Annotated in this window: 28 protein-coding genes and 1 pseudogene (2 of these 29 cut by a window edge); 19 read left to right on the forward strand and 10 right to left on the reverse strand. The window is 74.1% G+C overall.

Annotated elements, in window-relative coordinates; genetic code table 11:
* A protein-coding gene (locus tag ACTMTB_RS20360) for an L-dopachrome tautomerase-related protein (RefSeq protein WP_441147833.1) crosses the window boundary here: on the reverse strand, nucleotides 1–455 show its beginning. 646 nt of this gene lie to the left of the window's left edge; only the first 455 of its 1,101 coding nucleotides appear in the window; it begins with the start codon at nucleotides 453–455; its stop codon lies beyond the left edge, outside the window.
* Between the two features lie 206 nt (nucleotides 456–661).
* A complete protein-coding gene (locus ACTMTB_RS20365; RefSeq protein WP_441147835.1) occupies nucleotides 662–1,519 on the reverse strand; it encodes an SDR family oxidoreductase in 858 nt (285 codons plus the stop codon).
* A gap of 111 nt (nucleotides 1,520–1,630) precedes the next feature.
* On the opposite strand from ACTMTB_RS20365, the gene ACTMTB_RS20370 reads away from it, so the two are divergent.
* The 3 genes from ACTMTB_RS20370 (at nucleotide 1,631) to ACTMTB_RS20380 (ending at nucleotide 4,075) form a co-directional block, all read left to right on the forward strand.
* On the forward strand, nucleotides 1,631–2,065 hold the full coding sequence (locus ACTMTB_RS20370) for a winged helix-turn-helix transcriptional regulator (protein WP_441147837.1): 435 nt from the start codon (nucleotides 1,631–1,633) through the stop codon (nucleotides 2,063–2,065).
* A 249-nt stretch (nucleotides 2,066–2,314) separates the two neighbouring features.
* Nucleotides 2,315–3,694: an NAD(P)/FAD-dependent oxidoreductase gene (locus ACTMTB_RS20375; protein ID WP_441147839.1), complete on the forward strand. Its 1,380-nt coding sequence runs from the start codon at nucleotides 2,315–2,317 to the stop codon at nucleotides 3,692–3,694.
* 39 nt (nucleotides 3,695–3,733) lie between these two features.
* The gene (locus tag ACTMTB_RS20380) at nucleotides 3,734–4,075 is read left to right on the forward strand and encodes an MmcQ/YjbR family DNA-binding protein (RefSeq protein ID WP_441147841.1); all 342 of its coding nucleotides are present in this window, start codon (nucleotides 3,734–3,736) and stop codon (nucleotides 4,073–4,075) included.
* A gap of 14 nt (nucleotides 4,076–4,089) precedes the next feature.
* Here the strand turns inward: ACTMTB_RS20380 and ACTMTB_RS20385 are convergent, their stop codons facing one another.
* Both ACTMTB_RS20385 and ACTMTB_RS20390 read right to left on the reverse strand, forming a co-directional pair.
* Nucleotides 4,090–5,790: a Na+/H+ antiporter gene (locus ACTMTB_RS20385; RefSeq protein WP_441147842.1), complete on the reverse strand. Its 1,701-nt coding sequence runs from the start codon at nucleotides 5,788–5,790 to the stop codon at nucleotides 4,090–4,092.
* A gap of 146 nt (nucleotides 5,791–5,936) precedes the next feature.
* On the reverse strand, nucleotides 5,937–6,740 hold the full coding sequence (locus ACTMTB_RS20390) for a hypothetical protein (RefSeq protein ID WP_441147844.1): 804 nt from the start codon (nucleotides 6,738–6,740) through the stop codon (nucleotides 5,937–5,939).
* 270 nt (nucleotides 6,741–7,010) lie between these two features.
* Between ACTMTB_RS20390 and ACTMTB_RS20395 the strand changes: the two genes are divergently transcribed.
* Nucleotides 7,011–7,859, forward strand: coding sequence for a mycofactocin-coupled SDR family oxidoreductase (locus ACTMTB_RS20395; RefSeq protein WP_210774616.1), 849 nt, complete (start codon nucleotides 7,011–7,013; stop codon nucleotides 7,857–7,859).
* Between the two features lie 155 nt (nucleotides 7,860–8,014).
* Complete coding sequence (locus ACTMTB_RS20400) at nucleotides 8,015–8,761, forward strand: TylF/MycF/NovP-related O-methyltransferase (protein WP_334575458.1); 747 nt, start codon at nucleotides 8,015–8,017, stop codon at nucleotides 8,759–8,761.
* 138 nt (nucleotides 8,762–8,899) lie between these two features.
* Here ACTMTB_RS20400 and ACTMTB_RS20405 read toward each other — a convergent pair whose 3' ends face one another.
* Both ACTMTB_RS20405 and ACTMTB_RS20410 read right to left on the reverse strand, forming a co-directional pair.
* Complete coding sequence (locus ACTMTB_RS20405) at nucleotides 8,900–9,691, reverse strand: ABC transporter permease (protein ID WP_357917113.1); 792 nt, start codon at nucleotides 9,689–9,691, stop codon at nucleotides 8,900–8,902.
* Nucleotides 9,684–10,661 carry an ATP-binding cassette domain-containing protein gene (locus ACTMTB_RS20410; RefSeq protein ID WP_441147847.1) on the reverse strand — a complete coding sequence of 326 codons (978 nt, stop codon included), beginning with the start codon at nucleotides 10,659–10,661 and terminating at the stop codon, nucleotides 9,684–9,686. The genes ACTMTB_RS20405 and ACTMTB_RS20410 overlap by 8 nt, the downstream gene beginning before the upstream one ends.
* Nucleotides 10,662–11,573: 912 nt before the next feature.
* Between ACTMTB_RS20410 and ACTMTB_RS20415 the strand changes: the two genes are divergently transcribed.
* The gene (locus ACTMTB_RS20415; protein ID WP_441147849.1) at nucleotides 11,574–11,804 is read left to right on the forward strand and encodes a hypothetical protein; all 231 of its coding nucleotides are present in this window, start codon (nucleotides 11,574–11,576) and stop codon (nucleotides 11,802–11,804) included.
* Nucleotides 11,805–11,914: 110 nt separating this feature from the next.
* On the opposite strand, the gene ACTMTB_RS20420 is transcribed toward ACTMTB_RS20415, so the two are convergent.
* Together ACTMTB_RS20420 and ACTMTB_RS20425 are read right to left on the reverse strand one after the other, a co-directional pair.
* Nucleotides 11,915–12,136, reverse strand: a complete 222-nt coding sequence (locus ACTMTB_RS20420) for an acyl-CoA carboxylase epsilon subunit (RefSeq protein WP_441147851.1) — start codon at nucleotides 12,134–12,136, stop codon at nucleotides 11,915–11,917.
* Nucleotides 12,133–13,698, reverse strand: coding sequence for an acyl-CoA carboxylase subunit beta (locus tag ACTMTB_RS20425; protein ID WP_441147853.1), 1,566 nt, complete (start codon nucleotides 13,696–13,698; stop codon nucleotides 12,133–12,135). Before ACTMTB_RS20425 ends, ACTMTB_RS20420 begins: the two co-directional genes overlap by 4 nt.
* Nucleotides 13,699–14,128: 430 nt before the next feature.
* On the opposite strand from ACTMTB_RS20425, the gene ACTMTB_RS20430 reads away from it, so the two are divergent.
* Nucleotides 14,129–16,249, forward strand: a complete 2,121-nt coding sequence (locus ACTMTB_RS20430; RefSeq protein WP_441147855.1) for an MMPL family transporter — start codon at nucleotides 14,129–14,131, stop codon at nucleotides 16,247–16,249.
* 1,336 nt (nucleotides 16,250–17,585) lie between these two features.
* On the forward strand, nucleotides 17,586–20,411 hold the full coding sequence (locus tag ACTMTB_RS20435; protein WP_441147857.1) for an AAA family ATPase: 2,826 nt from the start codon (nucleotides 17,586–17,588) through the stop codon (nucleotides 20,409–20,411).
* Nucleotides 20,412–20,640: 229 nt separating this feature from the next.
* On the opposite strand, the gene ACTMTB_RS20440 is transcribed toward ACTMTB_RS20435, so the two are convergent.
* Nucleotides 20,641–20,913, reverse strand: coding sequence for an acyl carrier protein (locus tag ACTMTB_RS20440; protein ID WP_441147859.1), 273 nt, complete (start codon nucleotides 20,911–20,913; stop codon nucleotides 20,641–20,643).
* A 104-nt stretch (nucleotides 20,914–21,017) separates the two neighbouring features.
* Between ACTMTB_RS20440 and ACTMTB_RS20445 the strand changes: the two genes are divergently transcribed.
* From ACTMTB_RS20445 to ACTMTB_RS20470, 6 genes and pseudogenes are all read left to right on the forward strand, one after another.
* On the forward strand, nucleotides 21,018–22,556 hold the full coding sequence (locus ACTMTB_RS20445; protein WP_441147861.1) for an AMP-binding protein: 1,539 nt from the start codon (nucleotides 21,018–21,020) through the stop codon (nucleotides 22,554–22,556).
* Nucleotides 22,557–22,632: 76 nt separating this feature from the next.
* Nucleotides 22,633–39,279, forward strand: coding sequence for a type I polyketide synthase (locus ACTMTB_RS20450; RefSeq protein ID WP_441147863.1), 16,647 nt, complete (start codon nucleotides 22,633–22,635; stop codon nucleotides 39,277–39,279).
* Between the two features lie 26 nt (nucleotides 39,280–39,305).
* A pseudogene (locus ACTMTB_RS20455) lies at nucleotides 39,306–40,652 on the forward strand (type I polyketide synthase); the annotation flags it as partial.
* 20 nt (nucleotides 40,653–40,672) lie between these two features.
* Complete coding sequence (locus ACTMTB_RS20460; RefSeq protein WP_441147865.1) at nucleotides 40,673–41,263, forward strand: flavin reductase family protein; 591 nt, start codon at nucleotides 40,673–40,675, stop codon at nucleotides 41,261–41,263.
* A gap of 127 nt (nucleotides 41,264–41,390) precedes the next feature.
* A complete protein-coding gene (locus ACTMTB_RS20465; RefSeq protein ID WP_441147867.1) occupies nucleotides 41,391–42,674 on the forward strand; it encodes an LLM class flavin-dependent oxidoreductase in 1,284 nt (427 codons plus the stop codon).
* 106 nt (nucleotides 42,675–42,780) lie between these two features.
* Nucleotides 42,781–43,554, forward strand: a complete 774-nt coding sequence (locus tag ACTMTB_RS20470) for a thioesterase II family protein (protein WP_441147869.1) — start codon at nucleotides 42,781–42,783, stop codon at nucleotides 43,552–43,554.
* Nucleotides 43,555–43,790: 236 nt separating this feature from the next.
* On the opposite strand, the gene ACTMTB_RS20475 is transcribed toward ACTMTB_RS20470, so the two are convergent.
* On the reverse strand, nucleotides 43,791–44,573 hold the full coding sequence (locus tag ACTMTB_RS20475) for a TetR/AcrR family transcriptional regulator (protein ID WP_334576519.1): 783 nt from the start codon (nucleotides 44,571–44,573) through the stop codon (nucleotides 43,791–43,793).
* A gap of 305 nt (nucleotides 44,574–44,878) precedes the next feature.
* On the opposite strand from ACTMTB_RS20475, the gene ACTMTB_RS20480 reads away from it, so the two are divergent.
* From ACTMTB_RS20480 to ACTMTB_RS20500, 5 genes are all read left to right on the forward strand, one after another.
* Nucleotides 44,879–46,090, forward strand: a complete 1,212-nt coding sequence (locus ACTMTB_RS20480; protein WP_441147872.1) for a cytochrome P450 — start codon at nucleotides 44,879–44,881, stop codon at nucleotides 46,088–46,090.
* A complete protein-coding gene (locus tag ACTMTB_RS20485) occupies nucleotides 46,087–46,338 on the forward strand; it encodes a ferredoxin (protein ID WP_441147874.1) in 252 nt (83 codons plus the stop codon). Before ACTMTB_RS20480 ends, ACTMTB_RS20485 begins: the two co-directional genes overlap by 4 nt.
* A 134-nt stretch (nucleotides 46,339–46,472) precedes the next feature.
* A complete protein-coding gene (locus tag ACTMTB_RS20490) occupies nucleotides 46,473–47,666 on the forward strand; it encodes a DUF993 family protein (protein WP_210778549.1) in 1,194 nt (397 codons plus the stop codon).
* On the forward strand, nucleotides 47,663–49,072 hold the full coding sequence (locus ACTMTB_RS20495) for an NAD(P)/FAD-dependent oxidoreductase (protein ID WP_441147876.1): 1,410 nt from the start codon (nucleotides 47,663–47,665) through the stop codon (nucleotides 49,070–49,072). Before ACTMTB_RS20490 ends, ACTMTB_RS20495 begins: the two co-directional genes overlap by 4 nt.
* 56 nt (nucleotides 49,073–49,128) lie before the next feature.
* Nucleotides 49,129–57,671: the 5' portion of an SDR family NAD(P)-dependent oxidoreductase gene (locus tag ACTMTB_RS20500; protein WP_441147878.1), read on the forward strand. Its footprint extends 769 nt past the window's final position; 8,543 of the gene's 9,312 nt are visible here — the first part of the coding sequence; it begins with the start codon at nucleotides 49,129–49,131; the stop codon falls past the right edge of the window.

The following is a 57,671-nucleotide window of genomic DNA, read 5'->3' on the forward strand; positions in this document are numbered from 1 at the left end:
CCGGCCTCGCCGCGCCGCAGGTCGAAGCGCACGTCGTTGAGGTACGTCGTGGGCAGCGCCACGTCGGTCGGGAAGGTGATGACCTGGCCGACGCTGTCGGTGTCCAGGTCCACCCGGACCAGCTTCGGCCCGCCGGGGACGGTGGGTCGGAACATCGGGCTGCCGGTGTCGAGCACCCAGAGCCGGTCGGCGGGGTCGACCACGATGCTCTGCACCGACACGAACGCCGTCGCGTCGTCGTTGCCGGACGGGCTGTTCCACCGCTGGTCCGGGAAGGGCACCTCCGCGCCGTCGCGCAGTTCGACCACCGTCGCCGGCACCTCGTCGCCCCACTGGGGGAAGTTGACGAAGACGCGGCCGGTGTGCGAGACGCTGACCCCGGTCGGCATCGGCCCGGTGAAGCTGTGCACGAGTTCCAGCTCACCGAGCGGCTCGTCGGCCACCGGCCCGGTCACGACGTGCTCCGTCGCGTCCGCCCGCTCGCTCGCGCCGCGAGGGTGCGCGGGCACCGGTGGACCAGGTCCTCCATCGACGTCATCTCCGTTCGGCAGGTGGAGGTCGGTCCTTCCCGCCGCCCACCGCCGCAAACGCCCGAACCACGACGTGCTCGGCGCGGGCGCCGGTGGCCCGGGGCGCACCCTGGCCACCGGCGCCGAGGGGATCAGCCCTTGAGCGCCACCGCGACCGCGTCGGCGAGGGTGGTGCTGGGACGGCCGGCGAGGCGGCGCAGGTCACCGCTGTCGGTGGTCAGCTCGCCCCGGGCGATGCCCCGGTCGCACTCGGCCAGGGTGGCCGCGTACGGCTCCGGCAGGCCGGCGGCGACCAGTGCCGTCGCGTACTCCTCGGCCGGCAGGTCGCGGTAGACCACCTCGGTGCCGCTCTGCCGGGAGATCTCGGCGGCGAGTTCGGCCAGGGTGAACGGCTCGTCGCCGCCCAGCTCGTAGACCGCGTTCTGGTGGCCGTCGCCGGCCAGGACGGCGGCGGCAGCGGCGGCGTAGTCGGCCCGGGTGGCGGCGGCGACCCGGCCGTCACCGGCGCTGCCGAGGACCGCGCCGTGCTGGAGCGTGGCGGCCAGGTTGCCCGTGTAGTTCTCGGTGTACCAGCCGTTGCGCAGCAGCGCGTACGGCAGGCCGGAGGCCCGGATCAGCTCCTCGGTCGCCTGGTGCTCGGCGGCGAGCGGGAAGGTGGCGGTGTCTGCCTTCAGGACACTGGTGTACGCGATCAGGCGTACCCCGGCGGCCACGGCGGCGTCGACGACGGCGCGGTGCTGCGCCACCCGCCGTCCGACCTCGTTGGCCGAGACGAGCAGGAGGCGGTCGGCGCCGGCGAGGGCACCGGTCAGGGTCTCGGGGCGGTCGTAGTCGGCCTCCCGTACGAGCACGCCCCGGGCCGCCAGGTCGGCGGCCTTCTCCGGGTTGCGGACCGCGGCGACGATCTGCTGGGCGGGAACGCCCCGGTCGAGCAGTTCGGTGACGACGAGGCGGCCGAGCAGGCCGGTGGCTCCGGTTACGACGATCATGGTCACTCCTCGGGATGACGGGTCCCTCGAAGCATGCACTAACTTTGGGAAAGTGCCAACCCGTAGGTAAGTGCGGTGGATCGGAGGGTGTCGGCCGGGTACGGTCGAGCCATGACTGCTCCCCTCACCAACCCTGCCGGAGCGGACGCCAGGGACGCCGACGACCAGCTCGTCGCGGACGTCTTCGCCCGCGGCTGCGGCTCGCGTCGCACGCTGGAGAACATCGCCGGCAAGTGGGGGATCCTGGCCCTCTCCGCGCTGCACGAGGGCGCGTACCGGTTCAACGCGCTGCGCCGCCGCGTCGACGGGGTCAGCGAGAAGATGCTGTCCCAGACGCTCCAGGCGCTGGAGCGGGACGGCCTGGTGCGGCGGGACGTGCAGACGACCATCCCGCCGCACGTCGAGTACAGCCTCACCCCGCTCGGCGCCCGGGTGGCCGAGCGGCTGATCGGGCTGATCGAGCTGGTCGAGAGCGAGCTGGGCACCGTGCTGGCGGCCCAGGCCGAGTACGACCGGGCGGCGGCGGACCGAAACCGGCGGAGGTAGGCCCGGTCGCGGAAGCGCGGGGTGGGGGGTTTTATCCGTTTGCGGCGACCGCGTCGGAATGGCGACAGTGGCGACGGGAGGCCGGCGGGCGGCCGGGCGGTTAGATTCGCCGGCGAGGCTCACCGCAGAGCCAATCCCCTCGGCCTGCCCCGTCGATGCCCGCAGCCCGGTCTCCCCTCGCACCCGCGAGGACGCCCGGCCGCGCGCCACGACGCCGGCACCCGGACCGCCGCCCCCCGGGAGGTCGTGATGTACCAGTCGCCCGCGCGCGTCTTCGCCCGGCTCGGCGCCACCGGGCCGGTGCCGGCGCCATCGTTGATCATGGGCCGGGCCGTGGTGCTCGGCGCGAGCGTGGCCGGGCTGTTGGCGGCCCGGGTGCTCGCCGAGCACGCCGAGAGCGTGCTCGTGGTGGACCGGGACGAGCTGGGCGCGGGCACCGGACACCGGGCCGGTGTGCCGCACGGCACCCAGATGCACGTCCTGCTGCCGGCGGGCCGGGACCAGATCGACCGGTGGTTCCCCGGCTTCTCCCGCCAGGCCGTGGCCGAGGGTGCCGTCCTGCTTCCCGCCGCCGCCCGCCGCAGCTACCTCGACGGCCGGCGCAAGGTCCCGGGCTCGGACGTCGACATGATCGCGGCGAGCCGGCCCTTCCTGGAGGAGCTGCTCCGCCGCCGCACGTTGGCGCTGCCCAACGTGACCCTGCTGCCCGGACGCGTCACCGGACTGGACTTCGCCGGCACCGCGGTCACCGGGGTACGGCACGAGAGCGCCACCGGCCCGGTCGTCACGCCCGCCGACTTCGTGGTGGACGCCACCGGCCGGTCGAGCCGCCTCGGCGACTGGCTGGAGCAGGGCGGGTGGGAACGCCCCCCGATGCGCCGGATGGCGATCAACCTGCACTACGCGACTGCCACGTTCCGGCGTACCGAAGAGCACCCGGTGCCGGTCGCGGTGCTGGCCGGCTGCACCGCCGCGGCGGGCGGCGACCTCGCCGGCGCCGCCTTCTCCGCCATCGAGGGCGACCGGTGGATCGTGATGCTCGGCAGCTACGGCGGGGACCGGCCCGGCCGCGACGCGGACGACCTCGTCCGCCGGTGCCGGGAGGACTTTCCCCCGGAGTTCGCCCGGGTGGTGGCCAACGAGATGCTCGGGACGGTCCGCACCTACCGGCAGGCCGACAGCCGGCGCCGGGACTTCCACCGCCTGCGCCGGCTGCCGGCCCGGCTGGTCGCGGTCGGTGACGCGGTCTCCTCGTTCAACCCGATCTACGGGCAGGGCATGTCGTCGGCGGCCCTGCACGCCTCCTGCCTCTCGGAGTACCTCCGCTCCGGCGCCGATCTGCGCCGGCCGGCCCGGGAGTTCCTCGCGTTGCAGCGGGTCGTGGTCGACGCGGCCTGGGGGATGTCCACCTCCGCCGACCTGGCCCGCCCGTCGGTGCCCGGCCCCCGCCCGCCGGGACACCGGATCTCCCGATGGGTGGCCGACCAGATCACCGCCGCGTCGGTGACCGACCCGGTGACCGCCCGGCGCTTCGACGCCGTCGTCGAGATGCGCCGCCACCCGAACGCGCTCGCCGCCCCCCGCACCCTGCTGCGGGCCGTGCGGGTCAACCAGGCCCGGGGGCGCTGAGCCTTCGGGGATGTCGGCCCCCGCCGCTACGGTCGGCGCATGGTCACCGTCGCCGACGTACGGTCGCTGGCACTGACGTTGCCGCGCACCACCGAGCACCTGATCCGCGACCGGGTGAAGTTCCGGGTGGGCGCCATCGTCTACGTCGCGTTCTCCTGCGACGAGACGACGATGGGCTTCGGCTACCCGAAGGAGGAACGCGACGGGCTCGTCGCCGCCGAGCCGGACGTGTTCTTCCTGCCCGGCGCGTCCGACCTGCGTTTCCACTGGGTCTGCTGCCGACTCGACCGGCTCGACCACGACCAGATGACCGAGCTGGTGACCGAGGCGTGGCGGATGGTCGTGCCGAAGTTCCTGGCGCGCCAACGGCTCGGTGCCTGACGCCGGCCGGCGCGTCATTCGCTGGTGCTCGGCCCCAGCAGCCGGATCTCCTCGATGTCCAGGGCGGCCTGCACCTCGCGCTGCACGGCGTCGTCGATCTCGTTGTTGTCGCGCAGCCGGTTGATCTCGCGGCGCTTGTGGTCGAGCAGTTGGAGCCGGAGGCGGCGGTCGCGCTCCCGCGCCTCGGCGGCCTCGTCCCCGGTCTCGGCGGTGCGCATGTCGTCGAGGTGCTGCTCGTAGTCGGTGCGGAGCCGGTGGACCGCGTCGGGGTCGACACCGATTCCGGCGGCGACCTCGGGCAGCGCGGCCAGGCCGGCCCTGGTGGCCGCCGTCCGGGCCTGTCGGATCTCGTCCTCCCGCTCAGTGTCGCCCCTGAGCCGCGCCCAGTTGAGCACGGCCGGCAGCGTGGTGCCCTGGATCAGGATCGTCAGCAGGATGACCATCGCGGTGCAGAAGATGATCAGGTCACGTTCGGCGACCGGGGCCCCCGAGGCGGTCGTCGTCGGCACCGCGAGCGCCGCCGCGAGGGACACCGCGCCACGGAATCCCGCCCACCCGGCCGCGGTGCGCACCCGCCAGCCGGTCGGGCCCCGGGGCTGCTGCCTACGCCGTTCAACGAGTTCCAGGCCGAACCCGGCAATGTGCACCATCACCATCCGGGTCACCACCACCACGGCCGCCGCCACCGCCCCGATGGCCAGCGCCTGCGTGGTCGACGTGCTGGTGATGCTCTCCGCCGCCCGGGGGATCTGCATGCCGAGCAGGACGAACAACGAACCGTTGATCAGGAATGTGGAGAGGTCCCAGAAGGCGTAGGCCAGCACTCGGGAGCGGGCCCGGATCACGCGGGGCCCGTAGTAGGACAGGATGAGACCGGCGACCACCACGGCCAGCACGCCACTGGCATGGACGAGTTCCGCGAGCAGGAACGCGAGGAACGGGGTCAGCACGCTCAGCGCGCCCTCGCGCAGCGGGTCGTCGAGGCGTAGGCGGATCGCGATCACAATCCCGCCGGCCAGCAGGCCGGCGGCGATCCCGCCCCCGGCCGCGCCGCCGAACTCACCGAGCAGGGCTGGTGCGCTCGGCCAGGCGCCGCCGACGATCAGTCCGACCGTGACGGCGAAGAGTACCAGCGCGGTGCCGTCGTTGATCAGGCTCTCCGCGCGCAACGTCGTCAGGAGCCTGCGGGGCATCCGCTTGGCCAGGCCGGCGACCGCCGCAGCGTCGGTCGGCGCGAGCACCGCGCCCAGCACCCACGCCGCGGCCGGTTCCACCCCGAGCTGCTGTACGGCCAGGGACACCGCGACCATCGTGATCCCCACCAGCACCACGGCGAGCAACGCGATCGCCGGCAGGTTCGCCCGGATCTCGCGGATGCTGACGACCAGGCTCTCCCGGTAGAGGATCGCCGGCAGGAAGAGCAGCAGCACCACCTCCGGCTCCAGCACGACGTGGGACAGCGGTGGGAGCAGCGCGAGCAGCGCACCCATGGTGATCAGCAGGACCGGCGGGGCCACGCTGTAGCGGCCACCGAGCGTGGTGCCGACCAGCACCGTGGCGGCCAGGACCACGATCAGGAACAGCGCCTCCACGTCACCCCTTCCGCCGGCGGCGGTCGGCACGCCGCCGCGGGGCGTCGTCCCGACCGGTTCCGTGCCGACGGCCGCCGCCGCCCGCCCCGCGCGGCCGGGGGCGGGTCCGCCGTCGCCGGCCACCCCGAACATCGTGATACGGCCGGTGGCCGGCGCGGGCCGGAACGATCGATCCGGCCCGCGCCCGACGCGACGGCGGGGACCGGATCAGCGACCTGCCCTCGGGCCGCGCGCCTTCGTCGTCGGGACGTCGACGTTCGGGTGGATCGTCATGGTGCGTCCGGCGCCGGGAGGTCGCGCTGCGACGGAGGCGGGGGCGGGACGTCCAGCAGCCGCCGGACGGCCGCGCCGATCACCGGGTCCAACGGGAACCGCTCCGCCAGCCAGCCGAACACCGCCCGCGCCGCCTCGCGGTTGCGCGCGTATCCCGGGACCATCGCGGCCAGCGGCAGGACCTCCGGCGGGTACGCCTGCTCGACGCGCCGGCTGGCGTCGAACGGGTCGCGCCGGTGCCCCGCACCGGCCCCGGTGAGGCCCAGCAGCGCGATCACCCGGTCCACCGCGTACGACTGGATGAAGCGGGCCGCGGTGAGCCGTTCGCCGCGCAACTCCCGGTGCAGGCCGACGTAGAGGTTGGTCAGCGCCTCGTTGAGGTGGAACTCCACCGTGTCGTACGCCGGCCCGACCGGTGCCCGGCCGCACTCGGCCAGGGTGGCGGGCGCGTCGTCCCGCTGCCAGACGACGCGGGCGCCGGTGAACGGCAACCGCGCCAGCTCCGCGACGGTGAACACCGCGTACTCGACGAAGATTCCGTCGGCGTAGAGCGCCTTGCGGCCGTTGCGCTCGTTGGCGAAGCTGTACGCCACCGGGCACGGCGCCGCCAGCCAGCCGATCTCCTCGACGTAGCGGGGCACCGCGTCGTCGGCGACCACGACGAAGAAGTCCAGGTCGGAGTGCTCGTCCAGGCGGTCGTACGCCACCCCGGCCGAGCCGAGGCCGAGCAGCGCCACGGCATCGGGGCGGGTGCGCAGGTGGGCGGCGAGGTCGTCGAGCCGCCGCAGCATCGGGTGCATGCCGTCGTCCCTTCGGCGAAGAGTCGACGTTTCAGCCCGGACGGCCCTGATCGCCGCCGGGGTCGCGACACCGGTGCCGCCCATTCTGTGCCCCGCCGGCCGCGTCCTTCAAGGGACCAGTAGGGGTCGGAAGGGGTTCAGAGGAGTCCCGTACCTGATTAGCGTCGGCCCCGAGCGGGCCACCGTACGCGAGAAACCACCGCCGCACGCGGCGCTGCTCCCGGTCGGTCTCGACTCACCTTTCACGCGATCCGGCAGAGGGAGACCCACATGGGGCGGGCGGAGAACAAGGTCGTCGTCATCACGGGCGCGGCCCGTGGTCAGGGGCGCAGCCACGCGGTCCGGCTGGCCGAGGAGGGCGCCGACATCATCGCGATCGACATCTGCAGGGACATCGACTCGGCCGGCTACGGCATGGCCGGCAACGAGGACCTGGAGGAGACGGCGCGCCTGGTCAAGGAGGCCGGCCGCCGGGTGGTCGTCCGGCACGCGGACGTCCGCGACTACGGCGCGCTGCGCGCGGCCATCGACGAGGGCGTCGCCGAGCTGGGGAAGATCGACGTCCTGATTCCGAACGCCGGCATCCTGCCGATGGGGCCGGACCAGCCGATCACCGCCTTCACCGGCACCATCGACGTCAACCTCGCCGGGGTGCTGAACACCGTGCACGCCGCGCTGCCGCACTTCAACGAGGGCGTGTCGGTCATCATCGTCGGTTCGATCGCGAGTTTCCTGCCGCCGATGCCCTCCGACGTGATGGCCGGCGCCGGGTACGCCGGGTACCGGTTCGCCAAGCACGTCCTGGTCGACTACGTGAAGGCGCTGGCGCTGCAGCTCGCGCCGACCAGCGGGCGGGTCAACTCGGTCCACCCGACCACGGTGGACACCGACATGGCGTTCAACAAGGGAATGTTCCAGACCTACCGGCCGGACCTCGACGACCCCACCGTCGAGGACGTCGCGCCGATCCTCAGCGCCATCCACGCCATGCCGATCTCGCACGTGACCCAGGCCGACGTGACGCACGCCGTGGTCTACCTGGCCTCCGACGAGTCGCGCTACGTCACCGGCAGCCAGATCAAGATCGACGGTGGCGCGCTGGCCATGCAGCACCTCTGACGTCGTCCCGCCGTACCCGTACGGCGGGGTGGTGGACGCACCGGCGGTCGGGCCGTGCCGGATGCGGCGCGGCCCGACCGGCGTCCGGCAGGGCAACCAAGGACCGATCGACAGCGGCGTCGGCACGCGCGCCGGCCGCGGAAGAGGACGGACAGATGACCGACACGGGAGTCACGCTCTACCTTGAGCTGATCAAGAAGGTGATCGCCAACGAGATCTACACCGACAACGCCGCTCCCTGGTGGACGGGGGCCGAGGGCGCCGCGGTGCCCGAGGGGGGCCTTCCGGGCACCTCCGCCGCGCACACGCTGGTCGGTCTCGAGGGTCTGGACAACGTGCAGGAGTGCGTCGAGCGGGTGCTGGCCGACGGGATCCCCGGGGACCTGGTCGAGACCGGGGTGTGGCGCGGCGGCGTCACCATCCTGATGCGCGCCATCCTCAAGGCGCACGGCGTCACCGACCGGCGCGTCTGGGCCGCCGACTCCTTCGAGGGCGTGCCCGAGGCGGGGGAGGGCAGCCACCCGCTGGACCAGGAGATGGCGCTGCACAACCTGAACAGCATGCTCAGCGTCTCGGCGGACGCGGTCCGGGCCAACTTCAAGGCGTACGACCTGCTCGACGAGCAGGTGGAGTTCCTGGAGGGGTGGTTCAAGGACACCCTGCCGGCGGCGCCGATCTCCTCGATCGCCGTGCTCCGCCTCGACGGCGACCTGTACGAGTCGACCCGGGAGGCGCTGATCCCGCTCTACCCCAAGCTCTCCGTGGGCGGGTTCATCATCATCGACGACTACAACATGGAGCCCTGCCGGGCGGCGGTGCACGAGTACCGCGACGAGCACGGGATCACCGACGAGATCCGGCCGGTGGACAACGGCGGGGTGTTCTGGCGCAGGACGGCCTGAGCCCGCGTACGCCGACAGGGCGCCGCCTCCCGACGGAGGCGGCGCCCTTGTCGTGTCGGTGCTGCCGGCGCACGCGCGAAGGCCCTTCTCCAACGGGGGAGGAGAAGGGCCTTCGCTGTCGGTGGCCGACGCCCGCGCTCAGTCCGTCTTCTTCTGGAAGAAGACCGCGGCGAGGGTGACGGAGACGACGAGGATGCCGACCGACCAGGCGAGCGCGATCCAGGGGTTGTCGCCGACCGGCCGGTCGAGCAGGAACCCGCGGACGCTCTCGATGATCGGCGTGGACGGCTGGTGCTTGGCCACGCCCTGCAGCCAGCCGGGCAGCGTGTGGATCGGGACGAACGCGCTGCTGACGTAGGGCAGGAACATCATGATGAAGGCGAAGCTGGCGGCCGCGTCGGTGGACTTGGTGAGCAGCCCGACCACCGCGGAGAGCCAGGACATCGCCAGGATGAAGGTGACCAGGATGCCGCCGGCGGCGAGCCACTGGAGCAGGCTGGCCTCGGGCCGGAACCCGATGAGCAGGGCCACCGCGATCACCACGACCGTGGAGACGATGTTCTTGATGACGCTGGCGGTGACGTGGCCGCCGAGCAGCACCGCGCCGCTGACGTCCATCGACCGGAACCGGTCGATGATGCCGGTGCTCATGTCGTTGGCGACGCCCACGCCGGTCTGGGCGGCACCCCACACCGTGCAGAGCAGCAGCACGCCGGGGGAGACGTAGGTGACGTAGTCCCCACCGGTCTGGATCGCCCCGCCGAAGAGGTAGACGAAGAGCACCATCATCATGATGGGCAGCATCAGCGCCATCATCAGGGCGTCCAGGTCCCGGCTGGTCAGCCGGGTGCAGCGCCCGATCATGGTCACCATGTCGGTCCCGAGCGAGGTGGGCCGGGGCCGGTTGCGCAGGACGATGGACTCAGTCACCGACAGTCTCCTTAACTCGCTCCACCTCCGGGCTCGGGGTGGGGTGGCCCGTCAGCGCCAGGAACACGTCGTCCAGCGTGGCGCTGTGCACCTGGAACTTCGTGATCCGGTTGCGCTGCGGGTCTGCCTCGTCCAGCACGGCCCGCACCTGGTTGGCCGAGCCATCGGTGGTGACCCCGATCGTCAGCAGGTCGAGATCCTTGGTGACCACGCGCTCGCCCAGCAGCACCAGAACGTCCTCTAGCGCCGTGCGGTCGACCAGCTCCAGGTCGAGCCGCTGACCCGCGACCCGTTCCTTGAGCTGCGTGGGGGTGCCCTCGGCGACGATGGTGCCGCCGTCGAGCAGGGCCACCCGGTCGGCGAGGCGGTCGGCCTCCTCCAGGTACTGCGTGGTCAGGAAGATGGTCAGGCCGTTGGCGGCCAGGTCGGCGATGACGCCCCACAGTGCGAGGCGGCTGCGCGGGTCCAGGCCGGTCGTCGGCTCGTCGAGGAAGACCACCGACGGCGCCCCGACCAGGCTCGCGGCGAGGTCCAGCCGGCGGGCCATGCCGCCCGAGTAGGTGGCCAGTCGCCGGCCGCCGGCGTCGGTCAGGTCGAACCGGGCGAGCAGCTGCTTCGCGCGCTCCTGCGCCTCGGCGCTGGACAGGCCGGTGAGCCGGCCCATCATGCGCAGGTTCTCCTCGCCGGTCTGGTTCTTGTCGATCGCCGCGTACTGGCCGGTCAGGGTGATGGCCCGCCGCACCTTGCGCCGCTCCTTGACGACGTCGAAGCCGGCGATCCTGGCCTGTCCCCCGTCGAGGGAGGTGAGCGTCGAGAGGATGCGGACGGTGGTCGTCTTGCCCGAGCCGTTGGGGCCCAGCAGGGCGAAGACGCTGCCCCGGGGGACGGTGATGTCCACGCCCTTGAGCACCTGCACGTCGCCATAGGACTTTCGTAGCCCGCTGGCTTCTATTGCCAATTCGTAGGCCATTGTCGTTGCACTCCTCGCCGTCCCTGCTCCGGGTGGTCTTCTGCGTGCCTCGTACGCTAATCCGTGTAGACTGTACGCAGTTCGATGTTCGCCTGTCAACATGCTTCGTCGCCGCAGTCAAGACCCTTCTCGCCGCGCGCCGGGCGCCTTCGATGAGGGCTCGCGGACGGCACCGGTCCGCGGGTGGGCAGGCCGTGCTCGGCGTGTCGCCGAGGGGTGGACCGGCGGCGGCGTCACGGCCCCCAATGGGAGGCGGTGCCGCTGGATTTCCCGTGCTCGACAATGCGCGGAATCGCCGCCGACGGCCGGCTTGCTGAGCTGTTCTGAAACGTCCTCACTCATTTTCCGTCATCCGGGATCAGATGGGGGATGACCCTGATTTGTGGCCCCGCGACGCGTGCGCCGACCCCTAGGTGGACCGTGTTCGTGCTGCTCACGACCGAGTTCGGAACCGTCGCCGGTGGTCCTGGTCGGGGGTGTCTACCTGCCGCTTCCCGGCCGGTGCCCAGTGCTGGGGTTGACGCGTCGAGTAGCCGGTGTGTACGGTCTGCACACAACGGTATACGGCATAAACAGAAGCCTTCGGGGTCTATTCCCGAGCCGATTTCTGTTCGGTTCGAGGTTGACGCCGGGAAAGTCGCCACAATCATTCCGTTCTCACTTGTCGCATTGATGTTCGACTTCCTGTGTCGATTCGCGCCCGGCGCGACCGGCGCGGGTCGTCGAGGCGGACGGTGAGACGGCGCGGACGAGAGGGCGCAGGCGGCCGACGGCCCGGGAGGGGTCACCCTCGGGTGGTCGCCCATCGCTCGGGAGGTGAGGGCGACGGTGATCGGAACGCACAGGGATCGGGTGAGGGTGATGTCGGGAGGAATGGTGGGTCTGCGTTGGGAACACAACGTGGAGGTCACGGTGTCTCCGGACGGGTGGTTGGTCCTGCACCGACAACCGACCGCCGTCACGTACCGGTACCCGCCCTTCGTCACGGTCTCCTGGATCTCGCTGCAACGGCACGGCGGCGACCTCAACCTGGCCGCGGACGAGGTGGCCACCAGCTGGGAGGCGGACCGCGCGGAGATCATCGTGGTCATCGGCCGGTGGCTCGACGAGCTGCGCGAAGCCGGCCTGGTGCGCGAGGACTGACCCGCCGGTGCCCGCCGCCTCCGGTGCCCGCCGGGTCGGTGTCGACGCGGTGGGAGGCGGCGGCGACCCGGTCGGTCCCGACGCTGCCGGCCCGGTCGGCGGGGACCCGGTCAGTGGCATCGCGAGGCCCAGGCACCGGGCGCCCGGTAGTCCGCCGCCGGGGACCACGACGCCTCGGCGCGCCGACGGCCGGTCCGGGCCGTACCCCGAGCGGCGCGCAGCGCGCACATCAGGGCGACCGTGGCCGCCGCGAGCTCCTCCTCGGTGGGCCTGCCTCGGACCACCACCAGCCGCGGGACCCCCGCCGCGTCGAACTGCTCCGCCGCGGTCACGTCGGCGGGTTCCCGTGCTTGCGCCCCGGCAGTTGCACCCGCTTGGCCCGCAGCGTCTCCAGCGCCCCGATCAGCACCGCGCGCGTCTCGGCCGGGTCGATGACGTCGTCCACCAGGCCGCGCTCGGCCGCGTAGTAGGGGTGCATCAGCTCCTGCTCGTACTGCTTGATCCGCTGCCGGCGGGCCACCTCCGGGTCGGGCGCCGCCGCGATCTCCCTGCGGAACACCACATTGGCCGCGCTCTCCGCGCCCATCACCGCGATCTCGTTGCTCGGCCACGCGAACGAGAGGTCCGCGCCGATCGACCGGGAATCCATCACGATGTACGCCCCGCCGTACGCCTTGCGCAGGATCACCTGGATCCGGGGCACCGTCGCCGAGCAGTACGCGTACAGCAGCTGGGCGCCGTGCCGGATGATCCCGCTGTGCTCCTGCGCGGTGCCGGGCAGGAAGCCGGGCACGTCCACCAGGGTCACCAGCGGGATGCTGAAGGCGTCGCAGGTCTGCACGAAGCGGGCCGCCTTGGCCGAGGCCAGCCCGTCGAGGGCGCCGGCGAGCATCCGGGGCTGGTTGGCGACGATGCCGACCACGTGCCCGTCCAGCCGGGCCAGACCGCAGACGATGTTGCGGGCCCAGGAGGCGTGCACCTCGAGCAGGTCCCCGTCGTCGACGATCTCCCCGATCACCTCGCGCATGTCGTACGAGCCACGGGGATCGGCGGGCACCAGGTCGAGCAGGCGCGGGCAGCGGCGGTCCGGCGGGTCCCCGGTGGGCTGCACCGGAGGCAGCTCCCGGTTGTTGGACGGCAGCAGCGAGAGCAGGTGCCGGACCTCGGCCAGGCACTCCGCCTCGGTGTCGTGCACGAACGAGACGGTGCCGGTGACCGAGGCGTGCACCTCGGCGCCGCCGAGCTGCTCGTGCGTCACGGTCTCGCCCGTCACCGCCTGCACCACGTCCGGCCCGGTGAGGTAGAGCTGAGCCACGTTGCGGACGGCGAAGACGAAGTCGGTCAGCGCCGGGGAGTACGCCGCGCCGCCGGCGCAGGGCCCGAGCATCACGCTGATCTGGGGGATCACCCCGGACGCCTGCACGTTGCGGCGGAAGATGCCGCCGTACCCGGCCAGCGCGGTGACGCCCTCCTGGATGCGGGCACCCGCGCCGTCGCCGAGGCAGACCAGGGGCGCGCCGGCCGACTCGGCCATGTCCATGATCTTGTGGATCTTCTCGGCGTGGGCCTCGCCGAGCGAGCCGCCGAAGATCCGGAAGTCGTGCGCGTACGCGAAGACCGTCCGGCCGTCGACCTTGCCCCAGCCGGTCACCACGCCGTCGGTGTGCGGGCGGCGGTCCTCCAGCCCGAACCCGGCCGCCCGGTGCCGGCGCAACTGCTCGATCTCCCGGAACGTGCCCTCGTCGAAGAGCAGGTCGAGCCGTTCCCGGACGGTGAGCTTTCCCTTGGCGTGCTGCTGCGCCGACGCCCGGGGCCCCGGGCCGGCGACGGCCGTGGCCTTGACGGAATGCAGCTCGGCCACCCGGGACCCGAGGTCGGAATGCGGTTTGTCCACCATGCGTCGTCGCCCCTCACGCTCGCCGACGTCGACCCGCGTCAACCGGCTGGTCGGGCTCTCACGTAACCACCGGCGACGGCGGCACGAACAGAACGGCCGCCCCCTAACCCGGCCGCCAGATCCCCTAGCCGCCCGCCCGACGACCCCAGGGCCATCGGCATTTCCGCAGCTAAACCGGGGTGCGAGCGCTTCTTCCCAACTGGTCGGACACTCTGCCGAAGTGCTTGACGCTGTTCCGCCGTACTGCATAGCATGTACGCGTGGGGCATACGCAGAAGCATGCCCCGCGTGGTGGGGCACCTTTGGAAATGGCCGTCAGGCCCGATGAGTGACGAGGTCTTGTCCCCGTCCCAGGCGGACGACGCCGGGATCTCCGTGCCCTGAACGATGAAATCGGCATAGACGGGCATAGAAGGGTTTCGGCTCAATGAGCGATTCTGTCGGGCTACTGGCCAAATTGCCGAGTGGTCGGCGTTCCAAGTGGGCCATCCTCGCGTTGTGGATAGTCCTCGCCGTCGTGCTCGGCCCGCTCTTCGGCAAGATCGAGGACTACGAGGACCGGACTCCGTCCGGCAGCCTTCCGCGCGGCGCCGAGTCGACCGCCGTCATGGAGGAGTTGGACAAGTACCGCTCCGCCTCCGAGGCCGTCCCGGTGGTCGCCGTCTACACCCGCGAGTCCGGGATCCAGGACGCCGACCGCAGCAAGGTGGAGGCCGACCGTACGGCGTTCGCGAAGTTCGCCGACGGCGCGGCCATCCAGCCGGCCATCCCGTCCCAGGACGGCAAGGCCCTCATGCTGGTGGTGCCGCTGACCCGTGACGACGTCGAGATCGACTTCGCGGTCAAGGACCTGCGCACCGCCGCCCAGGCCGGCGCCCCGGCCGGGCTGGACGTCGACCTCGGCGGCCCCGGCGGCCTGCTCAACGACTACACGCAGGCGTTCGAGAACCTCGACGTCAACCTGATGATCGCGACCAGCTCGATCGTCATCGTGCTGCTCCTGCTGATCTACCGCAGCCCGTTCCTCTGGATCTTCCCCCTGCTGGCCGTCGGCTTCGCCAGCGCGCTCACCCAGGGGGTCGCGTACCTGCTCGCCAAACACGCCGGGCTGCCGGTCAACCCGGCCAGCTCCAGTCTGCTGATGATCCTGCTGTTCGGCGTCGGCACCGACTACGCGCTGCTGCTCATCGCCCGCTACCGCGAGGAGTTGCGCCGGCACGCCGACAAGCACCTGGCCATGGGCATCGCGCTGCGCCGCTCGGGCCCGGCGATCCTCGCCTCCGCCGCGACCGTCGTGGTCGGCCTGGCCTGCCTCGCCCTGGCCGACATGCAGAGCGCCCGCAGCCTCGGCCTGGTCGGTGCCACCGGTGTGCTCTGCGCGTACCTGGCGATGGTCACCATCCTGCCGGCGCTGCTGGTGATCGCGGGCCGGTGGGTGTTCTGGCCGTTCGTGCCGAAGTTCGGCCAGGAGGCGCGGGCCGGGCGCGGGTTCTGGTCCCGGATCGGCACGGCCGTCGGCCGCCACCCCCGGGTGGTCTGGCTCGGCTGCCTGATCGTGATCGGCGGCCTCGCCGTCAGCGCGCTGGACATCAAGATGGGCCTCGCCCAGACCGAGGTATTCCAGACCAAGCCCCAGTCGGTCACCGCGCAGGAGAAGCTCGCCCGGCACTTCCCGTCCGGCGCGTCCGACCCGGCCATCCTCGTCGCCGACACCTCTGCCGCCGGGCCGGTCAAGGCCGCCGCCGCCGGCGTGGACGGCACGACGGTCGGCCAGGAGTCGCCCAGCCCCGACGGCAAGCGGGTCATCATCGACGTGGTGCTCCGGGACGCGCCCGACAGTGACGGGGCGAAGGAGACCATCGACGAGATCCGGGACGCGGTGCACGCCGTACCCGGGGCGAACGCGAAGGTCGGCGGCACCACCGCGGAGACCCTGGACATCGACCGGGCCTCCAGCCGGGACGCCCAGGTGGTCATCCCGGTCGTGCTCGCGGTGATCCTGCTGTTCCTGATCATCCTGCTGCGCGCCCTGGTGGCGCCGCTGGTCCTGCTCGGCACGGTGGTGGCGTCCTACTTCGCCGCGCTGGGCGCGTCGCACCTGCTCTTCAAGCACGTGTTCGGGCACGAGGGGACGGCCTGGCAGTTGCCGCTGGTCAGCTTCGTCTTCCTCGCGGCACTCGGCGTCGACTACAACATCTTCCTGATGACCCGGGTGCACGAGGAGGCCGCGCGACACGGCCACGCCGAAGGCGTACGCCGTGGTCTGTCCACCACCGGCAGCGTCATCACCTCGGCCGGCATCGTGCTGGCGGCGACCTTCGCGGTCTTCGCCTCCATGCCGGTGGTCGACATGATCCAGTTCGGTGTGGTCGTCGCTGTGGGCGTCCTGCTCGACGCCTTCCTGGTGCGGACGCTGCTGGTGCCGGCGCTCTCCTTCGACATCGGCCGGGCGAGCTGGTGGCCCGGGCGTCTCTACCGGGACCTCGGCAAGCAGGCCTCCGCGCCGGTCAGCCCTGGAGTGCCGGGGCCGGTGCGGGCCAGCAAGTAGCCACCGGGCCGGGGCGGGTCCTTGGGCCCGCTCCGGCCTCCGGTGGGGCTTGGCGCTCTTCCGCGGGCGGTGGTCGCCGGCGTTGGCCGGGCGACCGTGAGGCGGCACCGAGCCCGAGCAGGACGTGCGATTCGCTCCGGCGGCGCGCCCGACGACCTCGTCGGGCGCGCCGCTTCGTCGTTCCCGAGAGCCGTCCCTGCCGCCTGGCGCAGGGTCGCTGTCGCCGCGCCGTGCCTGGTGCGGCACGGTTTGCGGCGTGTCGCGGTGACGACCGGCGGGGACAGCGCGACATGCCGCAAAGCGGGGACCTCTAGTTCGCCCCGTCCGGTGTCCAGGTGCTGCCTCCCGGTAGGACGCGGTTTGCGGTGTGTTGCGGTGACGGCCGGCGGTGACGGCCCGACTTGCCGCAAAGCGGGGGAGACCTCGTCCGCGCTGCACCGTCGGGTGTCGGGGCGCTGCCTCCTGGTGGGACGCGGTTTGCGGTGTGTTGCGGTGATGGCCGGTGTGGACAGCGCGACATGCCGCAAAGCGGGGGACTCTTGTCCGCGCCGCCCCGGCCGGTCGACCGCGCGGGTGTCGCCGGCTGTCCGGCGCTCGTCGCCGGCCGTCCAGCGCGCAGCGTCCCAGGGGCATCATCGGATCGACGTGACGCAACGAGGCTCGGGCCGCCGCCGGAGTCCCGGACGCGCCCGGATCTGCGGAGATGTGGGCCGGGCCACCTGTCGGGAATCGGCCAGGTCGACGGGCCCACACGGGGGTGAGGACGGGCCGGCGGGTCGTCCCGACGTCGCGTCTCGGATCGCTGTTCGGCGGCGAGTACAGGCCGGACGGCCGGCGCGGGGAACGCCTCTCGTCCGGGTCGTCGAGGCGTCCCGCCGGTCGGGTTAGGTCACGGCCAGGTCACACAACCGCTGCCGGGTGACGACCGGGCGGACGGCGGGTGTGAGCGCTTGGCGGATGCAGCCCGGCAGGAGCGGACCGACCTGCGCGAATGCCGGGATCGCGCCGTCGCCGATCACCGAAAAGTGAACGATAAGTTGCCGGATCAAGTAACGGTTCGTGATATTTGAAGATCGCTCACGTCGTTCCCGGATTGATTAGCGGCGGCGTGCTCAGTCGCATTAAAAATGGGAACACCGGCGAACTGGACATTCTGCAATTCGCCCGGATCGGATCGCCGACAGAACCGCCTGACCAGGGTCTTGTGCCCGATCTGTGCTAAAGAGGGCGGACTGGCATCACCGTCGATCTGTGGATATGATACGCCGCAACGTGGCTACCAGTGCTGGAGCGTTTCGACTACTACGCTACTTAGGGGTATGCAAACGTGGCGACCATGGGATATGAGGGGGCCCTGTCGCTGTTGCAAGGGCTCCTTCGCCAATGCGACGGCTCAAGCGGTCGACTGGCGCTCGTCGAGGGGGGACTCGCCAGCGGTAAAACATATCTGCTCCATCAATTTTCGCGTTACGCGGTGGAGACGGGGGCGTTACTTCTCAGTGGTACGGCATCGCGGGCGGAGCAGTCGGTGCCGCTTGGAGTGGTCGATCAGTTGTTCCGCAGTGCCGACCTGGTGGACGCGCTGCCCGAACGGGCCGCCCGGCTCATCGGTTCGGCCGATGCGGCCGACCAGGACGGGGGATGGTCGGACCCGCTGGCGGAGCCGGATGCTCGATCGGGCTGGATGCGTGAGTTCTGCGGAGTGCTGCTGGGTCTGGCCCGGGAGCGCACCCTCGTGATCGTGATAGACGATCTGCAGTTCGCCGATTCGGCCTCGCTGCGGCTGTTGTTGTCTCTGCAGCGACGGATGGATGCGGCCCGAATGCTGCTCGTCCTGGGTAAATGGCACCGACGCCGGCCGACCCTGCCGCTTTTCTACACGGAACTGACCCGGCAGCCGCACGAGAGCATCAGGTTGTCGGCGTTGACGGTGCCGGACATCGCCGATCTGCTCACCGAGAAATGGGGAAAGACGGCGCCCGAGTCCGTGGCCCAGGAATACCGCGATCTGACAAACGGTAATCCGCTGTTGGTCCACGCGCTGCTCGACGACAATGCGTCGGACGCCGGGATCGGGGACGGGGCCACGCCCGTCGTCGGTGACGGATATGCCCACGCCGTGCTGGCCGGCCTGCACCGGTGGGACGGGCAGCTGCTGGACGTGGCCGCCGCGGCCGCGGTACTGAACGAGCGTTCGGATCCGGCCCTGATCGGCCGTCTTCTCGGAATGCGGAACGAAACCGCCGAGGAGATCGTCGGAATACTGACCGAGGCGGGCGTACTGCGGGACTGCCGCATGCGCCATCCGCTCGGCGCCACCACGGTGCTGGAGAGCATGACCCCGGCGGAACGGTCCGCCGTCCACGTCCGCGCCGCCGACCTGCTCCACCAGCAGGGCGCGCCGGCGGCCGAGGTCGGGCGGCACCTGCTCAACGCCGAGCAGGTGCCCGCCGACTGGGCGGTCGGGGTGCTGCGTACCGCGGCCGACCAGGCGCTGGCCGCGGACGACCCGGACCTGGCGGTGCGCTGCCTGGAGCTCGCGCTCTCCGGCTGCACCGACCGCAAGGAACGGATCGCCATCATGCACGCGCTCACCGGCGCGCTCTGGCGACGGAACCCGGCGGCCACGCTGGCGTACCTGCCCTGTCTGCAGGGCGCGGTGCAGGACGGGGAACTGCACGGGCCGGACGCGGCGGCGGTGATCCGCTACAGCCTGTGGAACGGCGACGAGGACGCGGCGGCCCGGGCCGCCACGGCGCTCGGCGCGTCCGCCGATCCGATCGACGCGCAGACGGCGGCCGAGCTGGCCGTCAGCTTCCACTGGTTCCTCGGTCCGGCCCGGGGGCGCCTGTCCGAGTTCGGGCCCACCGGCACCACCCACTCAAGGGACCTCTGGGCGGACGCGGCGCAGCGACTCACCTCGCTCTGGGGCCGGGGCGGCGGGGAGGCCGCCACCACCAGTGCCGAGCAGATCCTGCGCAGCTGCCAGATCGGTGAGACGCCGCTGGAGGTGGTGGCCGCGGCGGTGCTCGCGGTGCAGCGCGGCAACAAGCCGGAGCTGGCCCGCACCTGGTGTGATCGGCTGATGCGGCAGGCCGCGGAGCGCGGCGAGGTCACCTGGCAGGCGGTGCTCTCCTCGCTGGCCGGCAGCATCGCCTACCGGCGCGGCGACCTGGTCAACGCGATCCGGCACGCCGAGCAGGCGCTGGCCCTGCTGCCGGAGAAGGGCTGGGGCGTCCTGATCGGTCAGCCGCGCGCCACCCTGATCGTCGCGCGCACCGCCCGGGGCGAGCTCCGGGAGGCGGCCGAGGTGCTCCAGGCGCCGGTGCCCGACTCGATGTTCGGCACCGTCTTCAGCCTGCCGTACCTGCGGGCGCGAGGGCAGTTCCACCTGGCCACCGACCGGGTGCTGGCCGCCGGACGGGACTTCCAGCTGTGCGGCCGGCTGATGCGCGAATGGGACGTGGACGTGCCGGCGCTGATCCCGTGGCGCAGCGACCTGGCCGAGGTGAACCTCCGGCTGGGCCGCTCCGTCGAGGCCCGGGACCTGCTCACCCAGCAACTGGAGCGGGCGCGCGCGGCCGACGTCCGGGTGCGGGGCATCTCGCTGCGGGTGCTCGCCGCCGCCAGCGAGCCGGCGCAGCGTCCGACGCTGCTGCGGCAGAGCGTGGAGTGCCTCCAGGCGGCCGACGACCGGCTGGAGCTGTCCAAGGCGCTGACCGCGTTCAGCGTCGTCCGGCAGCAGCTCGGCGAGTTCGACCGGGCCCGGGTGCTGGCCCGGCGGGCCGCGCAGGTGGCCCAGGCGGGTACGACCGGGCCGGCCGCCCCCGCCGGCGGGGACCGACCGGTCGAGCCGCCCGCGCTGGTGGGCCGCTGGCACGACCGGGAGAAGGAGGGCCGGCACGTGCTCAGCGAGGCCGAGCGGCGGGTGGCGAAGCTGGCCGCGCTGGGGCACACCAACCGGGAGATCAGCCAGACGTTGTACATCACCGTCAGCACCGTCGAGCAGCACCTGACGCGGGTCTACCGCAAGCTAGGCATCACCCGGCGCACCGACCTGCCGGCCGAGCACGAGCTGCGCAAGCGGCTCTCGGAGTCCCGTGGCGAGGGGACCACCGGGCTGCTCCACGCCGGGCAGGACTGGGAGGAACTGGCCGGCTGAGGGACCGCGCCCGCCTGGAGCACCCGGGACCGTGCTTCGGGCGGGCGCCCCGCTGTCCGGACGCACGACGGCGTCCCGACCGAAGCGGCCGGGACGCCGTGTATGTCCACCGGGGTCCGCGGAAACCGTCGGCCGGAAGGCCGGCCGGCGGCCGCGCACGTCAGGGGGCGCTAGGGGTTTCCGCGGGTACGGGCCTGCACCAGCATTTGCCTCACACGGGCGTCACGGGTCAGTGGCCGACCCGGGCCTCGGTCACCTGGCCCGTGACGCCCAACGCGGTGAGGCTCGCCCAGATCGTGCCCGGGGTGGCGAAGTTCTCCAGGCTCAACAGGTCGTCGACGAACCGGACCTGGTACGTCGACTCCAGGTCGGAGATCAGCTCCACCGTGGCCATCGAGTCCAGGCCGAAGTCGCGCAGCGAGGTGTCCTCGGTGAGGGTGTCGGTCGGCGACAGGAAGGCCAGGTAACCCCGCAGGATCCCCTCGAACCGTTCGTCCAGCATGGGTCACTCCGAATCTGTCGGAACCGGTGTCGGCGGTGACCTCGATACAAGTACCTGCCCGTGCGGCCGACAACCCCTGCCGCCCCTTACTCTTGGAGCACCGGATGGTAGACGTGGACGGTCCCGCCCTGTCGGCGCGTTTCCTTCGCGGCCTGGCGGCCAACCCCACCGGCACGGCCCTGCGGGTCGGGTCCCGCGCCGTGAGCTACGAGGAACTGCACGAGCTGGCGCTGGCCCGGGCCGGGGCCCTGCGCACCGCCGGGGACCAGCCGCCGGAGGCGGTCGCGGTGCTCACCGGCAAGAGCGTCGAGGCGTACGCGGGGATCCTGGCCGTGCTGTACGCCGGCGCCACGGTCGTACCGTTGCACGCCGGCTTCCCGGTGTCGCGGACCCGGCGGATGCTGGAGGTCTCCGGCGCGACCGCCGTGGTGGCCGACGAGGCCGGCCTGGCCACCCTGGGTGAGCTGGCCGGCGCCGGGCTGGAGCTGCCGGTGCTCGCGCCCGGCCTGGACGCCGACGCGGTGCCCGGCGCGGCGCGGATCCCGCTGGGCGACCGGCCCCTGGACGCGCCGCTGCCGGTCACCGCGTCGCAGGTGGCCTACGTGCTGTTCACCTCCGGCTCCACCGGCCGGCCCAAGGGCGTGCCGATCACCTACGGCATGACCGACCACTACTTCCGGCTGGTCGACCGGGACTACGACTTCGACCCCACGGACGTCTTCTCGCAGACCTTCGACCTGAACTTCGACTGTGCGGCGTTCGACATGTTCTGCGCCTGGGGTGCCGGGGCGGCCGTGCAGCCGGTGCCCGCGCAGGCCTACCGGGACCTGCCCGGCTTCCTCGCCGAGCGCGCGGTGACCGTCTGGTTCTCCGCGCCGAGCGCGATCACCCTGATCCGCCGCCTGGGTGGCCTGCGCCCCGGCGGCATGCCAGGGTTGCGCTGGAGCCTGTTCGCGGGAGAGGCGCTGCGCGCGGCGGACGTGGCCGACTGGCACGCCGCCGCCGACCGGTCCACGGTGGCCAACATCTACGGCCCCACCGAGCTGACCCTCACCATCACCGGCCACCGCTGGTCGCCGGAGACCTCGCCGGGGCTCTGCGTCAACGGGCTGGTGCCGATCGGGCACCTGCACGAGGGGCACGAGGCCCTGCTGCGGACCCCCGACGGGGACCTGTCCGACCACGAGGGTGAGCTCTGCGTCACCGGCCCGCAGATGACCCCCGGCTACCTCGACCCGGCCGACGACGAGGGACGGTTCCTCGACCACGACGGGCGCCGCTGGTACCGCACCGGCGACCGGGTGCGCCGGCTGGCCAATGGGGAACTGATCTACCTGGGCCGGTGGGACGCGCAGGTGCAGGTCAACGGCTGGCGGATCGAGCTGGCCGAGATCGAGCACGCGCTCGCCGGGTGCCCCGGCGTACGGGACGCGGTGGCGGTCACCCGGACCGTCGACGGGCTGCTGGAGATCGTCGTCTACTACACCGGCGAGCCGGTGCCCGCCGCCCAGCTCGCCAAACAGCTCGCCGAGATCCTGCCGAAGGGGATGCTGCCCCGCCGGTACACCCACCTCGACGAGTTCCCGCTGAACTCCAACCGGAAGATCGACCGCGGCCGGCTGGCCCGGGCGGCGGCGAGCTGATCCACCGGCCCCGATCGGCACCGGTAGGGGCTGGTAGGGGATTCGGAAAGCACCGTCGGAACGTAATTCTGGCCGGGTGGCAGAAGAGGGTACGGAGAACCGGGGAACGCCCGCGTCGGTCGCCCGCCTGGCGGGCCTGCCGGGACCGGAGCAGACGCGCGTCCTTGTCGACCTGGTCCGCGCGCAGGCGTCGGCCGTGCTGCGGGAGATCGGCGCCGACGACGCGCCGGACACCGTCGACGCCGGCCGGCCGCTGCGCGAACAGGGCCTGGACTCGCTCGGACTGGTGCAGCTGCAACGGCAGCTCACCGCCGCCACCGGCCTGACCCTGGCACCCACCGTCGGCTTCGACCACCCAACCGCGATCGCCCTCGCCGACCACCTGCGCACCCTGCTGCTGGGCGAGGGGCCGGAGGCGTCCGAGCCGGCCCCGGCCCGTCCGCCGGCCGAGGAGGAGCCGATCGCCGTGGTCGGCATCGGCTGCCGCTACCCCGGCGGGGTGGACTCCCCGGACCAGCTCTGGGCGCTGGTCGCCGACGAGGGCACCGTGGTCACCGGATTCCCCACCGACCGGGGCTGGGACCTCGACGGGCTCTACCACCCCGACCCGGACCACCCCGGCACCACGTACGTGCGGCACGGCGGCTTCCTCGACGACGCCGCCGGCTTCGACGCCGAGTTCTTCGGCATCAGCCCCCGCGAGGCCAGTGCCATGGAACCGCAGCAGCGGCTGGTGCTGGAGACCGCCTGGGAGGCCCTGGAACGGGCCGGCATCGACCCGCAGTCGCTGCGCGGCAGCCGCTCCGGCGTCTTCATCGGCGCCGACCCGCAGGACTACGGCATGCGGCTGCACGAGGCCCCGGACGGCCTCGACGGCTACCTGATGACGGGCAACTCGCCCAGCGTCGTCTCCGGTCGGCTGGCGTACGTGCTGGGCACCGAGGGGCCCACGCTGACCGTCGACACCGCCTGCTCGGGCTCGCTGGTCGCGTTGCACCTGGCCGTCCGCTCGCTGCAACGCGGCGAGTGCACCCTGGCGCTGACCGGCGCGGCGTCGGTGCTGGTCAACCCCGGCGCGTTCACCTCGTTCAGCCGGCAGCGCGGGCTCTCCCCGGACGGCGTCTGCCGCCCGTTCGCCGCCGCCGCCGACGGCACCGCCTGGGCCGAGGGCGTCGGGCTCTTCGTCCTCGAACGACTCTCCGACGCCCGCCGCCACGGCCACCCCGTGCTCGGCGTCATCCGGGGCACCGCGATCAACTCCGACGGCGCCAGCAACGGCCTGACCGCCCCGAACGGCCGGGCCCAGCAGCGGGTCATCCGGCAGGCGCTGGCCGACGCCGGGCTCACCCCCGCCGAGGTGGACACGGTGGAGGCGCACGGCACCGCCACCACCCTCGGCGACCCGATCGAGGCGCAGGCGCTGATCGCCACGTACGGGCGGGCGCACCGGGCCGACGCCCCGCTCTGGCTCGGCTCGATCAAGTCCAACCTCGGCCACGCCCAGGCCGCCGCCGGGGCCGCCGGGCTGATCAAGGTGCTGATGGCGATGCGGCACGGCACCCTGCCCCGCACCCTCGGCGTGGACGCACCGACCCCGCACGTCGACTGGTCCGCCGGCACCGTGCGACTGCTCACCGAGGCCCGGCCCTGGCCCGCCGACGGCGCCCCGCGCCGCGCCGGCATCTCGTCGTTCGGGGTCAGCGGCACCAACGCGCACGTCATCGTCGAGGAGCCGCCGCCGGCCGTGCCGGCACCGGCGCCGCACCCGGGGCCGCCCGTCGCCGCCGCGCTGCGCCCGGTCGTCGTCTCGGCCCGGACCGCGCCGGCGCTGCCCGCCCAGGCGGCCCGGCTGCTCGACGCCACCGACCCCGCCGGCCCGCCGCCGGCCCTGGTCGACCTGGGCTGGTCGCTGGCCACCGGCCGCGCGGCCCTCACCCACCGCGCCGTGCTGCTGGCCCGCGACACCGACGAGGTACGCGCCGGACTGCGCGCCCTCGCCGCCGGTGACCCGGCCCCCGGGCTGATCCGGGGCACCGCCACCGGCGGCCGGCTGGCCCTGCTCTTCACCGGCCAGGGCAGCCAGCGCCTCGGCACCGGCCGCCGGCTGCACGCCGCGTACCCGGTCTTCGCCGACGCGCTGGAGGAGGCGATCGGCCACCTCGACCTGCAACTGGACCACTCGCTGTGGGACGTGCTCTTCGCCGCCGAGGGCACCGACGAAGCGGCGCTGCTCGACCAGACCGGGTACGCCCAGCCGGCGCTCTTCGCCGTCGAGACCGCGCTCTACCGACTCGTCGAGTCGTGGGGTCTGCGGCCGGACTTCGTCGCCGGACACTCCATCGGCGAACTGGCCGCCGCCCACGCGGCCGGGGTCTTCTCGCTGCCCGACGCCGCCATGCTGGTCGCCGCCCGGGGCCGGCTCATGCAGGAGCTGGAGTCGGCCGGCGCGATGGTCGCGGTGGCCGCCGCCGAGGACGAGGTCCGCGAGCTGCTGGTCGACGGGGTCGACCTCGCCGCCGTCAACGGCCCGGCCGCCGTGGTGATCTCCGGCGTCGAGGACGAGACGCTGCGGATCGCCGCCGAACTCGCCGGCCGTGGCCGGCGCACCAAGCGGCTGCGGGTCAGCCACGCCTTCCACTCGCCGCTGATGGAGCCGATGCTCGACGAGTTCCGCCGGGTCGCCGAGCTGGTCGCGTACGAGCAGCCGCGCGTCCCGGTGGTCTCCAACGTCACCGGCGCGCTCGCCGGCGCCGACCTGTGCACCCCCGACTACTGGGTGCGGCACGTGCGGCAGCCGGTCCGGTTCGCCGACGGGATCGCCTTCCTCGACTCCGCCGGCGTCGACACGTACCTCGAACTCGGGCCCGACGCGGTGCTCACCGCGATGGCGCAGGAGTGCGTCGCGCCCGACGGTGACCGCGCGTTCGTCGCCGCCCTGCGCCGCGACCACGACGAGGAGCGGGAGGTGCTGGCCGCGGTCGCGGCGGCACACGTCCGGGGCGCCGACGTCGACTGGTCGGCCTGCTACGCCGGCAGCGGCGCCCGCCGCGTCGAGCTGCCCACCTACGCCTTCCAGCACCGGCACTACTGGCTGACCTCCCCGCCCGCCACCGGCGACGCGTCCGGGATCGGGCAGCTCGCCGCCGACCACCCGCTGCTCGGCGCGCTGCTGCACCTGGCCACCGAGGACGGCACGGTGCTCACCGGCCGGCTGTCCCGCCGCTCCCACCCGTGGCTGGCCGACCACGTCATCGGCGGGGTCAACCTGGTGCCCGGCACCGCGCTGGTCGAACTGGCCGCGTACGCCGGCGACCAGGTCGGCTGCGCTTTGGTCGAGGAGCTGACCCTGGAGGCGCCGCTGGTCCTGCCGGAGGACACCGGGGTCGCGCTCCAGGTCGTGGTCACCCCGCCCGACACCGACGGGCGGCGGACCGTGGAGTTCCACTCCCGCCGCGAGGACGCCCCGGCCGGCGGCGACTGGACCCGGCACGCCAGCGGGGTGCTCGCCCCGGCCGGCGCCGTACCGACCCGCGACGACGACCTGACCCGGTGGCCGCCGCGCGACGCGGAAGCCGTCGACGTCACCGACTTCTACCCGGGCCTGGTCGAGCAGGGCTACGGCTACGGGCCGGCCTTCCACGGCCTGCGCGCGGTCTGGCGGCGCGACGGCGAGGTCTTCGCCGAGGTGGCGCTGCCCGAGTCCAGCACCGACGGCGGCGCGTACGGGCTGCACCCCGCGCTGCTCGACGCCGCGCTGCACGCGCTGGACCTGGCGCTGCCGCAGCCCGCCACCGGGGTCACCCTGCCGTTCACCTGGTACGACCTCACCCTGCACGCCTCCGGCGCCACCGCCGTGCGGGTGCGGCTCACCGCGACCGGGCCGGACACCGTCCGGGTCGCGCTGGCCGACGGCTCCGGCGCGCCGGTCGCCACCGTCGGCGCGCTGCTGGTCCGCACCGTCGACGCCGAACAGCTCGGCGCCGGCACCGGCGGCGGGGACCTGCTCCGCCTCGAGTGGACCGAGCAACCGCTGCCCGCGTCGGCCGAGGCGTCCGTCGCCGTCGTCGGCCCGGACCCGTTCGGGCTGGCCGGCGCGCTCGGCGTACCGGTGCTGACCGGTCCGGAGGCCGTCGAGGCCGCGCCGGACCTGCTGGTCGCGACGTTCGACGCCGGGGCCGGCGAGACCCTGGCCGGCGTACGGGCCGCCGCGCACCGGGCGCTGCGGCTGGCCCAGGACGTGCTCGCCGACGACCGGCTCGCCGACACCCGGCTGGTCGTGGTGACCCGGCACGCCGTGGCGGCGCTGCCGGGGGACCGGATCGCGCTGACCACCGCGCCGCTGTGGGGCCTGCTGCGCGCGGCCCAGGCCGAGAACCCGGGCCGGCTGCTCCTGCTCGACCTCGACGCCGCCACCCCGGCCACCGCCCTGCCCGGCGCCGCCGTCGCCGGTGAACCGGAGGTGGCGCTGCGCGAGGGCCGGCTGCTCGCCCCCCGCCTGGTGCCCGTCCGCCGCCCGCGCGCCGCCGCCCCCGCCGCCTGGGACGGCACGGTCCTGGTCACCGGCGGGACCGGTGGACTCGGTGCGGTGCTGGCCCGGCACCTGGTCACCACCCACGGGGTGCGGCACCTGCTGCTGGCCAGCCGGCGCGGACCGGACGCCCCGGGCGCCACCGCGCTGCGGGACGAACTGACCGCCCTCGGCGCCCAGGTCACCCTCGCCGGCTGCGACGTCGGCGACCGCGACGCCCTCGCCGCGCTGCTCGCCACGGTCCCCGCCGACCAGCCGCTCACCGGCGTCGTGCACGCCGCCGGCATCGTCGACGACGGCACGTTCGACGGCCTCACCCCGCAGCGGCTGGACGCGGTGCTGCGCCCCAAGGCCGACGCCGCCTGGCACCTGCACGAGCTGACCCGCGCCGCCGACCTGCGCGCATTCGTGCTCTACTCCTCGGCCGCCGGCTTCCTCGACGGCTCCGGGCAGGCCAACTACGCGGCGGCCAACACCTTCCTGGACGCCCTCGCCGCGCACCGCCGCGCCGCCGGGCTGCCCGCCACCAGCCTCGGCTGGGGGCTGTGGCCCCGGGACATCGGCATGGGCGCCGGGGTGGACGACGTCGCCGCGCACCGGGTGAGCCGCCTCGGGCTGCGGGAACTCACCGTCGCGCAGAACCTCGCCCTCTTCGACGCCGCGCTCGGCGTGGACGAGGCGTTCCTGGCGCCGCTCCACTTCGACCTGGCGGATCTGCAGCAGCGGGCCGCCGAGCTGCCGCCGTTGCTGCGCCGGCTGGTCCGCGCGCCCCGGCGGCCCGCCGCCCGGGCCGTCGCCGGTGCCGTCCCGGTCGAGCTCTCCCTGGCGCGTCAGATCGCCGAGCTGACCGAGGCGGAGCGTACGTCGGTCCTGCTGGACCTGGTCCGTACCCAGGTGGCCGCCGTGCTCGGGCACAGCGGCGCCGACGCCATCGCGCCCCGGCAGGCGTTCAACGAGATCGGCTTCGACTCGCTGGCCGCGGTGGAGCTGCGCAACCGGCTCAACGCGGCCACCGGTCTGCGGCTGACCGCCACCCTCGTCTTCGACTACCCGAACCCCCGCGCGCTGGCCGGGCACCTGGTCGAGAAGCTGCTCGACCTGCGCCCGGCGGCCGAGCCGGTGCGGACCGCGGTGCGCGCCGTCCCCGACGAGCCGATCGCCATCATCGGCATGAGCTGCCGCTACCCGGGCGGGGTCAGCTCGCCGGAGGAGCTGTGGCGGCTGGTCGCCGAGGGTGTGGACGCCATCGGCGAGTTCCCCGTCGACCGGGGCTGGGACGTCGACGAACTGTACGACCCGGAGCCGGGCCGGTCGGGGCGTACCTCGACGAAGGAGGGCGGCTTCCTCTACGACGCCGCCCAGTTCGACCCCGACTTCTTCGGGATCAGCCCCCGCGAGGCCAGCGCCATGGACCCGCAGCAGCGGCTGATGCTGGAGGCGTCCTGGGAGGCGTTCGAGCGGGCCGGCATCGACCCGCACTCGGTGGCCGGCTCGCGTACCGGCGTGTTCGCCGGGGTGATGTACCACGACTGGGCGACCCGTCCCGGCGAGATGCCGGAGGAGGCGCTGGGCTACCTGGGCAACGGGGGCCACACCAGCGTGGTCTCCGGGCGGGTCGCGTACGTGCTCGGGCTGGAGGGGCCGGCGGTGACCGTGGACACCGCCTGCTCGTCGTCGCTGGTGGCCCTGCACTGGGCGATCCAGGCGCTGCGCACGGGGGAGTGCGAGCTGGCCCTGGCCGGCGGCGTGACGGTGATGTCCACCCCGGACACCTTCATCGACATGAACCGGCAGGGCGGTCTCTCCTCCGACGGGCGGTGCCGGTCGTTCGCCGCGTCGGCCGACGGCACCGGTTGGGGTGAGGGGGTCGGCGTCCTGCTGGTCGAGCGGCTCTCCGACGCCCGCCGCAACGGTCACCCGGTCCTGGCGGTGGTGCGGGGTTCGGCGGTCAACCAGGACGGCGCGTCGAACGGCATGACCGCGCCGAACGGCCCGTCGCAGCAGCGGGTGATCCGGGCCGCGCTCGCCTCGGCGGGTGTCAGCGCCGCCGAGGTCGACGCGGTGGAGGCGCACGGCACGGGTACGACCCTGGGCGACCCGATCGAGGCGCAGGCGCTGCTCGCCACGTACGGCCAGGAGCGCCCGGCGGAGCGCCCGCTCTGGCTCGGTTCCATCAAGTCCAACCTCGGGCACACCCAGGCCGCCGCGGGGGTCGCCGGGATCATCAAGATGGTCCACGCGATCCGCCACGGCGTCCTGCCGCCCACCCTGCACGTGGACGCGCCGTCGCCGCAGGTGGACTGGTCCGCCGGTGCGGTGGAGCTGTTGACCGAGGCGCGCCGGTGGCCGGTGAACGGGCATCCGCGCCGGGCTGCGGTGTCGTCGTTCGGCATCAGCGGCACCAACGCGCACGTCATCATCGAGCAGGCCCCGGACGAATTCCCGGCGGTCGTACCTGCCGGCGACGCCCCCGGCCCGGTCGGATCCGCCGGCCCCCCGGTGGCGGTGCCGTGGCTCCTCTCCGCCCGGTCCGAGGCGGCGGTGCGGAGCCTGGCGGGTCGGCTGGCGGAGTTCGCCTGGTCGATGGACCCGGCGGAGGTGGCACCCGCGGCCCGGACCCTGGCGACCGGTCGGGCGCTCTTCGACCACCGGGCGGTGGTGCTCGGCGCGACCCCGGCGGAGCTGTCGCCGGCCCTCGCCGCGCTCGCCGACGACGAGTCCGGGCCGGGGGTGGTGTCCGGGGTGGCCCGGGCCGGTCGGCTGGCGGTGCTGTTCACCGGTCAGGGCGCGCAGCGCCTGGGCATGGGTCGTGAGCTGCACGCGGTGTTCCCGGTGTTCGCCGCTGCGTTCGACGCGGTGGTGGCGGAGTTGGACGCGCACCTGGATCGGCCGTTGCGTGACGTGGTCTGGGGTGATGATGAGGAGCTGATCCGGCGGACGGGTTATGCGCAGGCCGGTCTGTTCGCGGTCGAGGTCGCCCTGTTCCGGCTGGTGGAGTCGTGGGGTGTGCGGCCGGATTTCGTGGCCGGGCATTCGATTGGTGAGCTTGCTGCCGCGCATGTGGCCGGGGTGTTGTCGTTGGCGGACGCGGCGCGTCTGGTGGCGGCTCGTGGGCGGTTGATGCAGGCGTTGCCGGCTGGTGGGGCGATGGTGGCGGTGCAGGCGTCGGAGGAGGAGGTGCGGGCGGCGCTGGCGGATCCGGGTGCCTCTTTCGTGTCCTACCGACCTGATGACGTAAACGATTCAGCCTCCATCGGCAACGGCCCGGCGGCAGGTGCTGGGGTGGACATCGCGGCGGTCAACGGTCCCCGGTCGGTGGTCATCTCCGGCCCCGAGGTCGCCGTGCTGCACGTGGCCGAGCACTTCACCAAGCTTGGGCGGAAGACCGCCCGCCTGCGGGTGAGTCACGCCTTCCACAGTGGGCTGATGGACCCGATGCTCGACGAGTTCCGGGCCGTCGCCGCGAGCCTGACCTACGCCGAGCCGCAGCTCCCGCTGGTCTCGAACCTGACCGGCGCCCTGGCCACCTCCGAGCTGACCGACCCCGGCTACTGGGTCCGGCACGTGCGCGAGGCGGTCCGCTTCGCCGACGGCATCACCGCCCTGCACCAGGCGGGAGTCACGGCGTTCCTGGAACTCGGCCCGGACGCCGCGCTCACCCCGATGATCGAGGGCATCCTCAGCGACGAGGTCACCGTCGTGCCGTCCCTGCGGCGCGGGCACGACGAACAGCGGCAGGCCCTGACCGCCCTGGCCAGGCTGCACGTCACCGGCACCACCGTCGACTGGACCGCGCTGCTCCCGCAGACCGGTCGCACGGTCGACCTGCCCACCTACCCGTTCCAGCGGCGGCGGTACTGGCTGAACCCGCTGCCGCCCGTCGGCGACGTCGGCTCGGTCGGGCTCGACCCGGTCGGGCACCCGCTGCTCGGCGCCGCCGTGCCGGCCGCCGACACCGATCGGGTGGTGCTCACCGGGCGGCTCGCCGTCGACCGGCAGCGCTGGCTGGCCGACCACGAGATCCTCGGTGCGGTGCTGCTGCCCGGCACCGGCTTCGTCGAACTCGCCGTCCGCGCCGGTGACCACGTCGGCTGCGGCCGGGTCGAGGAGCTGACCCACCGGGCGCCGATGATCCTGCCCGGCCGGGGCGCGGTGGCCGTCCAGGTGATCGTCGGGTCGCCCGACGACAACGGCGTACGCCAGATCGGGATCCACTCCCGACCCGAGGGCGGGGACGGGGGGTGGACCCTGCACGCCACCGGCGCGATCGCGCCGACCGCCGCCCCGGCCACCTGGGACCTCACCCAGTGGCCGCCGCCGGGTGCGACCGCGCTGCCGGTGGAGAGCTTCTACCCGGGGCTGCGCGCCCGCGGCTACGGCTACGGCCCGACGTTCCAGGGCCTGCGGGCCGCCTGGCGGCGCGGCGAGGACGTCTTCGCCGAGGTCGCGCTCCCCGAGGGCGAGGACGCCGAGCGGTACGGCCTGCACCCGGCCCTGCTCGACGCCGCCATGCACGCCGACCAGCTCGGCGAGGACGGTCCGCTGGACGGCGAGACGCTGCTGCCGTTCTCCTGGTCCGGGGTCACCCTGCACGCCGCCGGGGCCCGCGCGCTGCGCGTACACCTGGAACGGCTGCGCGGCGACGAGGAGTGCCGGATCCGGGTGGCCGACCCCGACGGGCGCCCCGTCGCCACCGTCGAGTCGCTGCTGGTCCGGCCGGTCTCCGCCGGGCAGCTCGCGCGGGACGACCGCGCCGGCGCGCTGCTGCGCCTGGAGTGGACCCCGGCGCCGGTGCCGCCGGCGACCAGCCGGGCCGTCGTGCTCGGCGACCTGCCGGGGACCGGACTGCCCGCGTACCCGGATCTGGCCGCGCTCGGCGCGGCGCTCGACGCGGGGGAGACCGGCACCCCGGACCTGGTCCTGCTCGCCGCCCCCACCCGCGGGGGCGACCCGGCCGAGGCGGCCCGCGCCGTCACCCGCGACACGCTGCGCACGGTGCGGTCCTGGCTGGCCGACGGGCGGCTCGACGGGGCGCGGCTGACCGTCGTCACCCGGCAGGCCGTCGCCACCGCGACCGGCGACGACGTCGACCTGGCCCAGGCCCCCGTCTGGGGGTTGCTGCGGGCGGCGGCCGGCGAACAGCCGGGCCGGTTCGGCCTGCTCGACACCGATGGCAGCGCCGACTCCGCGCGGCTGCTCGCCGCCGTCGCCGCCGCCGAACCCGAGGCGGCGGTCCGCGCCGGCCGGGTGAGCGTGCCCCGGTTGGCCCGGCTGCGCCCCGCCGACGGCGCGCCCGGCTGGAACCCGGACGGCACCGTTCTGGTCACCGGCGGCACCGGCGGGCTCGGTGCGCTGATCGCCCGGCACCTGGTGACCACCCACGGGGTACGCCGGATCGTGCTCACCAGCCGACGCGGCACCGACGCGCCCGGCGCGGCGGCGCTCCGCGACGAGCTGCGCGCGCTCGGCGCGACCGAGGTCACCGTCGCCGCCTGCGACGTCACCGACCGCGCCGCCGTCGCCGCCGTGCTCGCCGCCGTCCCCGCCGAGCACCCGCTCACCGCCGTGGTGCACGCCGCCGGCGTACCCGGCGCCGGCCTGGTCGCCGACCTCGACCCGGACGGGCTCGACCCGGTGCTGGCGCCCAAGGTGGACGGCGCCTGGCACCTGCACGAGCTGACCCGGGACCTGCCGCTCGACGCGTTCGTGCTGCTCTCCTCCGCCGGTGGCCTGGTGCTGGCCGCCGGGCAGGGGCACTACGCCGCCGCGAACGTCTTCCTGGACGCCCTCGCCGCCCACCGGGCCGCCGCCGGCCTGCCCGCCACCGCGGTCGCCTTCGGCCTCTGGGACCTCGGCAACGCCTCGGCCGACGACGTCGCCCTGGTGCGCCGGCTCGGCCTGCCGGCGCTCGGCGTCGACGACGGCCTCGCCCTGCTGGACGCCGCCGTGGCGACCGGCGAACCGCTGGTCGTGCCGCTGCGCGTCGACCCGGCCGCCGTCCGGGCCCGCGGCGACGTGCCGACCCTGCTGCGGGGCCTGGTCACCGCCCCCACCCGGCGCGCCGCCGCCGGTACGACCAGCGGCGGCGGCACGGCCAGCGGCCTGGCCCAACGGCTCGCCGGTGTCACCGAGGCGGAACGGCACCGCGTCCTGGTCGAACTCGTTCGCGCCCGGGTGGCGGCGGTGCTCGGGCACTCCGGCGTCGAGGCGGTCGCCCCCGATCGGGCGTTCAAGGACCTCGGCTTCGACTCGCTCGCCGCCGTCGAGCTGCGCAACGCCCTCAACGAGGCGACCGGTCTGCGGCTGCCCGCCACCCTGGTCTTCGACCACCCGACCGCCGAGGCCGCCGCGCGCTTCCTCGCCGACCGGCTGGTCGGGGCCGCCCCCGCCGCCGCACCGGTGCTCGCCCCGACCGCCCCGGCCGCGCCCGACGACGACCCGATCGCCATCGTCGCGATCCACTGCCGCTACCCCGGCGAGGTGCGCTCCGCCGACGACCTGTGGCGGTTGCTGGTGGAGGAGCGCGACGCGATCTCCGAGTTCCCGGTCGACCGGGGCTGGGACGTCGAGGCGGTCTACGACCCGCAGCCCGGCGTGGCCGGGAAGACGTACGTCAAGACCGGCGGGTTCCTGCACGACGCCGCCGAGTTCGACCCGGAGTTCTTCGGCATCATGCCGCGTGAGGCGCTCGCCATGGACCCGCAGCAGCGGCTGCTGCTCCAGGGCGCCTGGGAGGCGTTCGAGCGGGCCGGCATCGACCCCGCCTCGATGCGGGGCAGCCGCACCGGCGTCTACGTCGGCGTCATGTACACCGAGTACGGCAGCCGGGTGCAGCAGCACGTGCCCGAGGAGATCGCGGCGTACCTCAGCGGCGGCAGCGGCGCCAGCATCGCCTCCGGGCGGGTGGCGTACGCGCTGGGGCTGGAGGGGCCGGCGGTCACCATCGACACGGCCTGCTCCTCGTCGCTGGTCGCGCTGCACATCGCCTGCCAGGCGCTGCGCCAGGGCGAGGTGGAGATGGCGCTGGCCGGCGGCGTGACGGTGCTACCGACACCGGACGTCTTCGTCGACTTCAGCCGGCAGCGGGGCCTCGCCCCGGACGGCCGGTGCAAGGCGTACGCGAACGGCGCCGACGGCACCGGTTGGTCCGAGGGGATCGGACTGCTGCTGGTGGAACGCCTCTCCGACGCCCGGCGCAAGGGCCACCCCGTGCTGGCCGTGGTGCGCGGATCGGCGATCAACCAGGACGGCGCGTCCAACGGGCTGACCGCCCCGAACGGCCCCTCCCAGCAGCGGGTCATCGAGGCCGCCCTGGCCGCCGCCGCGCTCGCCCCGGCCGAGGTGGACCTGGTCGAGGGGCACGGCACCGGCACCGCGCTCGGCGACCCGATCGAGGCGCAGGCCCTGCTCGCCACGTACGGCCGGGACCGGGACCGTCCGCTGTGGCTCGGGTCGGTCAAGTCCAACCTCGGGCACACCCAGGCCGCCGCCGGCGTGGCCGGGGTGATCAAGGCGGTGCAGGCGATGCGGCACGGGCTGATGCCGGCGACGCTGCACGTCGACGCCCCCTCCGACGAGGTGGACTGGTCCTCCGGTGCGGTGGAGCTGCTGACCCGGCCGCGGGAGTGGCCGGCGCAGGGACGCCCCCGCCGGGCGGCGGTCTCGTCGTTCGGGCTCAGTGGCACCAACGCTCACATGATCATCGAGGAGGCGCCGGCGGACCTCGCCGGTCCGGACCGGCCCGCCGGCCCGCCGGCCGGTGACGCCCAGCCGGCGACGGTGCGGCCGTGGCTGCTGTCCGGGCGTACCGACCGGGCGCTGCGGGCCCAGGCGGAGCGGCTGGCCGCCCACCTCGACGGCCGGGACGACCTGGCCGACCGGGATGTCGCCTGGTCCCTGGCCACCGGCCGGGCCGCCCTGGAGCACCGGGCCGTGGTGCTCGGCGCGGACCGGGACGAACTGACCGCCCGCCTGGCCGCCCTGGCGGCCGGGGAGGTCGCCACCGGCGTGGTCACCGGCCTCGCGCGCTCCGGCGGCCGGACGGCGGTCGTCTTCACCGGTCAGGGCGCGCAGCGCCTGGGTATGGGTCGCTCGCTGCACGGGGTGTTCCCGGCGTTCGCGGCTGCCTTCGACGCGGTGGTGGCGGAGTTGGATCAGCATCTGGATCGGCCGTTGCGTGAGGTGGTCTGGGGTGATGACGAGGAGCTGATCCGGCGGACGGGCTATGCGCAGGCCGGTCTGTTCGCGGTCGAGGTCGCCCTGTTCCGGCTGGTGGAGTCGTGGGGTGTGCGGGCCGATTTCGTGGCCGGGCACTCGATCGGTGAGTTGGCCGCGGCGCATGTGGCCGGGGTGTTGTCGTTGGCGGATGCGGCTCGGTTGGTGGCGGCGCGGGGTCGGTTGATGCAGGCGTTGCCGGCTGGTGGGGCGATGGTGGCGGTGCGGGCGTCGGAGGAGGAGGTGCGGGCGGCACTGGCGGGTCCGGGTGTGGTGGTCGGATCCTTTGGAGCTGATGTCGTAAACGACTCAGACTCCAACGGCAACGGCAGTGGCTCTGATTCGGTCGCGGCCAACGGCAACGGGACCAGCACCAGCACCAGCACCAGCACCGGCACTCGTCCGGTCGCCGTCACCGGCATCGAGGACGGCGTCGGCCAGGACGCGGCCATCGGCACGGGCACGGGTCATGGTGGCGGTCTCGCGGCAGTTGGCAGTGTGGACGTCGCCGCCGTCAACGGCCCCCGGTCGGTGGTGATTTCCGGCCCGGAGGCCGCCGTGCTCGCGGTCGCCGAGCACTTCACCAACCTTGGCCGCAAGACGACTCGCCTGCGGGTCAGCCACGCCTTCCACAGCGGGCTGATGGACCCGATGCTCGACGACTTCCGTGCTGTGGCGGCAGAGCTGACCTACACCGAGCCGCAACTCCCGGTCGTGTCCAACCTGACCGGCGCTCTCGCCAGCAGCGAGCTGACCGACCCCGACTACTGGGTCCGGCACGTCCGCGAGGCGGTCCGCTTCGCCGACGGCATCACCGCCCTGCACCAGGCGGGAGCGACCACGTTCCTCGAACTCGGCCCGGACGCCGCGCTCACCCCGATGATCGAGGGCGTCGTGACCGACACCGTCGTCGCGCCGGCCCAGCGCCGGGACCGGCCCGAGGTGACCCAGCTGCTCGACGCCCTGGCCCGGCTGCACGTCACCGGCACCCCGGTCCGCTGGACGGAGGTCCTCGACGGCGGCACCCGGGTCGACCTGCCCACGTACCCGTTCGAGCGGCGGCACCTGTGGTTGAACGCCCCGAAGACCCGGGCGGGCGACGCCGCCGGGCACGGCCAGCGCGACGCCGACCACCCGCTGCTCAGCGCCGTCATGGTGGCGCCGCAGGGCGGCGGCGTGGTCCTCACCGGCCGGCTCGCCCTCGACACCCACGCCTGGCTGGCCGACCACAACGTGATGGGCATGGGGCTGCTTCCCGGCACCGGCTTCGTCGAGCTGGCCCTGCGGGCCGCCGAGGAGGTCGGCTGCGACGTGGTCGAGGAACTGATCATCGAGCAGCTGATGCCGCTGCCCGACCACGGCGGCGCGGCCGTCCAGGTGGTGGTGGGGGAGCCGGACGCCGGCAACCGGCGGAGCATCGCCATCTGGTCCCGGTTCGACGACGCCCCGCCGGAGGTGGGCTGGACCCGGCACGTCACCGGCTGGCTCGCCACCGAGAACGCGCCGCCGGTCAACCCGGAGGAGTTCGGCGTCGGCGTGGGTCAGTGGCCGCCGGCCGACGCCCAGCCGGTCGACATCAGCGGCGTCTACGACTACCTCACCGCGCAGGGCTACCACTTCGGGCCGATGTTCCGCGGGCTGCGTGCCGTCTGGCTGCGCGGCCGGGACCTCTTCGTCGAGGTGGCGCTCCCCGACGGGGCCCGGCAGGACGCGGCCGCGTACCGGCTGCATCCGTCGTTGCTCGACGCCGCGCTCAGCGCCACCGACTTCCTCGGTGGGCGCAAGCCGCAGGACATCGGCGCCGGCCAGCTGCCGTTCTCCTGGACCGGGGTACGGCTGCACTCCGGCGGCCGCAGCCGCCTGCGGGTACGGATCAACTGGACCAACTCCGACGAGAGCGCCGGCTCCGAGGCGGTCCGCCTGGACCTGGCCGACACCACCGGCACCCCGGTCGCCACCGTCGAGTCGCTGGTGGTCCGGCCGGTCACCGCGGACCGGCTGGTGGCCGCCGGAGCGGCGATGACCGGCACCCGCCACCTCGACTCGGTGTTCCGGGTCGACTGGCCCCAACTGCCGCTGGGCGAGGCCGCCGAGGCCGTACCCGGGCGGTGGGCGGTGCTCGGCGGCGAGGTCGACCTCGGCCGCGCGGACGTGCCCGCGTACCCGGACCTGGCGGCGCTGGCCGCGGCGGCCGCGACGGGCGGCGTACCCGATGTGGTGTTCCTGCCGGTCGAGCCGGCGGACGGCGAGGTGCCCGAGGCGGTCCGCGACGGCCTGGCCGGGGTGCTGGAGACCACCCGGGCCTGGCTCGCCGACGAGCGGTTCGCCGCCACCCGGCTGGTGGTGCTGACCTGGTTCGCGGCCGACGACGACAGCGGGCACCTCGACCTGACCGTCGCCCCCGTCTGGGGCCTGCTCCGCGCCGCGCAGGCCGAGAACCCGGACCGGCTGATGCTGGTCGACCTCGACTCCGACGAGGCCAGCCTGCGGATGCTGCCGGCCGTGGTCACGCTGCCCGAGCCGGAGGTCGCCGTACGCGGCAACCAGGTGAAGGTGCCCCGGCTGGCTCCCGTCCCGGTGCCGACCGAGCTGCCCCCGTCGCCCTGGCGGCCCGACGGCACGGTGCTGGTCACCGGCGGCACCACCGGCCTCGGCGCCCTGGTCGCCCGGCACCTGGTCGGCACGCACGGCGTGCGGCACCTGGCGCTGGTCAGCCGGCGCGGCCCGGACACCCCGGGCGCGGCGCGGCTGCGCGACGAGCTGGCCGCGCTCGGCGCCGAGGTGACCGTCGCCGCCTGCGACGTCACCGACCCGAAGGCCCTGGCGGCGCTGGTCGACGGGCTGCCGCAGCCGCTGACGGCCGTGGTGCACGCCGCCGCCGTGCTCGACGACGCGCTGTTCACCTCGCTCACCCCGGACCGGCTCACCGCGGTGCTGGCGCCCAAGGTGGACGCCGCCTGGGCGTTGCACGAGCTGACCGAGGAGCGGGAACTGACCGCGTTCGTCCTGTTCTCCTCGGTGGCCGGCCTGCTCGACCCGGCCGGGCAGGGCAACTACGCGGCGGCGAACAGCTTCCTCGACGCGCTGGCCCGGCACCGCCGCTCGATGGGGCTGCCCGCCACCTCGCTGGTCTGGAACCTGTGGGGCGAGGGCGCCGGCCTGGCCGGCGGCACGGACCCCGGGGTGACCCGGCGGCTCGCCGCGATGGGCATGCCGGCGCTGTCACCGGCCGACGGCCTCGCCCTGTTCGACCAGACGCTGCGGGTCGACGAGCCGGTGCTGGTGCCGCTGCGCCCCGACCCGACCGGCACCGAGATCCCGGCCAAGCTGCGCGACGTCGCCCGCGCCGCCGCCGGTCGCCGGCCCGCCCCGGCGGCCACCCCGGCCGCCACCGCCGAGGCGCCGGCGGCCCCGGTGGACGAGGGCAGCCTCGTCCAGCGCCTCGCCGCGCTGCCCGAGGAGGGCCGGCAGCGGATGCTGCTGGACCTGGTCCGCGGCCACGTCGCCGCCGTCCGGCACGCCGAACCGGGCGAGATCGACGTCCACCGGGGCTTCACCGAGCTCGGTCTGGACTCGCTGGCCGCCATCGAGCTGCGCAACAGACTCAGCGCGGCGACCGGGCTGCGGCTCGCCGCCACGCTGATGTTCGACCACCCGACCCCGGCCGAGGTGGCGCGGCTGCTGCGCGAGGAACTCGCCGAGGAGGTGCCGGTCGGGCCGTCCGCCGACGCGCCCGCCGGGCCGGCGGACGCCGAGGACGAGGACGACGTACGCCGACGGCTGGCCACCATCGGACTGGACGCGCTGCGCGAGGCGGGCCTGCTCGACGCCCTGCTGCGGCTCACCGCGCCGGGCGTCGAACCCCCGCCCAGCGCGGCGCCCGCCGCCGCCGACCGCAGCGAGGAGATCCGGAACATGGCGGTGGACGACCTGGTCCGCGCCGCCCTCGGCGGTGCCGACCCGAACGGAGCGCACCGGTGAGCGGCGTGGACACCGACCAGATCGTCGCGGCGCTGCGGACCTCGCTGCTGGAGAACGACCGGCTCCGGCAGGAGAACGCCCGGCTCGCCCAGGCCGCCGACGAACCGATCGCCGTCGTCGGGATGGCCTGCCGGCTGCCCGGCGGCGTGGACTCCCCGGAGAGCTACTGGGAGCTGCTGGCCCAGGGCCGGGACGCGGTCACCCCGTTCCCCACCGACCGCGGCTGGGACACCGACGCCCTGTACGACCCGGAGCCCGGCCGCCCCGGCCGGACCGTCACCCGGGAGGGCGCGTTCCTGCACGACGCCGCCGACTTCGACGCCGACCTGTTCGGCATCTCCCCCCGGGAGGCCCGCGACATCGACCCGCAGCAGCGGGTGATCCTGGAGACGGCCTGGGAGGCCCTGGAGCACGCGCGCATCGACCCGCTCTCGCTCAAGGAGAGCCGCACCGGCGTGTACTGCGGGGTGATGTACCACGACTACGACGGCGCGGACGGCGGCGGCAGCATCACCAGCGGCCGGATCTCCTACACGCTGGGCCTGCAGGGGCCGTCCGTCTCGCTGGACACCGCCTGCTCGTCCTCGCTGGTCGCGTTGAACCTGGCCGGGCACGCGCTGCGCTCCGGGGAGTGCACCCTCGCGCTGGCCGGCGGCATCACCGTGATGTCCACCCCGGAGACGTTCGTCTACTTCAGCTCGCAGCGCGGGCTCGCCCCGGACGGCCGGTGCAAGTCGTTCGCCGCCGCCGCCGACGGCACCGGCTGGGGGGAGGGCAGCGGCCTGCTGGTCCTGGAACGGCTCTCCGACGCCCGCCGCAACGGCCGGCGGATCCTCGCCGTGATCCGGGGCGCGGCGGTGAACTCCGACGGCGCGTCCAGCGGCATCACCGTGCCCAACGGGCCCGCCCAGCAGCGGGTCATCCGCCAGGCCCTCGACAGCGCCGGGCTGCGACCGGCCGACGTGGACGCGGTGGAGGCGCACGGCACCGGCACCCGGCTCGGCGACCCGATCGAGGCCCAGGCGCTGCTGGCCACGTACGGGCGGGACCGGGCGGGGGAGCCGCTCTGGCTGGGGTCGGTCAAGTCGAACCTCGGGCACACCCAGGCCGCCGCCGGGGTCGCCGGAGTGATCAAGATGGTGCTCGCCATGCGGCACGGGCTGCTCCCCGCCACGCTGCACGTCGACGCGCCCACCCCGCAGGTCGACTGGTCGGCCGGGCGGGTGGAGCTGCTGACCGAGGCCCGGCCCTGGCCGGAGACCGGGCGGCCGCGCCGGGCCGCCGTGTCCTCCTTCGGCATCAGCGGCACCAACGCACACGTGATCCTCGAAGAGGCGCCGGCCGAGGGCGGGGACGCCCCCGCGCCGGCGCCGGGCTGACGGGCGGGAGAGCGATGACATCGCGTACGGGCACCACGGCGGGCCGGGTCGACCCCGGCGCCTTCCGGCACGTCCTCGGACTCTTCTGCACCGGGGTCACCATCATCACCGCCGCCGGCGACGGGGTACGCCCGGTCGGTTTCACCTGCCAGTCGTTCGTCTCGCTCTCCCTCGACCCGCCGCTGGTCTCCTTCTCGGTGTCCCGCACCTCCCGCTCCTGGCCGCTGATCCGCGCCCGGGGCGCGTTCGGGGTGAACATCCTGACCGCCGAGCAGGAGGGGCTGTGCCGGACCTTCGCCAGCCGGGCCGTCGACAAGTTCACCGGGGTGGACTGGACGCCCGGCCCGGTGACCGGCTCACCCCGGCTGCCCGGCTCGCTGGCCTGGGTGGAGTGCACCGTGGAGGCGGAGTACCCGGGCGGGGACCACGTCATCGCCGTCGGCCGGGTACGCGACCTGGAGGTGGTCGACGGCGACGCCGACCCGCTGCTGTTCTTCCTCGCCGGGTTCCGCCGTCCCGCCCCGGCCGTCCCGCCGGCCCCCGTCGTACCCGGATCGGTGCTGGCCGCAGGCGGCACCGCGCCCGCCGTCCCGGGCACCCCCTAGGCCGCGCCGGCCGACCCCTGAACGGGCCCCGCCGGCCCCCTGATTACGGCCTCCGCCAGGCCGGATCCGGCGGCCGCGGCCCTAGCGTCATGGCCACCGGGCAGCTTCTCGTCACGCGGAGGAACGCATGCGCTTCGGCTTGACCTATCACCACCAACTTCCCCGGCCGTGGGCCGAGGACAGCGAGGAACGCCTGTTCCAGGAGGCGCTGGCGCAGATCGAGCTGGCCGACCGGCTCGGCTTCGACTACGCCTGGGGCACCGAACACCACTTCTTCGAGGAGTACTCGCACTCCTCGGCGCCGGAGGTCTTCCTCGCCGCCGCCGCGGCCCGGACCAAGAACATCCGGCTCGCGCACGGCATCATCCACATGCCGCCGGCGGTGAACCACCCGGTGCGGATCGCCGAGCGGCTGGCCATGCTGGACCTGATCTCCGGCGGCCGGGTGGACTTCGGCTCCGGCCAGGGCAGCTCCCAGCTGGAGGTGGGCGCCTTCGGCATCGAGCTGGCGGACAAGCAGGAGCAGTGGCACGAGGCGCTCGAGGTGGTCATCCGGATGATGACCGAGACCCCGTTCACCGGCCACAAGGGCAAGTGGGTCGACGTGCCCGTCCGCAACGTCATCCCCAAGCCGAAGCAGAAGCCGCACCCGCCGCTGTGGCGGGCCTGCACCCGCCGGGAGAGCATCCAGGATGCGGCCCGCGAGGGCATGGGCGCGCTCGCCTTCTCCTTCGTCAACCCGGAGGAGGCCGAGGAGTGGGTCGAGGCCTACTACCGGACGCTGGAGTCGGACGACTGCGTCCCGATCGGCCAGGCGGTCAACGCCAACGTCGCCATGGTGCTGCCGTTCATGTGCCACGAGGACGAGGAGGTCGCCCTCGACCGCGGGCTGGAGGGCGCCTACTTCTTCTCGTACGCCCTGATGCACTACTACATCACCGGTCAGCACCAGCCGGGCGTGACCGACATCTGGCAGAGCTTCCAGGACGCCCGGGAGAGCATGGGCTTCACCCGGGACGCGATCGTGCCGGACGAGAAGGACCTCCAGTCGGCCGAGTCGCAGGCCATGATGGACCAGGTCGGGCAGCTGCGCCGGGGCATCGGCACGCCGGCGCAGATCGCCGACATCATCCGCCGGTACGAGGCGGTCGGCGTCGACCAGATCATCTTCTCGGTGCAGATCGGCAAGAACAAGCACGAGCACATCATGGAATCGCTGGAGCTGTTCGCCCGCGAGGTGATGCCGGAGTTCGTCGACCGCCGGGAGGCCCGCGAGGCCGCCAAGCGGGACCGGCTCGACGTCGCCGTCAAGGCGGCCCTCGGCCGGGTCAAGCGGCAGGCCAGGGACGTCTCCGACTTCGTCATCGCCCCGGAGATGTCGCTCTACGGCGACGCCGACGACGACGACTGACCACCGCCGAGTCCCCGGCCGGGTCGATCCCCGGCCGGGCCGGCGGCGGCCGGGCCGTTCCTCCCGCGCCGGCCGCGCCGGCGCACCGACGCGAAGGATGCACGAGATGGCCGTACCCACGGACAACGGCGCCTGGATCCGCCGCTTCCACCCCGCCCCGGACGCCCCCACCCGGCTGGTCTGCTTCGCCCACGCCGGCGGCTCCGCGTCGTACTTCTATCCGGTGTCCCAGGCGCTGAGCCCCAGCCTGGACGTCCTGGCCGTGCAGTACCCGGGCCGCCAGGACCGCCGCGCCGAGCCGGCCTTCGAGGACGTGCCCCGGCTGGTCGACGCCCTCGTCGACCAGGTGGCCGTCTGGGCCGACCGGCCGCTGGCGCTGTTCGGGCACAGCCTGGGCGCGACCGTGGCGTTCGAGGTGGCCCGGCGGCTGCAGGCGCGCGGGACCGAGGTGTCCGCGCTGTTCGCCTCCGGCCGGCGGGCGCCGTCGCGGCACCGCCCCGCCTGGGTGCACGAGGGCGACGACGACGCGCTGATCAGCGAGATGCTGAAGCTGGAGGGCACCGACGCCCAGATGCTCACCGACCCGGAACTGGTGCGCATGATCCTGCCGGCGCTGCGCGCGGACTACAAGGCCGCCGAGACCTACCGCTACCAGCCCGGTCCGCCGCTGACCTGCCCGGTGTACGCGCTGACCGGTGACGCCGACCCGCAGGTCGACGTGCCCGACGCGGAGAGTTGGCGGGAGCACACCACCGGCCCGTTCGCGCTGCACGTCTTCTCCGGCGGGCACTTCTACCTCAACCGGCACGCCGCCCAGGTCATGGCCCTGATCCGCCGGCACGCCGCGGACGGGGTGGTGGTCGGCCACGCCCGCGCCTGACCGGCTCAGGCCGCCGCCGGCGAAACAAGCGTGCGCGGGCGCTGTCGAGCTGATGACGTGGACGACTCGCGGCCCTCACCGGCCGGGCAGCGGCGGTCGCCCCGCGAGCCGAGGTCCCGCGCCGCGGGTCACCGCGACGGATCAGCGTGCGGGCTGAGTCGTTCACGACATCAGGTCCACAGCGACGGGAACAGGGTGTGCGTCGCTCGGCGGGGGCGGGCCGTCCGGGCGGAGGGTCAGTGCCCTTCGCCGCCCGCGCTCCTCGCCGCGGCGCGCTGCTCGAGCAGGGCGCCCACCCCGTCGAGGATGCGCTCCAGGCCGAAGACGAACTCGTCGTCCGGGCCGGCCGGGGTGTCCAGCACGCCGGCGTCGATCACCGCGGTGAACGCCGGGAAGCGGTCCGGCCCGGCGAGCTTGCGGACCAGTTGACCGTAGGAGGACATCGCGGCCAGTTCGTCGGGGGCCTTGGCCATGAACGAGGCCTGCACGTCGGCGGAGACGGTGGCGTCGTTGCGGCAGAAACCGCTCAGCAACATGATCACCGACAGCTTCTCGCCCTCGCCCAGGGCGGTGCCGCCCAGGCACTCCAGCCCCCGCTCCAGCCAGATGATCTGGTTGGGGGTGACCGGCGGGCCGAGGGTCGGGATGTGCAGCGCCCAGGTGTGCTTGCGCAGGATCGCGTGCTGCTCCCAGGTCCACCGGGCCAGCCCGGCGCGCCAGCCCTCGTCCGGCGAGTCGGGCCCGGACGGCGGCGTCTGGTAGATCGCGTCCATCATCAGCTGGAGCAGCTCGTCCTTGGCCGACAGGTAGCGGTACAGCGACATGGTCGAGGCGCCGAGATCCGACGCGACCCGGCTCATCGACACCGCCGACAGACCCTCCGACGCGGCGATGGCGACCGCCGCGTCGACGATGCGCGGAAGGCTCAGCGCGCGCTTGGGACCCTTGTTCGGTCGGTCCCGCAAACCCCAGGCGTCCCCGATGTATCCCGGCAGCCCCGGATCAATGCTTCCGCCCATCGACTCCACTTTCCCTCTGAGACGCCCGGCCGCGGTCATCCGCCCTTCGCCGCTGCCCGTCGCTGCGGTTCAGGGTATGCCGCCGCCCGAACGATGTCTGCACGGGATTGGGAAACGGACCGTCGGTGCCGTGACAGTAACCGTTCCACCCCGTCCCGTGGTGCCGGCATAGGGGGCTCATCGCCGACCTTAGGGGGTGCGGAACCTGTCCGCCGTGCCGGCGCGCTGCTTGAATCGATCCGATCGATTCCCCGCCGCCCCCTGAAGAGAGAGGCGTCGCAGCGATGACCGAAACAGCCGATGCCGTGACCACCGGTACCGAGCGCCCGGATTTTCCGCTGGACCGGCGCCGGTGCCCGCTCGCCGTTCCGCAGGAATACGAGCGGATGCGTGAGGAGAACCCACTCGCTCCGGTGACCAACCGGATGACCGGTAAACCCGTCTGGGCATTGACCCGCTACCGGGACGTGCGCCAGGTCCTGGGTGACCCGTCGATGAGTTCGAATGCGCGTAACCCCGCCTACCCGGCGCAGTTCCACGTGCCGGAGGAGATGCTGCCGTACATCGCCTTCCCGTTCCCGGCGATGGACCCGCCGGAGCACACCGTCCGCCGGCGAATGGTGATCCCCGAATTCACCGCCGCGCGGATCAACAAGCTCCGCCCGCGGATGCAGCAGATCGTCGACACGCAGATCGACCAGATGCTGGCCAAGGGCGGCCCGCTGGACCTGATGGCCGAGCTGGCGCTGCCCGTGCCGGCGCTGCTGTTCTGCGAGATGCTCGGCGTCGACCCGGTGCACATCGGCTATTTCCGCCGCTACGCCGAGACCACCACCGGCCGGGACTCGACGCAGGAGGCGGTGGCCGGCGCGATCGCCGAGATGGACGAGTTCCTCGACGAGCTGATCACCGAGAAGACCAAGAACCCGGGCGACGACCTGCTCAGCCGGATCGCGGCCCGGCTCCCCGACGAGCCCACCCTCGAACACGAGGACCTGGTCGCCATCGCCCGGGTGCTGGTGATCGCCGGTTCCGACACCACCGCCAACGTCGTCTCCCTCGGCACGGTGGTGCTGCTGGAGCACCCGGAGCAGCTCGCCGAGCTCAAGGCGGACCCGTCGCTGTGGCCGGGTGCGGTCGAGGAGCTGCTGCGCTTCCTCAGCATCCTCGACTCGGCCACCGTGCGGGTGGCCACCCACGACGTCGAGGTCAGCGGCGGCGCCATCCGCAAGGGCGAGGGCGTGCTCGCCCTCAACGGCGCGGCGAACTGGGACCCGGAGCGTTTCCCGGAACCGGAGAAGTTCGACATCCACCGCAACGCCGAAGGACACCTGGCCTTCAGTTACGGCAACCACATGTGCCCCGGCGCGAACCTGGCCCGGATGCAGCTCGAAACCGTCTTCCGTACGCTCTTCGCGCGCATTCCGGAGCTGCGCCTGGCCGCCGACGTCGACAAACTGTCGTACATGTTCGACGCGCACGCGTACGGGTTGCACGAACTGCCCGTCACCTGGTGAGCGACGGGTCGCCGACAATGCGTGTCGAAGTCGACCGGGAAACCTGCGTCGGTTCCGGCAACTGCGTGCACTTCGCGCCCACCGTGTTCGACCAGGACGACCGCGACGGTCTCGTGGTCGTCCTGGTGGAATCGCCGGAACCGGCGCTGCGCGCGGCGACCCGTACGGCCGCGCTGAACTGTCCGGTCGGTGCCATCTCCGTCGATCGGACCAATTCCGGCAGCCCGCCGGTCCGGCCCGCCCCCTAGGGGCGCGGTCGGGCCGGCGGAAGCCGTTGAGGGGTTGCCCCGGAATTAGGGGGTCGCCGCTATGGAACCGCACTCCCGTGAGTCGCTTGAATTGTGCCGACTCGATCCAGACGACGGTTCGGAGCAGAAAAAAAATGATCAAGCTTCCGGAGTCGGACGGCACCCTGACCGTCTACCACCCGACCCAGGCGCCGCGCGTGGTGCAGCCCGCCGACCCCTCCCCGTTTCGGACCCGTTCCGTGCTGGCCACCGCGCACGTGCTGGGTGACCCGCTGGCCGACAACGAGCCCTTCGGTCCGCCCGGCGGCGACCCGCCGCCGCAGTCGCTGGACTGGGAGGCGACCCTGGCCTTCCGCCGGCACCTGTGGTCGTACGGTTTCACGCTCTGCGAGGGCATGGACACCGCCCACCGCGGCATGGGGCTGGACTGGCCCCGCGCCGCCGAGCTGATCCGCCGCTGCGGCGCCGAGGCGAAGGCGGTCGGCGGCCGGATGGCCGCGGCCGTCCTCACCGACCAGCTGGAGCCGTTCGCCCCGGTCACCCTCGCCGAGGTCCAGGCCGCCTACGAGGAGCAGCTGGCCGTGGTCGAGGAGGCCGGCGCGCAGCCGGTGATCATGTGCAGCCCGCACCTGAACGTCGCCGTCCGCGGCCCCGAGGACTTCGCCACCGTGTACGGCAACCTGCTGCGCCAGTCGAGCCAGCCGGCGATCGTGCACTGGATCACCTCGGAGTGGGACCCGCGCAACTCGGAGTACTTCGGCTACGAGGAGCCCGACGACGCGTACGACGCGCTGATCGCCATCGTCCGCGACAACCTGGACAAGGTCGACGGCGTCAAGATCGGACCGGCGTCGCTGGCCCGGCAGGTCGAGTGGCGCAAGCGGCTGCCCGAGGGCGTGAAGTTCTACACCAGCGACACCACCGAGTACCCGGAGATGTTCGTCGGCGACGGGTCCGGGCACAGCCACCCGCTCACCCCGGTCATCGACGCGGTCGTGCCGATCGCCGCCGAGGCCTTCCGGGCGCTCGACGCCGGCGACGACAGCCGGGCCCGGGGGCTGCTGGAGGAGACCCTGCCGCTCAACCGGCACCTGTTCAGCGGCGAGGGCCGGAGCATCTTCTTCTTCAAGACCGGGGTGGTCTTCCTCGGCTGGCTGGCCGGGCACCACGACCACTTCCGGATGGTCTGGGGCGAGCAGTCCGCCCGCTCGGTGCCGCACCTGGCCGCCGCGTACCGGCTGGCCGACAGCCTCGGCGCGCTGCCGGACCCGGAACTCGCCGAGCGGCGGATGAAGCTCTTCCTCGCCACCTCGGGGATCGAACAGTGAGCCGGGCCGTCGTCCTCGGCGGCGGCCTCGCCGGGATGCTCGCCGCCGCCGCGCTGGCCCGCGCCGTCGACGAGGTCACCGTCCTCGAACGGGACCAGCTCCCCGCCGAGCCGCAGCCGCGCAAGGGGCTGCCCCAGGGCCACCACAGCCACATCCTCATGCGCGGCGGCGTCGAGGCCCTCGACCAGCTGCTGCCCGGCGTCACCGACCGGCTGTACGCCGCCGGCGCCAAGCGCCGGGGGCTGCCCTCCGGCGCGCTGGCCCGCGGCCCCGAGGGCTGGATGGAACGGCTGGACACCGACGCGTACCTGCTGCTGTGCAGCCGGGAACTGCTCGACCACGTGGTCCGCGAGCAGGTGCTGCGCGAGGAGCGGATCGGCGTCCGGGAGGGCACCCGGGTCACCGGGCTGGTCGGCGACGCCGACCGGGTCACCGGCGTGCGGGTCGAGCAGGGCGGCGCGGAACGCACCCTCGACGCCAACCTGGTGGTCGACGCCACCGGCCGGGCCACCAGCGCCCCCAAGTGGCTGGTCGACCTGGGCCTGCCGCAGGTCCGCGAGGACGTGGTGGACGCCGGCATCGTATACGTCAGCCGCTGGTTCACCGCACCGCCCGGCACCCGCGACGACTTCCCCGGCGTGATGATCCAGATGCAGGCGGGCACCGGCCGCCCCGGCCAGGGCGCCGGGCTGCTGCCGATGGAGAACGGCCGCTGGATCCTCAGCCTCTTCGGCAGCCGGGGCGGCGAGCCCCCCACCGACGAGGAGGGCTTCGCGCAGTTCGCCCGGGACCGGCACCACCCGATCATCGCCGACCTGATCGCCCAGGCTCGCCCCGCCGGGCCGATCCGGGCCTACCGGAGCATCCCCGACCAGCGGCGACGCTTCGAGAAGCTGCCCGTGCCGGAGGGCTTCCTGGTGATCGGCGACGCCGCGCAGGCGCTGAACCCGGTGCACGGCACCGGCATGTCGGTCGCCGCGCAGTGCGCGCTGGCGCTGCGGACCGAGCTGGACGTGCGGGGCCTGCGCCCCGGCTTCTCCCGCAACGTGCAGGCCGCGATCGCGAAGATCAACCAGGGCGCCTGGCAGATCGCCGTCAACACCGACCAGGGGCTGCCGCACGTGCGGGCCAACGTGCCGCTGCGCGGCGGCGCGTTCGCCAACAAGATGGCCGCCCGGGTCGCCCGGACCGGCTGCGGCAACCGCATGGTGATCAACACCGTGTTCAACGTGGCGTCGCTCTGCGCGCCGATGACCCGGATGATGACCCCCGCCTTCCTCTGGGCGGTGCTGCGCGGCCCCCGTACGCCGGCGCTCACCGCCGAGCAGGCCATCGCGCAGTTCCCCGAGTTCGGCGACCTCGTCAAGGTCGACGCGGCGCCCCGGTCCACGGCCAGTCCGGCCTGACCCATGCACGACCCGCAGACGGCTCACCTCGCGATCGGAACAGGCGGTGGTACCCGGTGAACCAGGAGATGCCGTCGCGGGACGGCGCGGTGCTGCCCTGGGTGCTCTCCGGGCGCGGCGCCGACGCGCTGCGCGGGCAGGCGGCCCGGCTGTCGGCGTACCTGGAAAAGGCCGCCGACCCGCGGGCGGCGGACGTCGGTCACTCGCTGCTGACCACCCGCGCCCGGCTCGGCCACCGCGCCGTGGTGCTCGGCGCGGACCGCGCCGAGCTGCTGACCGGGGTACGCGCACTGGCCGACGCCGCCGACGCCCCCGGCGTGGTGACCGGCACGGTCCTGCCCGACGCCCGGGCGGTCTTCGTCTTCCCCGGCCAGGGCTCCCAGTGGCCCGGAATGGCCCGGGCGCTGCTCGACGAGGCGCCGGCCTTCGCCGCCCGGCTCACCGAGTGCGCCACCGCGCTCGAGCCGTACGTCGAGTGGCGGCTGCTGGACGTGCTGCGCGACCCCGACTCCCCGCTCTGGGACTCGGTCGACGTGGTGCAGCCGATGCTCTGGGCGGTCATGGTGTCGCTGGCCCACCTCTGGCAGGAACACGGGGTACGGCCCGCCGCGGTGGTCGGCCACTCCCAGGGTGAGATCGCCGCCGCCTGCGTCGCCGGCGCGCTCACCCTGGACGACGGCGCCCGCGTCGTCGCCCTGCGCAGCCGGCTCATCGGCGCGGAACTCGCCGGCCTCGGCGGGATGATGTCCGTGCTGCTGCCCCGCGACGCCGTCGAGGCCCGGCTGGAGCGGTGGGCCGGCCGGCTCCAGCTCGCCGTCGTCAACGGCCCGTCGTCCATGGTGGTCTGCGGCGAGGTCGCCGCCCTCGACGAGTTCCACGCCGAGCTGACCGCCGACGGTGTGCAGGTCCGCCGGATCGCCGTCGACTACGCCTCGCACTCGCACTACGTCGAGGGCATCCGGGAGAAGCTGATCGAGGCGCTCGCCCCGGTCAGCCCGCGTACCGCCGGGGTGGCCTTCTACTCCACGGTCACCGGGGGGCCGCTGGACACCGCCACGGTGACCGCCGACTACTGGTACCGCAACCTGCGCCAGACCGTCCGCTTCTCCGAGGCCGTCCGGGCGCTGCTCGCCGACGGGCACCGCGTGTTCGTGGAGTCCAGCGCCCACCCGGTGCTCACCTCCGCCGTGCAGGACACCGCCGAGGCGGCCGGCGTCACCGCCGTACCGATCGGGTCGCTGCGCCGCGAGGACGGCGGGCTGCGCCGCTTCGCCACCTCGCTCGCCGAGGCGTACGTGCACGGCGCGCCGGTGGACTGGGCCGGTTTCCTCGCCGGCGGCCGGATCGTCGACCTGCCCACCTACGCCTTCCAGCGGCGGCGCTACTGGAAGAACCCGACCGGGCGCACCACCGGCGCCGGTGAGGGCGCCCCGGGCCACCCGCTGCTGACCGGACTGGTCCGGCCCGCCGACGGCGACGGGCTGCTGCTCACCGGCCGGCTCTCCGTGACCCGGCAACCCTGGCTCGCCGACCACGAGGTCCACGGCCGGCCGGTGCTCCCCGGCGCCGCCCTGGTGGAGCTGGCCCTGCACGCCGGCGAGCAGGTCGACCTGCCAGGCGTGGCGGAGCTGACCCTCGGCGCGCCGCTGGTACTGCCTGAGCGCGGCGCCGTCGCGCTCCAGGTCGTCGTCGGCGCCCCCGACGCCGACGGCGCGCGCCCGGTCAGCGTCCACTCCCGCCCCGAGGACTCCGACCAGCCGTGGACCCGGCACGCCGAGGGGCTGCTCGCGCCCGCCGCCCCGGCCCCCGCCGCCGCACCGGCCGACTGGCCACCGCGCGACGCCGCCGCCGTCGACATCCGCGACGGGTACGCCCGGCTGACCGGGCGGGGCTACGGCTACGGCCCGGCGTTCCAGGGACTGACCGGGCTCTGGCGGCACGGCGACGACCTCTTCGCCGAGGTGACCCTGCCGGAGGCGGCCCAGCCGGACGCCGACCGGTTCGGGGTGCACCCGGCGCTGCTCGACGCCTGCCTGCACGCCGGCGTGATCTCCGACGCGGGCGGGGACACCCTGCTGCCGTTCGCCTGGACCGACGTCACCCTGCACGCCGTCGGGGCCACCGCGCTGCGGGTACGGGTGCGGCGCCTCGGGCCGGACCGGGCCACGATCGAGGCGGTCGACCCGGCCGGCGCACCGGTGATCTCGGTCGGCGCGCTGGTGGCCCGCCCGGTCGCCGCCGAGCAGCTGGCCGCCGCCGGCGGTGCCCCGGCCGTGGAGCCGCTGCGCCTGGACCGCCGACCGGTCGACCTGACGGCGGGCGTCGGCTCGTTCGACGGCTGGGCGGTGCTCGGCGCGGACCCGCCCATCGGCGCGCCCGCCACCAACCATCCCGACCTGGCCGCGCTCCGGGCCGACCTGGACGCCGGTGCCGCCGTACCCGAGGTGGCGCTCTGGCCCGTCAGCGCCGGCGCCGGCGACGTGATCGACGGCGCGCACGCGGCGGCCCGGCGGGCACTGCGGGTCGTCCAGGAGTGGCTGGCCGACGAGCGGCTGGCCGGCGCGACGCTGGTGGCGCTCCTGCCCGACGCCGACGACGACCTGCGCACCGCGCCGGTGCGAGGCGTGCTCCGGGCCGCCGCGGCCGAGCACCCGGGTCGCTTCCTGCTGGTCGGTGCCGACGACGATCCCGTCTCCCTGGCGGCGCTGCCGGCTGTGCTGCGCCTCGGCGAGCCCGAGGTGACGTTGCGGGCCGGCGCGGCGGCCGTACCCCGGCTGGTGCGCGCCCCCGCGAACGGCGACGCCCCGCCGGCGCTGGCGCCCGACGGCACCGTCCTGGTCACCGGCGGCACCGGCGGCCTCGGCGCCCTGGTGGCCCGCCACCTGGCCGCCGTCCACGGCGTGCGACACCTCCTGCTGACCAGCCGCCGCGGCCCGGACGCCCCCGGCGTCGACGCGCTGCGCGCCGAGCTGACCGACCTCGGCGCGCGGGTCACCGTCGCCGCCTGCGACGTCGCCGACCCGGTGGCGCTGCGCGCCCTGCTCGACGCCGTGGACGCCGCGCACCCGCTGACCGGGGTGGTGCACGCCGCCGGGGTGCTCGACGACGGCCTCGTGCAGTCGCTGACACCCGAGCGGGTGGACGCCGTGCTGGCGCCGAAGGTCGACGCCGCTTGGCACCTGCACGAGCTGACCCGCGACGCCGACCTGGCGCTGTTCTGCCTCTTCTCCTCGGCCGCCGGGGTGCTCGCCCCGGCCGGGCAGGCCAACTACGCCGCCGCGAACCTCTTCCTGGACGCCCTCGCCGCGCACCGCCGCGCCCGGGGCCTGCCCGCGCACTCCCTGGGCTGGGGGCTCTGGGCCGGCGGCACCGGGATGACCGGGCACCTCGACGAGACGGCGCTGCGCCGGCTGCGCCAGCAGGGCTTCGACGCGCTCTCCGAGGCCGACGGGCTGGCCCTGTTCGACGCCGCGCTGGCCGGCGACGTCACCGCGCCGGTGCTGCTCCGGCTGGACCGGGCCGGCCTGCGCGCCCAGGCCACCGCCGGGGCGCTGCCGGCCGTGCTGCGCGACCTCGTCCGGGTGCCCCGCCGCCAGGCCCACCGGGGCACCGGCGCCGCCTCGCTGGCCGACCGGCTGCGGCGGCTGCCCGAGGAGGACCGCCGCCGCACCCTGCTGGACCTGGTCCGCGCCGAGGTCGCCGGGGTCCTCGGCCACGCCACCCCGGACGCCGTGGACGCCGGCCGCGCCCTCAAGGAACTCGGCTTCGACTCGCTCACCGCGGTGGAGCTGCGCAACCGGCTCAACGCGGCGACCGGCCTGCGGCTGCCCGCCACGCTGGTCTTCGACCACCCGACCGTCTCGGCGGTCGCCGCCCACCTCGCCGCGACGCTGCTCGGCGCGGCCCACCCGGCCACCCCGGTCGCGGCGGCGCCGGCCGTCGCCGACGAGCCGATCGCGATCGTCTCGATGGGCTGCCGCTTCCCCGGTGGGGTCGGCTCCCCGGAGCAACTGTGGCGGCTGGTCGCCGACGGGGCGGACGCCATCTCCGGGTTCCCCACCGACCGCGGCTGGGACACCGACGGCCTGTACCACCCCGAGCCGGGACTGGCCGGGCGGACGTACACCCGGTCGGGCGGGTTCCTGGCCGACGCGGGGGAGTTCGACGCCGACTTCTTCGGGATCAGCCCGAACGAGGCCGTGGCGATGGACCCGCAGCAGCGGCTGCTGCTGGAGTGCGCCTGGGAGACCCTGGAACGCGCCGGCATCGACCCGGCCACGCTGCGCGGCAGCGACACTGGCGTCTTCGCCGGCCTGATGTACCACGACTACGCCGGCAGCACCGCCACCGGCTCCATCGCCTCCGGTCGGGTCGCGTACGCCCTCGGACTGGAGGGGCCGGCGGTCACCGTCGACACCGCCTGCTCGTCGTCGCTGGTGGCGCTGCACTGGGCAGTCCGCGCGCTGCGCGCCGGGGAGTGCTCGCTGGCCCTCGCGGGTGGGGCGACCGTGATGGCCACCCCCGAGGTGATCCTGGAGTTCAGCCGGCAGCGCGGGCTCTCCCCGGACGGCCGGTGCCGCTCCTTCGGCGCGGGCGCCGACGGCACCGGCTTCTCCGAGGGCGTCGGCCTGCTGCTGGTCGAACGGCTCTCCGACGCCCGCCGCAACGGGCACCCGGTCCTGGCGGTGGTGCGCGGCTCGGCGGTCAACCAGGACGGCGCGTCGAACGGGCTCACCGCCCCGAACGGTCCGTCGCAGCAGCGGGTGATCCGGGCCGCCCTGGCGTCGGCCGGTGTGCCGGCCGCCGAGGTGGACGTGGTGGAGGCGCACGGCACGGGTACGACCCTCGGTGACCCGATCGAGGCGCAGGCGCTGCTGGCGACCTATGGTCAGGACCGGCCCGCCGACCGTCCGCTGTGGTTGGGGTCGATCAAGTCGAACCTGGGGCACACCCAGGCCGCCGCCGGTGTGGCCGGCGTGATCAAGATGGTCCTGGCGATGCGGCACGGTGTGCTGCCCCGGACGCTGCACGCCGAGGAGTCCTCGCCGCAGGTGGACTGGTCGGCCGGTGCGGTGGAGCTGCTGACCGAGGCGCGCGAGTGGCCGGTCGACGGGCGCCCCCGCCGGGCCGGGGTGTCGTCGTTCGGCATCAGCGGCACCAACGCCCACATCATCATCGAGCAGGCCCCGGACGACGCGTCGACCGGTGCGTCCGGCCCCGGCGCGGACTCAGGGGTGACGGGCGTGCTGCCGTGGCTGGTGTCCGCGAGGTCGGTACCGGCGCTGCGGGCCCTCGCGGGTCGGCTGGCGGAGGTCGCCGGCCCGATGGACCTGGCGGACGCGGCCGCGGCGGCCCGGACCCTGGCGACCGGCCGGGCGCTGCACCCCCACCGGGCCGTGGTGCTCGGCGCGGACCCGGCGGAGCTGTCCGCCGGCCTGACCGCCCTGGCCGCCGGCGCCGGCACTCCCGGCCTGGTCACCGGCGTGGCCCGGCCGGGTGGTCGGCTGGCGGTGCTGTTCACCGGTCAGGGCGCGCAGCGCCTGGGCATGGGTCGTGAGCTGTACGGGGCGTTCCCGGCGTTCGCCGCTGCGTTCGACGCGGTGGTGGCCGAACTGGACGTGCACCTGGACCGGCCGCTGCGTGAGGTGATCTGGGGGGACGACGAGGAACTGATCCGGCGGACGGGCTATGCGCAGGCCGGCCTGTTCGCCGTCGAGGTGGCCCTGTTCCGGTTGGTGGAGTCGTGGGGTGTGCGGCCGGATTTCGTGGCCGGGCATTCGATCGGTGAGCTGGCTGCCGCGCATGTCGCCGGGGTGTTGTCGTTGGCGGACGCGGCTTGTCTGGTGGCGGCTCGTGGGCGGTTGATGCAGGCGTTGCCCGATGGTGGCGCGATGGTGGCGGTGCAGGCGTCGGAGGAGGAGGTGCGGGCGGCGCTGGCGGGTCCGGGTGTGGTGGTCGGATCCTTTGGAGCTGATGTCGTAAACGACTCAGCCGGGACCGGCAACGGCATCGGCAACGGTGCGGGCACCGGCACCGGCAGCGGTGCGGGCACCGGCAATGGTGGCGGTCACGTGGCGGCTGGTGGTGTGGACATCGCGGCCGTCAACGGCCCCCGGTCCGTGGTGATCTCCGGCCCCGAGGCCGCCGTGCTCACGGTCGCCGAGCACTTCACCACGCTTGGTCGTAAGACCACCCGGCTTCGGGTCAGTCACGCGTTCCACAGTGGGTTGATGGATCCGATGCTCGACGAGTTCCGCGCCGTCGCGACGAGCCTGACCTACACCGAGCCGCAACTTCCGGTCGTGTCCAATCTGACCGGCGCCCTGGCCACGACCGAGCTGACCGACCCCGACTACTGGGTCCGGCACGTTCGCGAGGCCGTGCGTTTCGCCGACGGCATCATCGCCCTGCATCAGGCAGGCGCGACCACGTTCCTGGAACTCGGTCCGGACGCCGCGCTCACCCCGATGATCGAGGGCATCCTCACCGACGAGGTCACCGTCATCCCCAGCCTGCGGCGGGGACACGACGAACACCGCCAGGCACTGACCGCCCTGGCCAGGCTGCACGTCACCGGCACCACCGTCGACTGGACCGCGCTGCTCCCGCAGACCACCCGCACGATCGACCTGCCCACCTACCCCTTCCAGCGGGAGCGCTACTGGCTCGCCGCACCCTCCACCGCCGACCTCTCCGGCTTCGGGCAGGTCGCCACCGGCCACCCGCTGCTCGGCGCCAAGGTGAGCGTCCCCGACGACGACCTGCTGGTGCTCACCGGCAGGATCTCCCTGCCCGGGCAGCCCTGGCTGGCCGACCACGACCTGCACGGCCGCGTCGTCTTCCCCGGCACCGGCCTGCTCGACCTCGCCCTGCACGCCGGTGCGCAGGTCGGCTGCGACCGGCTGGTCGAGCTGACCGCCGAGACCCCGCTGGTCCTCACCGACGAGGCGGTCACCGTACGCGTGGTGGTCGGGTCGCCCGGCGAGCACGGCGCGCGGCCGGTCGGGGTGCACACCCGCGGCGCCGACGAGGAGCTGCCGTGGACCCGGCACGCCACCGGCGTGCTCGCCCGCGGCGGACCCACCCCGCCCCCGCCGCCGGCCGCCTGGCCACCCCCGGGCGCGGTCCGCGCGGACGTCGAGGACGTCCACCGCGGCCTGCTGCGCCACGGCTACGGGTACGGCCCGACCTTCCAGGGCCTGCGGGCGGTGTGGCGCCGGGGCACCGAGCTGTTCGCCGAGGTGAGCCTGCCCGAGGGGGTCACCGCCGACGGCCACGAGACGCATCCCGCGCTGCTCGACGCGGCCCTGCACCCGCACCGCCTCGACGACGCCGCCGGACCGGTCCAGCCGTCGGTCTGGCGGGACGTCACCCGCCACGCCGCCGCCCCGGCGACGCTGCGCGTCCACCTGGTGCCGGTCGGCGGCGGGGTCACGCTGACCGCCACCGACGCCGACGGCCGCCCGGTGCTCACCGTCGGACACCTGGAGAGCCGGCTGGTCGGCGCCGACGAACTGGCCGCCGTCACCGGCGCCGGCGACGAGAGCCTGCTCCGCCTCGACTGGGTACCCGCGCCCGAGGCCGCCCCGGACGCCGCGCCGGCCACCTGGGCGGTGCTCGGCGCGGACCCGTTCGGGGTGGTCCCCGACGCGCCCGCGCACCCCGACCTGGCCGCGCTGCTCGCCGCCGTGGACGCCGGCGCGCCGGAACCGGCGTATGTGCTGCACGCCCCGGCCACCCCGGCCGGGCAGGGGCCGGAGGCGGTCCGCGCCCTGCTCACCGACCTGCTCGGCACGCTGCAAGATTGGTTGGCGCAGAGCCGGCTGCCCCGGACCCGGCTGGTGCTGCTCACCCAGGGCGCGGTCGGAGCGGGGGAGCTGCCTGCCGACCCGGTGCTCGCGCCGGTGTGGGGGCTGGTCCGCGCCGCCGAGTCCGAGCAGCCGGGACGGCTGGTACTCGTCGACACCGACGGCAGTGGACCCTCCTGCGTGGCCCTGCCGGCGCTGCTCGCGTACGACGAACCGGAGCTGGCCGTCCGCGACGGCCGCGCGCTGCTGCCCCGGCTGACCCGGGCCACCGCCGGGGCCGGCGCGCCACCGCGCTGGGACACCGACGGCACGGTGCTGGTCACCGGCGGGACCGGCGGACCCGGCGCGGCCATCGCCCGGCACCTGGTCGCCGAGCACCGGATCGACCACCTGCTGCTCGCCGTCGACCCCGCCGAGGACGCCGACAAGGACCTCCTCGCCGAGCTGGCCGACCTCGGCGCCGACGTCACCGTCGCCGCGTGCGACCTGACCGACCGGGACGCGGTGGGGGCGCTGCTCGACTCGATCCCCGGGGCGCACCCGCTCACCGCCGTGGTGCACGCCCCCGCCGTACGCGAGGAGAGCCTGCTCGCCACCACCGCGCCGGAGGCGTTCGCCGCCGCCCTGCGCGCCACCGTCGACCCGGCCTGGCACCTGCACGAGCTGACCGCCGACCGGCCCCTCGCGGCGTTCGTGCTGGTCTCCTCGGCCGCCGGGCTGATGTTCGGCGCCGGCCGGCCGGCCACCGCCGCGGCGGCCACCTACCTCGACGCGCTCGCCGCCCACCGGGC

The sequence above is a fragment of the Micromonospora sp. L32 genome, assembly GCF_052068055.1.
Classification (GTDB): Bacteria; Actinomycetota; Actinomycetes; order Mycobacteriales; family Micromonosporaceae; genus Micromonospora; species Micromonospora purpureochromogenes.

Coding starts and splice junctions, on each gene's coding strand:
- ACTMTB_RS20400 (WP_334575458.1), top strand. CDS start 8,015: ATGACCGACACGGGAGTCACGCTCTACCTTGAGCTGATCAAGAAGGTG.
- ACTMTB_RS20380 (WP_441147841.1), top strand. CDS start 3,734: ATGGTCACCGTCGCCGACGTACGGTCGCTGGCACTGACGTTGCCGCGC.
- ACTMTB_RS20490 (WP_210778549.1), top strand. CDS start 46,473: ATGATCAAGCTTCCGGAGTCGGACGGCACCCTGACCGTCTACCACCCG.
- ACTMTB_RS20430 (WP_441147855.1), top strand. CDS start 14,129: ATGAGCGATTCTGTCGGGCTACTGGCCAAATTGCCGAGTGGTCGGCGT.
- ACTMTB_RS20475 (WP_334576519.1), bottom strand. CDS start 44,573: ATGGGCGGAAGCATTGATCCGGGGCTGCCGGGATACATCGGGGACGCC.
- ACTMTB_RS20445 (WP_441147861.1), top strand. CDS start 21,018: ATGGTAGACGTGGACGGTCCCGCCCTGTCGGCGCGTTTCCTTCGCGGC.
- ACTMTB_RS20390 (WP_441147844.1), bottom strand. CDS start 6,740: ATGCACCCGATGCTGCGGCGGCTCGACGACCTCGCCGCCCACCTGCGC.
- ACTMTB_RS20395 (WP_210774616.1), top strand. CDS start 7,011: ATGGGGCGGGCGGAGAACAAGGTCGTCGTCATCACGGGCGCGGCCCGT.
- ACTMTB_RS20370 (WP_441147837.1), top strand. CDS start 1,631: ATGACTGCTCCCCTCACCAACCCTGCCGGAGCGGACGCCAGGGACGCC.
- ACTMTB_RS20440 (WP_441147859.1), bottom strand. CDS start 20,913: ATGCTGGACGAACGGTTCGAGGGGATCCTGCGGGGTTACCTGGCCTTC.
- ACTMTB_RS20365 (WP_441147835.1), bottom strand. CDS start 1,519: ATGATCGTCGTAACCGGAGCCACCGGCCTGCTCGGCCGCCTCGTCGTC.
- ACTMTB_RS20435 (WP_441147857.1), top strand. CDS start 17,586: ATGGGATATGAGGGGGCCCTGTCGCTGTTGCAAGGGCTCCTTCGCCAA.
- ACTMTB_RS20465 (WP_441147867.1), top strand. CDS start 41,391: ATGCGCTTCGGCTTGACCTATCACCACCAACTTCCCCGGCCGTGGGCC.
- ACTMTB_RS20460 (WP_441147865.1), top strand. CDS start 40,673: ATGACATCGCGTACGGGCACCACGGCGGGCCGGGTCGACCCCGGCGCC.
- ACTMTB_RS20410 (WP_441147847.1), bottom strand. CDS start 10,661: ATGGCCTACGAATTGGCAATAGAAGCCAGCGGGCTACGAAAGTCCTAT.
- ACTMTB_RS20375 (WP_441147839.1), top strand. CDS start 2,315: ATGTACCAGTCGCCCGCGCGCGTCTTCGCCCGGCTCGGCGCCACCGGG.
- ACTMTB_RS20470 (WP_441147869.1), top strand. CDS start 42,781: ATGGCCGTACCCACGGACAACGGCGCCTGGATCCGCCGCTTCCACCCC.